This window comes from Pseudomonas sp. JZ134 (assembly GCF_051027695.1).
GTDB lineage: Bacteria > Pseudomonadota > Gammaproteobacteria > Pseudomonadales > Pseudomonadaceae > Chryseomonas > Chryseomonas luteola.
The window spans coordinates 170,824-228,010 of record NZ_CP069252.1 but is presented as its reverse complement, the minus strand read 5'-3'; the positions used below and the strand labels follow the sequence as shown (position 1 = coordinate 228,010).

The 57,187-nt window shown below is 52.9% G+C and carries 55 protein-coding genes and 6 pseudogenes (2 of these 61 running past the window's edge); 36 read left to right on the top strand and 25 right to left on the bottom strand.

Annotated elements, in window-relative coordinates; translation table 11 throughout:
• The 4 genes in view from JQR86_RS24205 to JQR86_RS24190 are tightly spaced (at most 43 nt apart) and all read right to left on the bottom strand, a layout consistent with a single transcriptional unit that may run on beyond the window.
• Positions 1–3,110: the 5' portion of a type VI secretion system protein gene (locus JQR86_RS24205; protein ID WP_434155572.1), read on the bottom strand. Its footprint begins 709 nt before the window's first position; only the first 3,110 of its 3,819 coding nucleotides appear in the window; its start codon is at positions 3,108–3,110; its stop codon lies beyond the left edge, outside the window.
• Positions 3,111–3,131: 21 nt separating this feature from the next.
• On the bottom strand, positions 3,132–3,863 hold the full coding sequence (locus JQR86_RS24200; RefSeq protein WP_434155571.1) for a DotU family type IV/VI secretion system protein: 732 nt from the start codon (positions 3,861–3,863) through the stop codon (positions 3,132–3,134).
• A 33-nt stretch (positions 3,864–3,896) separates the two neighbouring features.
• Positions 3,897–5,222 carry a type VI secretion system baseplate subunit TssK gene (tssK, locus tag JQR86_RS24195; RefSeq protein WP_434155570.1) on the bottom strand — a complete coding sequence of 442 codons (1,326 nt, stop codon included), beginning with the start codon at positions 5,220–5,222 and terminating at the stop codon, positions 3,897–3,899.
• Between the two features lie 43 nt (positions 5,223–5,265).
• Positions 5,266–5,730 carry a type VI secretion protein gene (locus tag JQR86_RS24190; RefSeq protein WP_434155569.1) on the bottom strand — a complete coding sequence of 155 codons (465 nt, stop codon included), beginning with the start codon at positions 5,728–5,730 and terminating at the stop codon, positions 5,266–5,268.
• A 197-nt stretch (positions 5,731–5,927) separates the two neighbouring features.
• Between JQR86_RS24190 and tssB the strand changes: the two genes are divergently transcribed.
• From tssB to JQR86_RS24135, 11 genes are all read left to right on the top strand, one after another.
• Positions 5,928–6,479, top strand: a complete 552-nt coding sequence (tssB, locus tag JQR86_RS24185; RefSeq protein WP_434155567.1) for a type VI secretion system contractile sheath small subunit — start codon at positions 5,928–5,930, stop codon at positions 6,477–6,479.
• Positions 6,480–6,508: 29 nt separating this feature from the next.
• Positions 6,509–7,987 carry a type VI secretion system contractile sheath large subunit gene (gene tssC, locus JQR86_RS24180; protein ID WP_434155566.1) on the top strand — a complete coding sequence of 493 codons (1,479 nt, stop codon included), beginning with the start codon at positions 6,509–6,511 and terminating at the stop codon, positions 7,985–7,987.
• Between the two features lie 65 nt (positions 7,988–8,052).
• Complete coding sequence (locus JQR86_RS24175; protein ID WP_434155564.1) at positions 8,053–8,550, top strand: Hcp family type VI secretion system effector; 498 nt, start codon at positions 8,053–8,055, stop codon at positions 8,548–8,550.
• A 15-nt stretch (positions 8,551–8,565) separates the two neighbouring features.
• Positions 8,566–8,988, top strand: coding sequence for a type VI secretion system baseplate subunit TssE (gene tssE, locus JQR86_RS24170; protein WP_434155563.1), 423 nt, complete (start codon positions 8,566–8,568; stop codon positions 8,986–8,988).
• Complete coding sequence (gene tssF / locus JQR86_RS24165) at positions 8,972–10,765, top strand: type VI secretion system baseplate subunit TssF (protein ID WP_434155562.1); 1,794 nt, start codon at positions 8,972–8,974, stop codon at positions 10,763–10,765. The genes tssE and tssF overlap by 17 nt, the downstream gene beginning before the upstream one ends.
• Positions 10,729–11,745: a type VI secretion system baseplate subunit TssG gene (tssG, locus tag JQR86_RS24160; protein ID WP_434155560.1), complete on the top strand. Its 1,017-nt coding sequence runs from the start codon at positions 10,729–10,731 to the stop codon at positions 11,743–11,745. Before tssF ends, tssG begins: the two co-directional genes overlap by 37 nt.
• A 1-nt stretch (position 11,746) precedes the next feature.
• Positions 11,747–14,287 carry a type VI secretion system ATPase TssH gene (tssH, locus tag JQR86_RS24155; RefSeq protein ID WP_434155559.1) on the top strand — a complete coding sequence of 847 codons (2,541 nt, stop codon included), beginning with the start codon at positions 11,747–11,749 and terminating at the stop codon, positions 14,285–14,287.
• Positions 14,288–14,309: 22 nt separating this feature from the next.
• Positions 14,310–14,882, top strand: coding sequence for a hypothetical protein (locus JQR86_RS24150; protein WP_434155557.1), 573 nt, complete (start codon positions 14,310–14,312; stop codon positions 14,880–14,882).
• Between the two features lie 210 nt (positions 14,883–15,092).
• A complete protein-coding gene (locus tag JQR86_RS24145; protein ID WP_434155556.1) occupies positions 15,093–16,163 on the top strand; it encodes a hypothetical protein in 1,071 nt (356 codons plus the stop codon).
• A 56-nt stretch (positions 16,164–16,219) separates the two neighbouring features.
• Entirely contained in the window at positions 16,220–18,220 is a 2,001-nt protein-coding gene (tssI, locus tag JQR86_RS24140; protein ID WP_434155554.1) for a type VI secretion system tip protein TssI/VgrG, read from the top strand.
• Between the two features lie 28 nt (positions 18,221–18,248).
• Positions 18,249–18,794: a toxin-antitoxin system YwqK family antitoxin gene (locus JQR86_RS24135; RefSeq protein WP_434155553.1), complete on the top strand. Its 546-nt coding sequence runs from the start codon at positions 18,249–18,251 to the stop codon at positions 18,792–18,794.
• An 8-nt stretch (positions 18,795–18,802) separates the two neighbouring features.
• Here JQR86_RS24135 and JQR86_RS24130 read toward each other — a convergent pair whose 3' ends face one another.
• The gene (locus tag JQR86_RS24130; protein WP_434155552.1) at positions 18,803–19,198 is read right to left on the bottom strand and encodes a DUF4280 domain-containing protein; all 396 of its coding nucleotides are present in this window, start codon (positions 19,196–19,198) and stop codon (positions 18,803–18,805) included.
• Positions 19,199–19,345: 147 nt separating this feature from the next.
• Here JQR86_RS24130 and JQR86_RS24125 point away from each other — a divergent pair, with 147 nt between their 5' ends.
• The gene (locus JQR86_RS24125) at positions 19,346–19,867 is read left to right on the top strand and encodes a hypothetical protein (RefSeq protein ID WP_434155551.1); all 522 of its coding nucleotides are present in this window, start codon (positions 19,346–19,348) and stop codon (positions 19,865–19,867) included.
• Between the two features lie 865 nt (positions 19,868–20,732).
• Here the strand turns inward: JQR86_RS24125 and JQR86_RS24120 are convergent.
• A pseudogene (locus tag JQR86_RS24120) lies at positions 20,733–21,625 on the bottom strand (EamA family transporter).
• A 50-nt stretch (positions 21,626–21,675) separates the two neighbouring features.
• Complete coding sequence (locus tag JQR86_RS24115; RefSeq protein WP_434155549.1) at positions 21,676–22,884, bottom strand: MFS transporter; 1,209 nt, start codon at positions 22,882–22,884, stop codon at positions 21,676–21,678.
• 206 nt (positions 22,885–23,090) lie between these two features.
• Between JQR86_RS24115 and JQR86_RS24110 the strand changes: the two genes are divergently transcribed.
• Entirely contained in the window at positions 23,091–24,503 is a 1,413-nt protein-coding gene (locus JQR86_RS24110; RefSeq protein WP_434155548.1) for a PLP-dependent aminotransferase family protein, read from the top strand.
• Between the two features lie 166 nt (positions 24,504–24,669).
• Positions 24,670–24,960, top strand: coding sequence for a hypothetical protein (locus tag JQR86_RS24105; protein ID WP_434155546.1), 291 nt, complete (start codon positions 24,670–24,672; stop codon positions 24,958–24,960).
• Between the two features lie 356 nt (positions 24,961–25,316).
• Here JQR86_RS24105 and JQR86_RS24100 read toward each other — a convergent pair whose 3' ends face one another.
• The 4 genes from JQR86_RS24100 to JQR86_RS24085 form a co-directional block, all read right to left on the bottom strand.
• A complete protein-coding gene (locus JQR86_RS24100; protein ID WP_434155545.1) occupies positions 25,317–25,487 on the bottom strand; it encodes a hypothetical protein in 171 nt (56 codons plus the stop codon).
• 34 nt (positions 25,488–25,521) lie between these two features.
• Complete coding sequence (locus JQR86_RS24095) at positions 25,522–25,734, bottom strand: hypothetical protein (RefSeq protein WP_434155544.1); 213 nt, start codon at positions 25,732–25,734, stop codon at positions 25,522–25,524.
• 150 nt (positions 25,735–25,884) lie between these two features.
• Positions 25,885–26,061 carry a hypothetical protein gene (locus tag JQR86_RS24090; RefSeq protein WP_434155543.1) on the bottom strand — a complete coding sequence of 59 codons (177 nt, stop codon included), beginning with the start codon at positions 26,059–26,061 and terminating at the stop codon, positions 25,885–25,887.
• Positions 26,062–26,841: 780 nt separating this feature from the next.
• A complete protein-coding gene (locus JQR86_RS24085; protein ID WP_434155542.1) occupies positions 26,842–27,729 on the bottom strand; it encodes a LysR family transcriptional regulator in 888 nt (295 codons plus the stop codon).
• 209 nt (positions 27,730–27,938) lie between these two features.
• Between JQR86_RS24085 and JQR86_RS24080 the strand changes: the two genes are divergently transcribed.
• From JQR86_RS24080 to JQR86_RS24065, 4 genes are all read left to right on the top strand, one after another.
• Complete coding sequence (locus JQR86_RS24080) at positions 27,939–29,108, top strand: mandelate racemase/muconate lactonizing enzyme family protein (RefSeq protein WP_122044650.1); 1,170 nt, start codon at positions 27,939–27,941, stop codon at positions 29,106–29,108.
• A 101-nt stretch (positions 29,109–29,209) separates the two neighbouring features.
• Positions 29,210–30,517, top strand: a complete 1,308-nt coding sequence (dctA, locus tag JQR86_RS24075) for a C4-dicarboxylate transporter DctA (RefSeq protein WP_434155541.1) — start codon at positions 29,210–29,212, stop codon at positions 30,515–30,517.
• Positions 30,518–31,000: 483 nt separating this feature from the next.
• Complete coding sequence (locus JQR86_RS24070; RefSeq protein WP_256680870.1) at positions 31,001–31,210, top strand: VOC family protein; 210 nt, start codon at positions 31,001–31,003, stop codon at positions 31,208–31,210.
• Positions 31,156–31,431: a hypothetical protein gene (locus JQR86_RS24065; RefSeq protein ID WP_434155748.1), complete on the top strand. Its 276-nt coding sequence runs from the start codon at positions 31,156–31,158 to the stop codon at positions 31,429–31,431. The genes JQR86_RS24070 and JQR86_RS24065 overlap by 55 nt, the downstream gene beginning before the upstream one ends.
• A gap of 215 nt (positions 31,432–31,646) precedes the next feature.
• On the opposite strand, the pseudogene JQR86_RS24060 reads toward JQR86_RS24065, so the two are convergent.
• Positions 31,647–31,769 (bottom strand): annotated as a pseudogene (locus JQR86_RS24060) (IS3 family transposase); the annotation flags it as partial.
• Positions 31,770–31,960: 191 nt separating this feature from the next.
• On the opposite strand from JQR86_RS24060, the pseudogene JQR86_RS24055 reads away from it, so the two are divergent.
• Positions 31,961–32,128 (top strand): annotated as a pseudogene (locus JQR86_RS24055) (transposase); the annotation flags it as partial.
• Between the two features lie 51 nt (positions 32,129–32,179).
• On the opposite strand, the gene JQR86_RS24050 reads toward JQR86_RS24055, so the two are convergent.
• On the bottom strand, positions 32,180–33,097 hold the full coding sequence (locus JQR86_RS24050; protein ID WP_434155539.1) for a LysR family transcriptional regulator: 918 nt from the start codon (positions 33,095–33,097) through the stop codon (positions 32,180–32,182).
• A gap of 97 nt (positions 33,098–33,194) precedes the next feature.
• Here JQR86_RS24050 and JQR86_RS24045 point away from each other — a divergent pair, with 97 nt between their 5' ends.
• The gene (locus JQR86_RS24045) at positions 33,195–34,067 is read left to right on the top strand and encodes an aldo/keto reductase family oxidoreductase (protein WP_434155538.1); all 873 of its coding nucleotides are present in this window, start codon (positions 33,195–33,197) and stop codon (positions 34,065–34,067) included.
• A gap of 249 nt (positions 34,068–34,316) precedes the next feature.
• Here JQR86_RS24045 and JQR86_RS24040 read toward each other — a convergent pair whose 3' ends face one another.
• Positions 34,317–34,601 carry a transglycosylase SLT domain-containing protein gene (locus tag JQR86_RS24040; protein ID WP_434155536.1) on the bottom strand — a complete coding sequence of 95 codons (285 nt, stop codon included), beginning with the start codon at positions 34,599–34,601 and terminating at the stop codon, positions 34,317–34,319.
• A 189-nt stretch (positions 34,602–34,790) separates the two neighbouring features.
• On the opposite strand from JQR86_RS24040, the pseudogene JQR86_RS24035 reads away from it, so the two are divergent.
• Positions 34,791–34,955 (top strand): annotated as a pseudogene (locus JQR86_RS24035) (tyrosine-type recombinase/integrase); the annotation flags it as partial.
• Positions 34,956–35,006: 51 nt separating this feature from the next.
• Here JQR86_RS24035 and JQR86_RS24030 read toward each other — a convergent pair.
• A complete protein-coding gene (locus JQR86_RS24030; protein ID WP_434155534.1) occupies positions 35,007–35,273 on the bottom strand; it encodes a nuclear transport factor 2 family protein in 267 nt (88 codons plus the stop codon).
• 241 nt (positions 35,274–35,514) lie between these two features.
• Between JQR86_RS24030 and JQR86_RS24025 the strand changes: the two genes are divergently transcribed.
• Positions 35,515–35,820 (top strand): DUF7740 domain-containing protein, encoded by a 306-nt coding sequence (locus JQR86_RS24025; protein ID WP_434155532.1) that lies wholly within the window; start codon positions 35,515–35,517, stop codon positions 35,818–35,820.
• A gap of 636 nt (positions 35,821–36,456) precedes the next feature.
• Here JQR86_RS24025 and JQR86_RS24020 read toward each other — a convergent pair.
• Positions 36,457–36,924 carry a DUF1203 domain-containing protein gene (locus tag JQR86_RS24020; protein ID WP_434155531.1) on the bottom strand — a complete coding sequence of 156 codons (468 nt, stop codon included), beginning with the start codon at positions 36,922–36,924 and terminating at the stop codon, positions 36,457–36,459.
• 61 nt (positions 36,925–36,985) lie between these two features.
• Positions 36,986–37,903 (bottom strand): DMT family transporter, encoded by a 918-nt coding sequence (locus JQR86_RS24015; RefSeq protein ID WP_434155746.1) that lies wholly within the window; start codon positions 37,901–37,903, stop codon positions 36,986–36,988.
• Between the two features lie 265 nt (positions 37,904–38,168).
• Between JQR86_RS24015 and JQR86_RS24010 the strand changes: the two genes are divergently transcribed.
• The 4 genes from JQR86_RS24010 to JQR86_RS23995 all read left to right on the top strand — a co-directional run bounded on the left by JQR86_RS24010 (position 38,169) and on the right by JQR86_RS23995 (position 41,310).
• Entirely contained in the window at positions 38,169–38,978 is an 810-nt protein-coding gene (locus tag JQR86_RS24010; protein ID WP_434155529.1) for an AraC family transcriptional regulator, read from the top strand.
• Positions 38,979–39,053: 75 nt separating this feature from the next.
• Positions 39,054–39,440 (top strand): cupin domain-containing protein, encoded by a 387-nt coding sequence (locus JQR86_RS24005; protein WP_434155528.1) that lies wholly within the window; start codon positions 39,054–39,056, stop codon positions 39,438–39,440.
• 379 nt (positions 39,441–39,819) lie between these two features.
• Complete coding sequence (locus JQR86_RS24000) at positions 39,820–40,209, top strand: tautomerase family protein (protein ID WP_434155526.1); 390 nt, start codon at positions 39,820–39,822, stop codon at positions 40,207–40,209.
• Positions 40,210–40,530: 321 nt separating this feature from the next.
• Positions 40,531–41,310 (top strand): AraC family transcriptional regulator, encoded by a 780-nt coding sequence (locus JQR86_RS23995; protein ID WP_434155525.1) that lies wholly within the window; start codon positions 40,531–40,533, stop codon positions 41,308–41,310.
• On the opposite strand, the gene leuA is transcribed toward JQR86_RS23995, so the two are convergent.
• The 4 genes from leuA to JQR86_RS23975 all read right to left on the bottom strand — a co-directional run bounded on the left by leuA (position 41,307) and on the right by JQR86_RS23975 (position 46,181).
• Positions 41,307–43,013, bottom strand: a complete 1,707-nt coding sequence (leuA, locus tag JQR86_RS23990) for a 2-isopropylmalate synthase (protein WP_434155523.1) — start codon at positions 43,011–43,013, stop codon at positions 41,307–41,309. The genes JQR86_RS23995 and leuA overlap by 4 nt on opposite strands.
• Before the next feature lie 279 nt (positions 43,014–43,292).
• Positions 43,293–44,195 carry an MFS transporter gene (locus tag JQR86_RS23985; RefSeq protein WP_434155522.1) on the bottom strand — a complete coding sequence of 301 codons (903 nt, stop codon included), beginning with the start codon at positions 44,193–44,195 and terminating at the stop codon, positions 43,293–43,295.
• 13 nt (positions 44,196–44,208) lie between these two features.
• On the bottom strand, positions 44,209–44,547 hold the full coding sequence (locus JQR86_RS23980) for a hypothetical protein (RefSeq protein ID WP_434155521.1): 339 nt from the start codon (positions 44,545–44,547) through the stop codon (positions 44,209–44,211).
• Between the two features lie 74 nt (positions 44,548–44,621).
• Positions 44,622–46,181, bottom strand: a complete 1,560-nt coding sequence (locus JQR86_RS23975) for an MFS transporter (RefSeq protein ID WP_434155520.1) — start codon at positions 46,179–46,181, stop codon at positions 44,622–44,624.
• Positions 46,182–46,327: 146 nt separating this feature from the next.
• Here JQR86_RS23975 and JQR86_RS23970 point away from each other — a divergent pair, with 146 nt between their 5' ends.
• Both JQR86_RS23970 and JQR86_RS23965 read left to right on the top strand, forming a co-directional pair.
• Complete coding sequence (locus JQR86_RS23970) at positions 46,328–47,236, top strand: LysR family transcriptional regulator (protein WP_434155518.1); 909 nt, start codon at positions 46,328–46,330, stop codon at positions 47,234–47,236.
• 57 nt (positions 47,237–47,293) lie between these two features.
• On the top strand, positions 47,294–47,818 hold the full coding sequence (locus tag JQR86_RS23965; protein ID WP_434155517.1) for a GNAT family N-acetyltransferase: 525 nt from the start codon (positions 47,294–47,296) through the stop codon (positions 47,816–47,818).
• A 78-nt stretch (positions 47,819–47,896) separates the two neighbouring features.
• On the opposite strand, the gene JQR86_RS23960 is transcribed toward JQR86_RS23965, so the two are convergent.
• The gene (locus JQR86_RS23960) at positions 47,897–48,754 is read right to left on the bottom strand and encodes a LysR substrate-binding domain-containing protein (protein WP_434155516.1); all 858 of its coding nucleotides are present in this window, start codon (positions 48,752–48,754) and stop codon (positions 47,897–47,899) included.
• A gap of 441 nt (positions 48,755–49,195) precedes the next feature.
• Between JQR86_RS23960 and JQR86_RS23955 the strand changes: the two genes are divergently transcribed.
• Complete coding sequence (locus JQR86_RS23955) at positions 49,196–49,450, top strand: hypothetical protein (protein ID WP_434155515.1); 255 nt, start codon at positions 49,196–49,198, stop codon at positions 49,448–49,450.
• 1 nt (position 49,451) lies between these two features.
• Positions 49,452–49,772: a LysO family transporter gene (locus JQR86_RS23950; protein ID WP_434155513.1), complete on the top strand. Its 321-nt coding sequence runs from the start codon at positions 49,452–49,454 to the stop codon at positions 49,770–49,772.
• 104 nt (positions 49,773–49,876) lie between these two features.
• Here JQR86_RS23950 and JQR86_RS23945 read toward each other — a convergent pair whose 3' ends face one another.
• Positions 49,877–50,605 (bottom strand): sulfite exporter TauE/SafE family protein, encoded by a 729-nt coding sequence (locus JQR86_RS23945; RefSeq protein WP_434155511.1) that lies wholly within the window; start codon positions 50,603–50,605, stop codon positions 49,877–49,879.
• A 246-nt stretch (positions 50,606–50,851) separates the two neighbouring features.
• On the opposite strand from JQR86_RS23945, the gene JQR86_RS23940 reads away from it, so the two are divergent.
• From JQR86_RS23940 to JQR86_RS23930, 3 genes and pseudogenes are all read left to right on the top strand, one after another.
• Entirely contained in the window at positions 50,852–51,331 is a 480-nt protein-coding gene (locus tag JQR86_RS23940) for a LysR substrate-binding domain-containing protein (protein WP_434155510.1), read from the top strand.
• Positions 51,328–51,621, top strand: a complete 294-nt coding sequence (locus JQR86_RS23935; RefSeq protein WP_434155744.1) for an ABC transporter substrate-binding protein — start codon at positions 51,328–51,330, stop codon at positions 51,619–51,621. Before JQR86_RS23940 ends, JQR86_RS23935 begins: the two co-directional genes overlap by 4 nt.
• A 614-nt stretch (positions 51,622–52,235) precedes the next feature.
• Positions 52,236–52,361, top strand: a pseudogene (locus tag JQR86_RS23930) (zinc ribbon domain-containing protein); the annotation flags it as partial.
• 13 nt (positions 52,362–52,374) lie between these two features.
• On the opposite strand, the gene JQR86_RS23925 reads toward JQR86_RS23930, so the two are convergent.
• Complete coding sequence (locus JQR86_RS23925) at positions 52,375–52,743, bottom strand: hypothetical protein (protein ID WP_407364341.1); 369 nt, start codon at positions 52,741–52,743, stop codon at positions 52,375–52,377.
• Positions 52,744–52,946: 203 nt separating this feature from the next.
• On the opposite strand from JQR86_RS23925, the gene JQR86_RS23920 reads away from it, so the two are divergent.
• Positions 52,947–53,948 (top strand): GlxA family transcriptional regulator, encoded by a 1,002-nt coding sequence (locus JQR86_RS23920; protein WP_434136697.1) that lies wholly within the window; start codon positions 52,947–52,949, stop codon positions 53,946–53,948.
• Between the two features lie 434 nt (positions 53,949–54,382).
• On the opposite strand, the pseudogene JQR86_RS23915 reads toward JQR86_RS23920, so the two are convergent.
• A pseudogene (locus tag JQR86_RS23915) lies at positions 54,383–55,260 on the bottom strand (MBL fold metallo-hydrolase).
• A 712-nt stretch (positions 55,261–55,972) separates the two neighbouring features.
• On the opposite strand from JQR86_RS23915, the gene JQR86_RS23910 reads away from it, so the two are divergent.
• Together JQR86_RS23910 and JQR86_RS23905 are read left to right on the top strand one after the other, a co-directional pair.
• Positions 55,973–56,974: a GlxA family transcriptional regulator gene (locus JQR86_RS23910; protein ID WP_434136695.1), complete on the top strand. Its 1,002-nt coding sequence runs from the start codon at positions 55,973–55,975 to the stop codon at positions 56,972–56,974.
• A gap of 124 nt (positions 56,975–57,098) precedes the next feature.
• Positions 57,099–57,187 carry the 5' end (the start) of a cysteine hydrolase family protein gene (locus JQR86_RS23905; RefSeq protein WP_434136694.1) on the top strand. Its footprint extends 460 nt past the window's final position, so only the first 89 of its 549 coding nucleotides appear in the window; the start codon lies at positions 57,099–57,101; the stop codon falls past the right edge of the window.

Sequence of the window (57,187 nt, the reverse complement as noted above, 5' to 3'; positions counted from 1 at the left end):
TTGGCATCAGCGGCAAACTCATCAAATGTGAACGGAAAACGGCCCGCCAGATAGTGAGAAAAATAGCTGGTAATACGCTGCCAAGCTTTTTCGGCTGTTTGCTGCTGTAAGCTGGTACAGCGCATCTGGGCCTGATCCCTAAGGGCTCGGGCAAGACTGGCAAGAGCCCCCTGGTCGGTTGGCAAACTGGCCGCCGTTAGCACGGTCATGCAGTTTGTCGTATCCATGGAATTGAAATCTCGATTGACGAGTTGCTCAAACAACATTGGAGAGCTTGTAGGGTTTTGCTCACTGTATTTTTTGAACTCAACAGCCATATCAAAAAAGCTGTTCAGTTTCTGCAGTTCGCTGGCAGACAAGGCCTCCCGCTGTGCATTAAGCCAGTCCAGGGCGGGCCGTATTCTCGAGAGATAATCGCTAATCAGGTTGAACTGAAGGTTCAGTGTTTGCTTCAATCCTTGCTGACTTCCCTCACGATAGCTTGTTAATGCAAAGTTACTTCTGCCGTCCCAATGACCGAACTCAAGAACCTGGGCAAATACCGGTAAGTGCTGAATTTCATCAGCAGTACGGTAGAGATCAACAAGGGCACGCCGATTCAATTCTTTTTTCAATGCATCCGCGTGGACACGGTCATTGAGTTCATTAAATGCCATGAGCAACTGAGCGGCTTTGTCAGTCGAAAGATCAAATGCCGTGCGCGTAGTCAGTTGATGGGTTTCCAACGGGTTGGACGGTGTATCGCTTAGCCGATACCACATCGCTGCACGAGTAGCAGATTGTGCGGCTTCAATAAGTGCCTTACGGAAAGGCGCTGGTAGTTCGGCTATATCCTTTTGCAGGTAGGCAAGATAACTTGCATGAAACTCTAGTGCAGCCTCGACAGCTTTTTCGTCCAGATTAGGTAAGGTATGTACAGAAGAGCCTTTGGACGATTCACTCAAGGCAGCGTAACTGAAGTTCTGCTGGAGCAGGGCTTCAATGCTTTGGTCGAGCTTTATCAGAACGGACTGAAGTTCTAGAAGACCGCTGCTTTGTTGGCGAAGAATTCCGGTCTGGGTCGAGTCCTGCATCAGCCAGCGATCATGAAAAGTCCGCCTGAGTGTTTCAGCGTAGCGTTGTACTTGCAGGACCACTTCCGGCCCAATCAAGACGCTTTGCCTTGCTCGATCCAGTGATGCTTGGTATTCAGGGGTAAGCTCTGAGCCGGAGCGCTCCTTCCAGGCTGCATTGGTTTGATCTACGGCATGCCGTAGCTGATCGATTCGATCGTTGAGTTCCTCAAGCTCAGGTAAGCTGTTTCGTTGGCCATATTGAAGCGCCTGAAGATGGCTTGAGAGATATCCTGCTGCTGTAGAAAAACGTTCGGCGCCCATGAACTGGTCCAGCCAGAGGCGCATATTCTTCTGGTATTCGGCGCTAACAGAGCCTTTGGCGGATTCAAGGGATATTGATGAGGCAAGCGGGTTAATTGATGTGTCAGCAAGCTGGTTATACAAGTCCACATACACAAGCGTTCTGGGCTGGAGGTCTAGGCCGAAGAGTGTGTTCCCTAGACCAGCAAGCTCATTTAGGGGCCTTTGCCCCGGTTGTAGCGCTTGCTCGAAGCGGGCATTAACCATCTGCAAAAACAACGCTTTCTCTGCAATAAGATTGGCATGTTGCAGGTAGGCATTTTCATCAAAACTTTTTGCCAATGGAAAATTGCTGGCTCGGACCCCGGATAACTCCTGAAGCTCACGCTGAATTTCTTGCTGAATAGGTTCAGCTAAGTGTGTCTGTATCCGATCTCTTACCGATTGGCTCAGTTCATAATCCGTTGGCGAGAACCATGAGACGGGCAAAACCGTGCTTTTGAACGACCAGCGTGGAGCCCCAGCGAGCAATTGCCACAGCGCTGTTACCCTTTGGGCATTAGTCTGCATCTGAGCCGTGTTTTTCGTACGGGTCTCATCAAGCAGATTGGCCAGAAGATGTGCCTCCTGAACTCTTGTATGCCAGACCCACAGCATACTCAGCAGCCACGTGACGCCGAGGATCGTAGCGGTAATGGCTGTGAATTGGTGCCAGCGCTGGCGCAGGCGCAATACTCGCATAATAGGTTGCGCCAAGCCCTGCTCAGCTGCAATTCGCTGCCGCCATAGCTGGGATGCAAACACGAGGCTTACTGACGAGGCGCTCCTGGACTCATCGGTATAGAGGCCGTCAGGGTCCCTAGGGATATGCGAAACAGTCCTGGCTGTTAGATAAATGCCTCTGAGCCTTGGCGCTTCACCTGAGGCAACTCCTTGAAAGACCGGGTCGCATAGACTTAAAAGAGCATCATGGCACTGAGCAAGTCGTTGAGGTAGACCATACAGTTCTCCAGGGATATTTCCCTTGAGTGCTCCTATTTCCATAATGGCGCCTGTAATGGCTTGGCTTGTCTGACCAATGGCTTGGTCAATCCATTCTGAATGCCAAGAGGTGAGCACTGTATAGGGTGACGTCCACCCTAGTGGATGCGATCCTGCCTTGGCAGGAAGTCTGGCCATGAGTTCGGTAAACCCGGCTACCGCCTCCATACCGCTTAAAATCAGGTAAACCGGCATATTCAAGCCAAGGTATTGCTGTATTTCGATAAACTTGCGTCGGGCACCTACGCCATGAAGGCTCGCCAGCTCCGCATTCATCAGCTGTTCAGACGAGCAGTTCCAGATAATGCCATCGATAGGCCTATTGGCTCTAAGCTTCAGGATGAGTCTTAGGAGTCTTCGCCACAGACGAGCCTGCACAGATGAAGCATCAGTGTGCATAAACAATGCGCCAGGTACCGCCAGTACCGCTCCCTCAGCACCGTACCACCAGCGCCCAAACCATGCGTTATTCGAGTCCGACGCGGTCAGCCCCCAGCTCTTGAGAAGGCATTCGTTGTCATGATCGCTTCCCAGCATAAGAAACCAGGGCAATTGATAGCGATTGTTCACGCCAGCGTGTAGTTCCCATTGCCGCACACTGGAGTAAAAACTTCGGCTGGCTCCATCCAGATGTACACGGGAGAACTTTAAAAACAAGAACAGTCCGGCCAGGGCAACGACGATGGCAACGAACAAGGCCAGAATGAATTCCATAGTCACCTACCTTGCCCAGACCTAGCCTGAGCGTTCAAGGCTTGTCCTTAGAGGCTGTGTGATATCCCACCACAGCATCTGGCTGACCCCCATCAGTAGTAAAAAACCCAGGGCAATGGCAAGGCTTAAACGAAAAGCATCCGGTAGGCTCTTGCGAACCGGCATTTGCTGAGGGGAGCCGCTGGCAGGCGAGGCGAGCAGGGCGGTAGTATCATTTTCTGAAGGTAGCCTGTGATGTGCAAAGGCGAATAGGCTTCTACGCCATTGCTCATGAATCGCCTGACCCTTACCAGAGCGAAGCCGTCCCTGAAACCCCAGCATGAGGCATTGCAGATACACATTTGCCAGATCACGTTTGGAGGGGTCGCGCTCTTTTATCAAGTGATTAATGGCTACAGGGAGTCGTTCACCTGCGGTTCGACTGCCAAACAAGCGCATCTCAAGAGGGCGCTCTTGCCAAATAATTTGCCCAGGCCACGGCTCGAACAGGAGCTGCTCATCTAGCAACGCGACAAAGGCGTACAGCGTAGCCTTCGCTTGCTGACCACCACTGTCACCCACTGCTGAAAACGCATTGCGCCATAACTTTTTAGCAATGCTGGTAGCCTGCTCTGCCAGATAGCCTATGCGTGATTGGTTGAAGTCTTCTGTTCGATGGTTGTCCCAAACCTCCAGCCATTCACACCAGGCACGAGTGAACGCGGCGCTTAAAGGCGATGCCTCTAACGTTGCAGCGGTAAGGCTTGTATCCATGTTAGCCATATTCGAGCCCGTCCCATATCAGACTCAGTCAAGATTGAGCGCAACAAAAAGCACAACTTCCCAAGGTTCAACTGTCTCTCCCGTGGTAGTGGTCAGGCACAGGGGCTTGTCGGGCTGAAACCACTCACCGTGCGCCTGTATCTGAAACAACCGTGTCTCCTCGCCTACGCTATAGGCAATCTGTTCCTTGCGCCCCAGTGGCTGGAAAGACAAGCCACGCATGCGCTGGCGGCTGAGCACAGGAAGGTGAGGTTGCGATGCAATAATGATCCCTTCCAGCCATTCTCTTGCCGACTGAGGCGTGGCGCCTGCTGGCATGCGCAAACCAATAACCAAGGTCTGCTCAGTCTTTTGATCATCCGGTAGCCCAATACTGAAATACTGCTCGCCCCGCACAAACGGCAAGCTGCGGTATCCACCGCGAATGAGTGTGAGGGTTTTTTCAAGCCACAACAGGACTTCGTCGAACCCGGAAAGCAGGTCCTCATAGTCCAACGGTTTGAAGTACGGAATCCCTGAAAGAGGATCCAGTGCAGCAAATGAGCCGGCCATGGTGGTTAGCTGAAAATGAACCTGAAGGGGATGGGCCACACGGCAGCTAATCAATACTTCAAGTGCAGGTAAGCCAGATAAAAGGGCACCTAGCTGAGTTTTCAATTCGTAAATATCGTCTCGGTGGGCTGCATGTTGAGCCTGTCGTAACCGGCCGGTCAGGAACTGACATTTCTCACGAATATGACTACATAGCATTACAATGCGCTTACCCAGGGCAGATTCAGGAAGAATCCGCGGTGAAGGCGGAAGGTAAGACACCTGGAGGAAAGCACCAGCTTCCCGGCCAACACGAAGCAAAGGAATACACACTGAATCAGCCCGTCCCTCCGACGTGACGAGCCGCATCTCGGGCCGCCAGGCGGCCACTGATTCAGGAAAGTCTCCACTGGCAAGATCGGGTATTGCTTCAGTGTTGACCGACCGCAGCCGACCACTAAGCGGAACCAGACGTCCGGCACGCCAGAGAGGCGCCACCGCCAGGTATACGGTTACATACTTTTGCGAGGACTCTTTAAGCGTTGTTGAAATGTTCAGTTCAAGCGGGGCGTCGGCTGCAGGATCCAGCCTAACCGGCAGGCCATCTGGCAGAATAGCGCTCAGCTCGGTCAGCCGTACGAGACCTATCAGCAGGGAAGAAGGGTCAATGGTCAGTGTCTCGACGCCCCAGTACCAAGGGTTGGCACCTTGGCTTAATCGGGCAGACAGGCTTTCAGCACGCAAGGATTGCAGCTGGAAGTGTTGTGGCAGCAAATGCATGCCTTCATGCCAACACACTGCATCGGGTATTTGGTGCATTCCCTGACTCCTGCTATCTGCCGTGCCTGACGTCGACAGGCGCCTATTGACCCTCTGAGTCAAGAAGACGCATTCCTTTTCCCTCGAGCTTGAGCCATATGGATGACTGTTTTTGCAGCACCAAACGGTGGGCTCCAGGGGTGTTATAGCTCGCAAAAACTAAAAGTCCATGAGACCTCTGACCTTTTAGCGGAATGTCGTTTAGTGCCATGAACTGTCCCGGAACGAGTTCTAAGCTCCAAATGTTCAGTTGGCCTGGATAGTCCTTTTGCAATTGATCCCGCTGCTCGAACCATTGAGCTGCTGTTGTGCCTTTAAGGCGTTCTTCAAGTACTGAATCGGCTGTTGCAACAAAGTCAATCGCAATCGGAGTGTCGTTGTTAGCCCTAGGGTCGACATCCACTGTTATATGGTCTAGCGCAACTTTCTCAGCAAATAAAGAGCACCCATTTGATAGCAAAATACAGGCAAAAATCGCTAACGTCCTGAAAATTACGGATATTTCCATGATTTCTATTGTCCAATAAAAATTTTTCTTTTTTCACTTGAATTTTTATAGGCGTCTTCTAACGTTTTGAACAGTTCAGTGGATTGAACAGTGTTACAGCAAGCGTGTGGGTGCAGGAGAAGCTTTTCTCCTGTGGTCAGGGTGTCGTCAGAAAGGTGCGCAATGTGCCGACGCATACGCACTGAGGGAGAGGGAAGATGGCCGAAAGTACGCAGCACAAGCTTGATCGCATTCGTCCGCCACGGGTGCAGATTACCTATGATGTTGAAATTGGCGGTGCAATCGAGAAAAAAGAATTGCCCATGGTGGTTGGCATTCTGAGTGACCTCTCGGGTAGACCCGAAACACCTCTTCCCAAACTGAGCGAACGACGATTCGTTGATATCGATCGGGACAACTTCAACGAAGTCCTCTCATCCATTGAGCCTCGGGCCACTCTTCAAGTGGATAACACTCTGAGCCGTGATGGGTCGAAGCTTGATGTCGAACTACGGTTTTCTCATATCGATGATTTTAATCCGGTCAATATCGTCGGCCAGGTACCGCCGCTACGTCGGTTGTTCGAAGCGCGTCAGCGCTTAAGGGATCTGCTCACAAAGCTTGATGGCAACGATGACCTCGACCAATTACTGCAAAACGTGGTGGCTGACACGGACGGTTTGCAGGAAATCAAGCTGGCACGCATTGGCCATGAAAAGCCCGTGGCTGATAGCAGTCAATCTGAGCAACCAGACGCACCCCAGGCCTGATCCTATCCCTATCATGGAGGAACTGCATCATGGCTCAAGCTCAAACCAAAGAGGCGGCTGCTGAAACTGTTTCTTTAAGCTTGCTGGACCGCATCATTGCCGATGGCCGCATGGCTTACGATGATAGCCAGCAGGACTATGCACGCGACATGCTTGCCGAGTTTGCGACGCAAGTACTGGATGAAGGAATGGTTGTCGACAAGGACACGGTCACAATGATCAATGACCGGATCGCCCAGATCGATGAAATGATCAGCGAACAACTGAACGAAGTCCTGCATCATCCAGAATTACAAGTCCTGGAATCCTCCTGGCGTGGTCTCCATCAGCTGGTTTCAAACACCGAAACCAGTACGCGCCTCAAGCTTCGTCTGCTGAATGTGACGCAAAAGGAACTGCAGGCAGACCTGGAGAAGGCAGTAGAGTTTGACCAGAGCTTACTCTTCAAAAAGATTTATGAGGAAGAGTACGGTACGTTTGGCGGCCATCCCTTCAGCCTCCTTGTCGGAGATTTTGCGTTCGGCCGGCACCCGCAGGATATTGCACTGCTTGAAAAGCTTTCCAATGTAGCGGCAGCCGCGCATGCGCCGTTCATTGCCGCTGCCAGCCCCAGGCTCTTTGACATGAGCAGCTTTATGGAGCTTTCTATACCACGTGACCTAAGTAAAACGTTTGAGAGCCTGGAGTTGATCAAGTGGCGTGCGTTTCGTGAAAGCGAAGACTCACGCTACGTCTCACTTGTGCTCCCGCGTTTCCTCCTGCGTTTGCCTTATGGGCCTGAAACCGCGCCGGTAGAGGGCATGAACTTTATCGAAGACGTGAACGGGACCGATCACACGAAATATCTCTGGGGCAACCCTGCCTGGCTGATGGCCCAACGGATTACCAGCGCCTTTGCCAAGTATGGCTGGTGTGCTGCTATTCGCGGCATGGAAGGGGGAGGAGCGGTCGAAGGTCTCCCTGCACATACTTTCACTACCATGGCTGGTGATTTAACGCTCAAATGCCCAACAGAAGTGGCCATCACGGACCGCCGTGAGAAGGAACTCGACGAGTTGGGCTTTATTGCCTTATGCCACAAGAAAAATACCGACGTTGCGGTTTTCTTTGGCGGGCAGACAACCAACAAACCCAAGATCTATAACACTCACGAAGCCAACGCCAATGCACGTGTTTCAGCAATGCTGCCGTATGTGTTGGCAGCATCTCGTTTTGCTCACTACCTGAAGGTCATCATGCGCGACAAGGTGGGTAGCTTCATGACACGTGACAACGTGCAAAGCTATCTCAATAACTGGATTGCCGATTACGTGCTGATCAATGACAACGCTCCGCAATCCATCAAGGCGGAATATCCCCTGCGCGAGGCGCGTGTCGATGTAACGGAAGTGCCGGGCAAGCCAGGCAGCTATCGCGCCACGGTATTTCTGCGCCCACATTTCCAGCTGGAAGAGCTGACGGCCTCGATTCGCCTGGTAGCCACGTTGCCGCCTCCTGCCGCTGCTTGATCAGACCCCCCGCCTGAGGATTCAGGCAGGTTTAACTCACTGTCGCAAATAGGGAGCCACGCGTTATGGACGCGATCATTCTCGATTTTGGTGCGGATATTAAGGGTGACAGCTTGATGGAGGGCTACAAGGACAAGATAGAAGTCATGTCCTACAGCCATAACGTGGCGATGCAGGTCACGAATGATGTCAGTAATTCAGAGCGGACTTCAGGCAAACCTCATATCGGCGAGTTTACCCTTACCAAGTTTGTCGACTCCTCTACGCCTACCCTGAATTCCTATTGCTGCTCCGGCAAACCCATTGCAGAGACCAAAGTCATCATTGGCCGCAATGCTGCGGAAGGGGATGGCAAGATCATGCCTTTCATGGTGTATACGCTTAATAACGTTGTGCTTTCCAATGTAAGTGTCAGCGGTGGAGCGGGAGGTAAACCGGTTGAAACGCTGTCGCTGAACTTTACCAAGATCAAATGGGAGCTGACAGCGCAAAAGGATGACGGTACGAAGGAAGGTACCGCCGCGTCAACCTGGGACCTTGCTGCTAATAAAACCGTCAGTTAACTCGGAGCACATGCCATGGATGCTGCGCTGCTGGATCGTCTGGCTGAGGAAGATGAGCAACCATTGCCTCCACGGCAGCGCTTGCTTGAATCCATACGCCAGGAGCTCTCTCGTCTGCTTAACACTCGACGCAGCGCTGGGCATCTGATTGAGCAGCCCAACGTCCTTGATTACGGTATCCCTGACTGGACGGCAATGCAGATAGACCGTGAAGACGATCGACGTAGACTCCTTAAGTCGATCAGAGCTGCAATCGCAACCTATGAGCCACGCCTGCAGGTTTCGGCGGTTGAGCTGGAGGGAGCATCAGGCAGTCGCCAGCAGACGGTAGTAAGCGTTACCGGCTTTGTAAGAGGTACCGATTCGCCATGGCCATTGGCTTTTCATGTGGACATGACTGCTACGGGTATCGAGGTGCGCGATGAGCGACTCACTTGATGCCATCCTGTTGGATTATTACCAGCGCGAGCTGACCTGGTTACGTCGCGCGGGCAGTGATTTTGCGCAGCGACACCCCAAGGTTGCACAGCGGCTGGAATTATCACCGAGCGAATGCGCGGACCCTCATGTAGAGCGGTTGCTGGAAAGCTTTGCACTCCTGACTGCACGTCTTTCACGGCGTCTGGATGATGAGTATGCCGAATTCAGTAATGCATTGCTTGAGCAGCTATATCCGTTGTCGCTCAGGCCGTGGCCTTCATGTGCGATTGCTCAGGTACAGCCCAATTCAGCGCAGGGAAGCTTGGCGCAAGGGCATACACTGCCTCGCGGTGTCCCTTTATTTGCCACTACATCAAAAGGAGACAGTATCCATTTTCGGACTGCTGCGCCGGTCACGATATGGCCGCTGGAAATCTCTGGCGCCGGGCTACTGGGTAGCGAGGAAACCCAGGCTCTGACCGGGCTGACTGAGGGCGCTTCAGCCTTGCGCTTGGACGTGGTAAGGCTGGGTGAGACACCGCTAAATGATTTGCCGCTCAGCAGTCTGCGGATATACCTTTCCGCTTCCCCGATGGTGAATGCCCAACTGTATGACCTGTTGGGCGCACATACGTTAGCGGTCTTGAGCAGCTCTCCCGGTGAACCGCCTGAGCGTTGCGCAGGCCTACCCAGGAGTGTGGGCTTTTTACCCGAGGAAAGCCTGCTTCCTGATGAAGACGGCATTCATCCCGGTCTGCGTCTGTTGGCGGAGTTCTTTGCCTTTCCTGACAAATTTACCTTTTTTGATATACCCGTATCGGCGCCAGCGGGAGCCATCGACCAGATGACGTTATACCTGGTATTTGATGAAGCACCTGCAGGGAGAATCAGCCTGCAACGGGAGGACATCGCGCTGGGTTGTGTACCGGTGATCAACCTGTTCCCGCGTACGTCCGAACCTTTGCGTCCAGATGGTACTCGCAGCGAATACCGACTGGTCGCGGATGCCTATCGGGAAAACAGTGTTGAAATCCATAGTATTCGCAGCGTCCGTGCACATACCAGTCGAGGCGTAAGAGCTGTCGCCCCTTACTACAGCTGCCAGCATAATGGAGGCAGTGAAGGCTTGTATTGGCATGCCAGGCGTATCGAGGGACTCAACCCCTTACGACAGGGGAGTGATCTGATGATCAGTCTGGTCGATACCCAGCTGGACCCAGCCCGCGAGGCACCTGAATACAGCTATACGGCTGACCTCCTGTGCACTAGCCGCCACATGGCCCAGACATTAGCCGCTGGAACGCCTCTCAACACCGAGCGGCCAGGTCCTGTCGCCTGTATCAAATTGCTGACCAAACCCTTGTCCCAGATTAAGCCTGACCTTACCGGAGCATCACGTTGGCAGCTTGTTTCACAGCTGACACTTAATCATTTATCGCTCGTAGAAGGAGAGCACGCCCTGGCCGCTCTCAAGGAGATGCTCCACCTGCACAACCTGCGAGGCGACGGTGCAGCGCGTCGCCAGATTGAAGGGATAACACGACTGGAAACCACACGCATTGTCGACCGGGTAGGGCACGACGCCTGGCGTGGCTGGCGTAATGGTTATGAGGTCCGTGTTGAATTGGACTCAGCTGCGATGACAGGTACCAGCCCCGTGTTGTTTACGGGTGTCCTGGCCCATTTCTTTTGCCTCTATGCCAATGCCAACCGCTTTGTGCGCACGGTATTGATCCGGGGTGACAAAGGTATCCAAACATGGCAACCACGGATGGAAGCAGCCCTGTCTCTCTAGCACAGAGGCTTATCCAGAAGCCCTATCGCTTCGAGTTTTTGCAGGCGATAGGCATTCTGGAGCGTATTCAGCCCAAGGCCATTTCGCTGGCCAGGGGTAACGATCCGCGCCTGGAGGCGCTGCGGTTGAAGGGGCCGCTCACGCCGGTCTTTTCCTCCAATGAAATCGAACGACTGGATACTAAAAGCGAGGCGAAACCCGTACTGCATTCGCCCATCTTTGGCTTGGGCGGACCTGATGGGCCGCTGCCCTATGCGTATCAAGAGTGGCTTCAGCAACGAGCCAAAGCCAAGGACTGGGCGGCCAGCGAGTTTCTGGATCTCTTTCAACATCGGCTGTTGAGCCTATTGTATCGCTCCCTATGTAAGCATCGGATGGCACTTCCGTTTATGCCACCGGAGCACAGCTCCGTGCACAACCCGATACGCGCCCTGGTAGGCTTGCTACCTGAGCCGTTACAGGAGCGGCAGGGCTTACCTGACGGCGCACTGTTAGCCCGAGCAGCACTCTTGACGGGCAAGCGTCGTTCCCTGGCCGGTTTTGCGGTCTTGGTTCGTCACTACTTTGGTATCAGCGCGACGGTAAAAGGGTTCGAGGGTGCATGGCGAAGCATCCCCCTGTCTAGCCGTAGCGTTGCAGGGCGAAAGGGACGGAATTTCACATTAGGTCAAACCACCGTTGCCGGGTCGCGTATCTGGGATGAGCATGCCGGAATCCGTTTGGGGCTACGTCTACACGACAGGACGCAGGTGCAAGCCTTTCTTCCAACCGGCCCTGCGCACAGACAGCTCAAGGCGTTACTGGCCTTTTACTTTGGACCCGACTTGGACTGTACCTTGGATATCGCGGTACGCGGCGGATATCCGTTACACCTTGGCCGTGCGCATCCAATAAAGGTAGGGCAAGGCGCCTGGCTGGACAGAGGCCCATCCGAACAGGAGCGTCTTATACGGTTGCGCTTGAGCAGGGAGGGTAGCTGATATGAATCTTGGCACGCTGATATCCCATTTGAACCCTGATTGCTGTACTGCACTTGAACGCGCCGCACAGCGCGCCATGCAGCGCACACACTACCATGTTGAGATAGAACATCTTCTGCTGTCGCTGCTAGAGATCGAGGGCGGTGACCTGAGCGGCATTCTCCCTCACGTCATGTTGTCGCAAGAACGGGTAGGCGCAGAACTCCAACTGGCGCTGGAGCTTTTCAAGAAGGGCAATACGCGTACCCCCTCTCTCACGCGGCAAATTGTATTCTGGCTTGAGCTGGCTGTTTCTCAAAAAAGTGTGTTTCACCTGAACACCGTCCGCTCGGGGTTGCTGCTGCTGGTGTTGGTCGAGCGTAACGAACTGCGTTCGCTGTTGCTTGTGAGTATGCCCTCCCTTTTACGTATCGAGGCTGACGCTCTCCGCCAGCATCTTTACACCTGGACGGGGTCTTCCAGGGAGGCACTTCAATATCCCGGAATTGCTCAGCGTAGCGTAGGAGATGAGCCGGAAAGCATTCTGAACCAGTACACGCTGGACCTGACTGCCGAGGCAAGAGGAGGGCGCATTGACCCCGTTATAGGCCGAGACGGGGAGGTCCGCCAGATGCTGGATATTCTCCTTCGCCGGCGGCAGAACAATCCCATCCTGGTAGGCGCACCGGGAGTAGGTAAAACGGCGATCGTGGAAGGGCTGGCGCTTCGCATTGCAGCCGGAGAGGTACCGCCTGCCCTGCAAGACGTCACTATCCGAGTGCTGGACTTGGGCCTTCTCCAGGCGGGTGCAGGCGTTAAAGGTGAGTTTGAGCAGCGCCTTAAGGGTGTCATAGAGGCGGTACGTCATGCGCTGAGTCCGATCATTCTCTTCATTGACGAGGCGCATACCTTGATTGGGGCTGGAGCAAGCGAAGGCGGTAGCGATGCTGCCAATTTGCTCAAGCCCGCTCTGGCTCGCGGTGAGCTGCGAACTATCGCTGCCACCACCTGGCTTGAGTACAAAAAGTATTTCGAGAGAGACCCTGCACTGGCTCGGCGTTTCCAGCTTATCCAGGTGGAAGAGCCAGAGGAGGCAACCGCAGTCAACATGCTGCGCGGCATAGCGGTCAAACTTGAACAGCACCATGGCGTACAGATACTTGATTCGGCTATTCATGATGCCGTTAAACTGGCTCACCGCTACATTGCTTCTCGGCAGCTACCTGACAAGGCCATAAGCGTACTAGATACCGCTTGTGCGCGTGTTGCACTGGCTCAGCATGAGGCGCCGCAACCGCTTGAAGCCTTGCGCCATCAAAAGAGCTTACTAGACCAGGCGCTACAGCGCCTCCACCGTGAACAGGCCACAGGGTTTGATCACAGTGAGCGCATTACCCGGCTGGAAAATGAATTGACGAATATCCTCGTTGCGATTCACGACATGGAAGGTCGCTGGCTGGAGGAGCGTGAGGCCGTACATGCGCTGCTCTCGACTCGTAAGGAGCTTCTAGTCCTGACTGAACGGGCAGAAGCTGTAAGCCCCAACGATGACTTGGATAACCGTATCGATATTTTGACCAGTGACCTGTTACGGCTGGAGGCGGGCCTTGAAGCAATCCGCCAGGACGATCCGCTGGTACCTGAACAGGTCGACTCAAGAGCAGTCGCTGCTGTGGTTGAAAGCTGGACGGGTATCCCCGTCGGCACGATGCTGGTTGATGAGGCTTACAGGATTCGCACACTGGCCCAGCGTATGGCACAGCGCGTCATGGGCCAGGATAGCGCCCTGGCAACCATCGCCCAGCGTATCCAGGCCTACCGCGCGGGCCTCACCGACCCGGCCAAGCCGGTGGGCGTGTTCCTGCTGGTAGGCCCCACCGGCGTCGGCAAGACCGAAACCGCCTACGCCCTGGCCGACGCCCTCTACGGTGGCGAGCGCAACCTCATCAGCATCAACCTCTCCGAGTACCAGGAGGCCCACACCGTCAGCCAACTCAAGGGCGCCCCACCCGGCTACGTCGGCTACGGCACTGGCGGCGTGCTCACCGAAGCGGTACGCCGCCGTCCCTACTCCGTGGTGCTGCTGGACGAAATCGAAAAGGCCCACCCCGACGTGCTGGAAGCCTTCTACAACGTCTTCGACAAAGGCGTGATGGAAGACGGCACCGGCCTGGTGGTGGATTTCAAGAACACCGTGATGCTCGCCACTAGCAACGTCGGCGCGGAGTTGATTCTCGACACCCCCGCCGACCAGCTCGGCAGCGACGCCTTCAACGAACGCCTGCGCAAGGTTCTGCTACAGGCCTTCCGCTCCGCCTTCCTCGCACGCATGACCGTAGTGCCCTACCGCCCGCTGGACGAAGCCACGCTGGAAGGCATCGTCCTGGCCAAGCTGGAAAAACTGCGGGAGCGCTACAAGGCTGCCACCGGCAAACCGTTCGACTTCGACCCCGTCATCGTGAAAGCGGTGCTCGCCAAGTGCAGCGCGGCGGGCGCGCGGGATATCGAGAATATGTTGATGGCGCAGGTGACGGGGAAGTTGGCGGAGTGGGTGTTGGAGTAGTGCTTTTACCACGGGAGATTATATGAACTACTTGTTCGTGCCATTCACAAGTCAAGAAAGCAATAGCGAGCTTCTTTCCATGGGTACGCTTTGGGCATCCCAAGTATCAAAAGACCCTCGCAGCAAAGAACCGCCCAAGCTATTGTTCTATAACACAAGACAGATGAAGCCATTAAACATCATAAACAACAATGACACACTGTATGTGATCGCCCATGGTTACGAAGGGATTCCCGATTATATATTCAGCCTTAGCAACCCTCCAGCACTGGGGAATATACCAGCACTAACGGCATGCGATCTGGCAGTAAGACTAAAAGTGGCAGGGCTTAATGCCAATCACAGAAAAATTAAGCTCTACGTATGCAACTCGGGAGGCGAATTTTCGCAATTTGCCGGTTCATTCAAAAGCCTCATGCGCGACAGCATGGGCTATCCCAATATAGACGTGTATTACTACAACTCGTCAGTATCCGTTCCAAAGGAATTCGCCGATGACAATTACCATAAAGATGGCGTGATCTTCGATGCGCAAGGAAGAGTGGTGCTTACGCCAAGATTCCGAGCTTCGGAAGCTAGACAGAGAGTGCCCTAAACGATAGGACGGTGCAAAAAACGGATAGATCATTTCCACCAACCACACAACGTCCAAATACGCCCCCACCAACTCTACTCAGAAAGGGAGCATATTTATTCGCACAGTTGCTTGCCAAAAACAAAATCCCCTTTGTCGGCCAACTCTGGCTACAGAGTGAGTCTGCCTTATTTTGCTCGCCTTTTCTCGAACTCTGATCAGGACATCACTGTGGCGCTAAAAATCTTGGTCTGGAACGCGCAGCACATGGACAACCAATCTACCTCCACCCACTCGGTAGCTTTTCGGGAAAAGCTGGGGTTTCTCGACAAATACTTGGCGAACCTGGGTGGTGTGGATGTGATAGCTTTTCTGGAAACCGGCAAGACCGGCAACATCAACCAAACCCTGGCAGCAGAGCTGAATAACTTGCCCGGCAATTACTTGCCACTCGCTCACCTTGAGCAGGAAGGCGGGTTTATCAAGAGCACCACCCTAGGCATCAGCGTTTATATCAAAAAAGATCGCGAAACTGACTTTGCAGCCGCACCATTGAATTATGTGCTCGGTCACAAGGAGCGCCGAGCACCTGTCATCATTAAGCATAAGAAAACCGGCAAATACTTGGCCTTCTACCATGCCAACGCCAACGAAAAAACCTCTTTCGGACATATCAAAGAAGCCATCGAGGAGATCAACAGAATGTATAGCGGCAACTTGGTCTTCTTCGGTGGTGACATGAACTACGACTTCCATAGCATGAACGACACCGTGGGTGGGCTATCGAAAATCGGTCCTGGGGTTGCAACCCACAGCAAAATAGAACTTGTCAGGAAAAGCCACCTTTCCGATACGCTGGCCAGGCGCTATGAAAACCTGATCAACAACAAAAGGCTGAAATCGGAGTTCAACCGTGGCTACAGCAAGCGCACCAGTGATATTGAGCGATTGCAAGATCCGAAAAAGACCCTGACTCGCACCGAGAAGGCGCGCCTTGAAAATCTGTTGCTCAAGAAGGAACGGGTCGACGAATCTTTTGCCATGGCTGATGCCGCCTATGATCGCCAGTATTCAATTCTTGAGGAGAACGCGCCGCGTGATTCTATCCTTGTGACGAACCGATTCCTCGACTACGGCTTCGTAGAAAATTTGAATGAATGGCAGGCGGAGTGCCATGGCACCGTGGCGATGGTCAACAGCGAGGCTCTCGGTTTCGGTAGCGCTACCAGGCTATGCAACAACATACCGATGAGAAGTGATCATTTTCCGGTGATCTATACGTGGACGGAAAACCAGGGATGAGATCGCCTCAAAATTATTCATCACGCCCTCATAGCTGGTTATGACAAGGTACGCCGATGCCCCTCCCCACCAACACCAACCTCTCGCTAACCGCCGGCTGCCTCACGGATCTCTACCCCGAGACAGCCTCCGGACGTGAAGCCTTGGGGCAGCTCGACGAACTCGTCCTGCTCGGCAACAGCGCCACCGCCCTCACCCTCCCCGACGCCATCGCCATCCACGTCACCCTCAGCCTCCACAACGACGCCAACCAGCGCCCGCTCGACGCGCTGGTCGCGGAAATCCGCCAGCTCCCCGCTGATGCCACAGCCGACCGCTACCAAGTGGTGCTGCGCCCCTGGCTCTGGTGGCTGACGCTGGCCAGCAACAACCGGGTGTTCCAGAACCTATCCACCAGCGACATCGTTACCACCCTCTTCAAGGCCCACGGCTTCACCGACTTCAAGCTTTCGCTCTCCGGCAGCTACGAGCCGCGCGAGTATTGCATGCAATACAGCGAGACGGATTTCGCCTTCGTCTCGCGGTTGCTGGAGGAGGAAGGAATCTTCTGGTTCTTCACCCACGAGGCCGGCAAGCACACGCTGGTGCTAGGGGACAGCAACGATGCCTTCCCACCGATTCCCAACGGGCCGAAGGTACCTTATCTGGGCCAGGATATCGGGGGGCGCGAGCTGCATGGCATTCGCTCGGCGCAGTACAGCGTGCAAGCGGTAAGCGGGGTGTACAGCGCCACGGACTACACCTTCACCACCCCTACCACCTCGCTCTACAGCCAGGCCGAGGCGGTGGCCGGGTCGTTGTCAATGTACGAGCATCCGGGTGGCTACATAGCCAAGGCGCGGGGCGATGCGTTGACCAGGCAGCGTGTGGACGGGCTGCGCAGCCAGGAGAAGCGCCTGATCGGCGAGAGCGACTGCCGCTGGCTGGTGCCCGGCCACTGGTTCACCCTCACCGGGCATGACGACGCCAGCCTCAACATAGACTGGTTGGTGACCTCGGTCACCCATGACGCCAGCCACGAGCATTACCGCAACCGCTTCGAAGCCATTCCCAAGGCCACCGCCTACCGCCCACCACGGGTCACACCTAAGCCGCGGATGCACACCCAGACCGCGCAGGTGGTAGGCAAGGCTGGCGAGGAAATCTGGACCGACCAGTACGGCCGCATAAAAATCCAGTTCCCTTGGGACCGCGACGGCAAGAGCAACGAGGCCTCTTCCTGCTGGGTACGCGTGGCGCTGCCTTGGGCGGGTAATGGGTTTGGAATGCAGTTCATCCCCCGCATTGGGCAGGAAGTGATCGTCACCTTTATCGATGGCGACCCGGATCGGCCACTGGTCACTGGGTGCGTTTATAACGGCGATAACGCACTGCTTTACGCTTTGCCTGATAACCAGACGCAATCAGGGATCAAGACGCAATCGTCAAAGGGCGGCGGTGGCTTCAACGAACTGCGTTTTGAGGACAAGAAGGACGCCGAGGAAGTCTTCCTCCAGGCGCAGAAAGACATGAAGGTCAACGTGCTCAACGACAGCACCACCACCATCGGCCACGACGAAACCCTCACGGTGCAGAACGCCCGCACCCGCACGGTGAAGGAAGGCGACGAGACCATCACCCTGGAGAAGGGCAAGCGCACCGTGACCATCCAGACCGGAAGTGACAACTTGGATGTAAAAGAGACGCGAACGGTAAAAGTGGGTAGCCATCAAACTCACAATACGGGTGGCAACTACAGCCATACGGTTGCAGGCAACTACGAGCTCACTGTAGACGGTAATTTGACTATCAAGGTCTGCGGCGAACTTACGTTGCAAAGTACCGGGAACCTAACGGCCAAAAGCGAGCAGCACCTTGTCTCCCAGGCAGGTCTGACGCTGACTGATAAGGCTGGTACCTCGCTCACCAACGAAGCAGGGACATCACTGGAAAACAAGGCGGGTACTACACTCACTAATGATGCCGGTATAAGCCTGACCAACAAGGGCGGCGCTGAGCAAACTGTAGATGGTGGTGCCATGCTGACAATCAAAGGTGGCTTGATCAAGGTGAACTGAGTACATCGTCAATCAACGGGAGCGGGGCATGAGCACAACGCAGCCGGTAACCCTACAGCGAGAAAACAGTACTCTTAATACATCACTTGCAGAGGGAAGGCTTACCGGCCCCACCAAAATCAGTGAAGACGGTAAACTTCAGGCGCAGCTGACATACCAGCACGGCATTTTAGAAGGTCCCGTGGTCTTCTTTCACTCTGCGGGCCGCCCCTCTGCCAAGTTGCATTTCAGTGAAGGAAGGCCCCATGGGCTGGCAACATTCTATTACCCAAACGGCATGCTTCAACGAGAGGCCCAATATCGAAAGGGCCTTCTGCACGGAGAAGTAAAAACATACTTTCCAAATGGCATCCTGGCGGAGCGAGAGCAGTATCACATGGGCATACTGCATGGCGTTTGCCAGCGCTACCATAGTAATGGTCAAGCGTCATGGAAAGCTCAATACCACCAAGGCAAGCCAGTGGAGTCTGCCCAACAGTACGCGCCTGACGGCAGGCCATTAGATGAAGAAGGCAAGCCTATCTCACGCCCAAAATGGTGGTGGCGTCGCTGGACGCTAGCACCTGACGCCTGAGGGAAAACCTAAGGTATAAGCACCTGGACCTGACCAGGGTAGAGGATCTTGATAGTGCCTGCCCAATTGCACATTAGCGTGCTGTTGGCATCCAGTGCCGGCATGACACCAAGCAATACTGTAGGGGCTCCGCCTGGAAGCCATGGGGTTGCGGTAGCTGGGATACAGGGCATGGGCGTCAGCGCTCCTAGGGCCGCGGCCGTGGCAGCAGCCACGGTTGGGTTGGCCAGACTCTGGCACAGGCCGAACGGCAAGATATTTACAAGTGGAATGTGGTCTTGCAGATTGGCCGCAGGCATTCCTCCAATAAGCGTACGGTTCAAAGGCAGCACGTTCAACATGGAGGGAGTCATGCCAAAGCTGCACTGAAGCGTGGCCCCGGAGCATGTATGAGGACATCCCATAGGTCATTGCCCAAGAATTTAACTATGCTGCTACGAGTAAAGATCAAAATAAGGGCCTCCGCCAGAATCAGCTAAGTGAGAAATGCTTCATTTCAAGCTCTTCGACTTACTTAGTTTCGCTAGTTATAGATATAAGGGATTTACTATATGTGTAATAAAACATGGTCTTTCGGAAATCAGCGTGGCCTGGGCAGTAATTTGCCTGATAACGTGGGAAATGCGGATTGCGGACAGCACGCAGCGGGTAATGTAAGTGGAGGCTATAGAGTAGGCTCCATCGATACGGCCAATCAGAATAACGATCAGACTCCGGACTTCATTACGCCAAGTCAGTTTATTCCAGCTCATGGAATGAGCGAAGCTATCTTCCGTACAAGCCCAATTCCTGGTCGGGCTGAGGCAGCGGCTTATTTAAGAATTCAGGATCAAGCATTTCACTATGCGAAAATTGTGAACGGTCAGTTTATACAAACAGACGCAAATAGGGCGGAAAAGCCCGGTATGGGTGGGGTAATATCACACTTCAAGCTAACGTCAGGCCAATTAGATCTTATAGGACAGAAAGCTGTGCAGCCCACGGATTCTTTAAACCTCGGCCAGTTTGTTGACTACTGTATCAATACCTATGGAAACGGAAATTGTTTATTCTATTATTGTAAGTTTGGATGAAAACTAATTTTTAAAGACTTCCAACCTCATATTTATGTGAATTTGAGAAATCGCAACTCCTTCTAGGCAGTCTTGCACTCAACTTCAGTTGCCGTCAAAGCTAGCGTAGTAAATTTCGAGCGCTCATTACTGCCCAGCTGCGCAGCATTGGCTATCTCAGGAGGGCCTAGCAGAGCGTATTTAATGGAGCTAAACGCTGTTGCTGCCCCTGGCGGAAGGTCAACGGCTGCCTTGCCTGTTTCCGTATCGACAGGCCCTTTCTTTTCAAATATCGCGTTTGCGTAATTATCTGCTCTCTGACTTAGCTCCATAATCGACGTGTAATGCTCGGAGGAGGTAAAGTCGCCAGATTTATCACTAGCAATACTATTCAACGCCTCTATTGAGAGTTTCGTGGAGGGTCGTCATTCCTGATCAGGACAAAATCGACGGCCTTGCTTACCAGCTCAACACAGCAGATATTCTGATTATTGGATTTTTTCCTGACGCAGCCCTTACCCGCCACTGATCTTCTCTTGCGCGACGTTTCAGGGTGCGATGGAAGCTATCCTGAAGACTGGCAAAGATTTCTGCAGGGAAAGCCCGGTAAGACTTCTGGCTTCAGGTAAGAAATGGGCGTATATCCTTTAAACGAGGAGCCCGCACCTGTCTTGGCAATACTGAGAGGCAAGCCGACTGAGCCGAGGCCGGTTGCGTCAATACAAGTGCCTCACTGTTTAGATCCTCAGGCTATCGACCTTGATCGACTGCCATTGGGTTTCTGTATAACCGTTGAGCACCCAATGAGCCCGTCCGGTCCAGAGCGCAGAGCAGGCAGGGACTCTTGTAGAGCAAACCAGATATCGCAGCGACACCTCAACCGGCTCTAAAGGGACCGTTGCTGCAAGGCAATAAACCGATAAAAGACTGATTGACCGTAAAACCCGACCAGCAAGCCCAGCAGAACCAGCGCCAGCGCTATCAGCTTTAACATGGGTAACGTCTCGTTGAAGATCAGGGTGGAACCCAATATACCGAAGACAGGAACCAGTAGGGACAACGGGGCGACGGTTGAGAGTGGATACTGCCTGAGCAGCGCGTTCCAGATCCAGTAAGCCAAGAGCGTATTGGGATAGACCTGAAATGCCAAGGACAGCAGCGCCGTCAGGCTTAACTGCTCAATGAATGAAACGTAGCCGGCCGCTCCATTCAGCAGATAGCTGAGCAGGAACAGCGGGATAGGTGCGAAGGCGCTGGACCACACCAGAAAGCCAAAGACTTCCCTTGTGTTTGCCCGTTTAACGATGAGGTTGGCAATGCTCCAGCAGGCGGCCCCACAGATGACGAGCATAACGCCAGTGAGCGACACTGAGCCGTCAGTGATCAGGATAATCAGCGCCAGCCCAAACACGGCAAGGAGGCCTCCTGCTATCTGGTGACGACGCAGTGGCTCGCTAAAGACCAGGGCACCAAGGGCAATGGTGAAAAATGCGCTGAACTGAAGCACCAGTGCAGCAGACCAGCCGAGAGTCCGGTTTTGATACCCAGATTAACGACTCCCCATAACCCTACGCCAAAGACCAGCCCGTAGCTGATCAGATAACGCCAGGGCACTGCTGGTTTGGGTATTAGAAGGACTGCCGGCACTGCACAGAGAAGAAATCGCAGTCCGGCCAGAATGAAGGGATCAACCGTAGCGAGTCCAGGCTTGATGACCGAGAAGTTGACTCCCCAGGTGGCAGTGATCAGGACGGCAAGCGATAGGTGGCGGGCTTTCATATGGGCAGGTTTCCAGACGCAGCGGAGGAGCGTAAAGAGGGATGGCACTACTAGCGGGGGCGCGTCAGGTACCAGAAGAGCAGGGCGCTCAGGCTGACGGCTGCACCCAGTACACAAACGCCATTCCAGCCTGCCCAGCCATACGCTGCAGTGGATGCGAAAGCACCTGCGGCGCTTCCGATCGAGTAGAAAGTCATGTAGCCCCCGACCAGTCGGCTTGAGGCGTCTGGTCGAGCGGCCAGGATCAGGCTCTGGTTGGTGACATGTACAGCTTGAACGGCAAAATCGAGAATAATAACGCCCAGGACCAGCACTGCGATTGAAGCATGCAGGCCGGCTATTGGTGCCCACGACAGCAGAAGCAGCAGCAGGGCTATCCCTGTGGTCTGCTGTCCCTTGCCAGCATCGGCGCGCTTACCTGCACGGGCTGCGGCCAGGGCGCCCGCGACCCCGGCAAGACCAAAGAGGCCAATCTGCGTCTGGGTGAGCCCCATCTCAGGCTCACTTAGCGGCAGCACCAGCGCTGTCCAGAGAATGCTGAAGGCTGCAAAGATAAGCATGGCCAATACCGCTCGTACTCGGAGTACAGGTTCGGACATGAAGAGCCTGGGTACTGAGCAGAGAAGGCTCAGATAGCTGACCGGCCTGGCATCCCGGTTATGTCGGGGCAGCATGAGTGCAAGTGCTCCGGCCAAAACTACTGCAAGCGCTGCGGAGATCATGTAAACGGAGCGCCAGCCGGCAAGGTCAGACATGAGTCCAGAAAACAGGCGCGCCAGTAGAATGCCAAGCACAATACCACTGGTTACTCTTCCTACGACGCTACCTCTCTCTTCCGGTCGTGCAAGTGTAGCGGCGAAGGCCACCACTACCTGTACTACCGTGGCCATAAGGCCTACCGCAGCAAGGGATGCCAGAAGCGCAAGGAATCTGTCAGCGACACTGGCCAGGAGAAGAAAGCAGGCGGACAAGAGGATCTGCACCAGAATCAGCCGGCGACGATTGATGAGATCACCAAGGGGTACGAGAAAGAACAGTCCCAGGGCATAACCGATCTGCGTAGCCGTCACGACAAGACCAATATGTGCCGCCCCTACGCCAAGATCCTGCGCCATCGCATCCAGTAGGGGCTGCGCCATATAGACATTGGCGACAGAGGCGCCGGCAGTACATGACAGCAGGACTACCAGCAGTCTGGATAGCCTTTCCTGCCGCGGCCTGGCAGCCGTGCATGTCGAGACGTTTGTATCTGTATTCATCGGTCACTCGTTGCCTGCAGGATTTCCTAGGAAGGCGGGCGGTGCTCCGCCGCGTCTGATAGAAGGATCAGGCAAAAGCTATGTGTCCGGCAGACCCAGCAATGGATGACCTTGAGCATACAAAACGGTCTTTCGCCGCTCTGAATGGTAGGTTTTCAGGCAATCTGTATGGTCACCTCACACCCTAAAGCCCATATAGTTAAGGAATGAACCTTTATCTCAATCTTGCAGCGCTCCTCGAACAGCGAATCCAACAGGGTCTGTATCTGCCCGGTCAGAGGTTGCCCTCGGTCAGAACCCTAAGTGTGGAGCACGACGTAAGTCTTTCGACGGTCCAGCAGGCCTACCGGGTGCTGGAGGACCGGGGACTGGCCGTGCCCAGACCCAAGTCAGGATATTTCGTGGCTTCAGGCAGGCGACAGATGCCGTTGCCAGGCACGTGTCGCCCAGCCCAGCGTCCGGTGGAGGTGGGGCAGTGGGATCTGCTGCTCAAGCAGATGAGATCCCCTAGAACAGATGTACTGCATTTGGGAGGGGGAACGCCCGATATCGGTGCGCCTACACTCAAGCCGCTCTTTACTGCGCTTACCCGTATATCACGTCGTCATGACATGGCCATGCTTCGTTACGACAACATCCAGGGTTTGCCTGAGCTGCGCGAGCAGGTTGCACGACTCCTGGTAGATTCGGGCTGTCAGCTCCATCCCGATGAGATTGTAATTACAACGGGCTGCCATGAGGCCCTCTCGGCTGCAGTTCGCACGCTATGCAAACCGGGCGAGATCGTTGCCGTCGAGTCTCCCGGCTTTCACGGCATCATGCAGACCCTTAAGGGGGTAGGGGTACAGGCTGTCGAGATACCGGTGGATCCGATCACGGGTATCAGTCTGGATGCCCTGGAACTGGCTCTAGAGCAATGGCCAATCAGGGCCGTACTGGTCACACCCACCTGTAACAATCCGCTGGGCTTCAATATGCCCGAGGAGCGCAAGAAAAAGCTGCTTCGACTGGCGCAGCGGTTTGATGTGGCAGTTATCGAGGACGACATCTATGGCGACCTTGCGTATGGCTACCCAAGGCCACGTTCGATCAAGTCCATGGACCAGGAGGGACGAGTGCTGCTCTGCAGTTCCTTCTCCAAGACACTGGCCCCAGGTCTAAGAGTTGGGTGGATTGCTCCGGGCAGATATCTGGAGCAGGTGCTTCATATGAAATATATCGGTACAGGTGCTACTTCAACCCAGCCGCAGATGGCGGTTGCCGAGTTTATTACAGCAGGGCACTACCATCCGCATCTGCGTCGAGTACGCAGTCAGTACAAACGTAACCTTGAGCGTGTCTCAGGCTGGTTGTCAAACCACCTGCCAGCGTCAGTAGGTATAAGCCAGCCTCAGGGCGGCTTCATGCTCTGGATCGAGTTGGCTGAAGAGATAGACGCGCTGCGCCTGAATGAGCATCTGGCGCACCAGGGCTATGAGTTTGCAGTTGGAAATATCTTCTCCGCTGCAGGAAAGTACCGAAACTGTATACGGATCAACTACGCCTTGCTGCAGGGAAACGCACTGGAATCAGCCATAAAGGCCTTGGGACACGAACTGAAAGATGCATCCAAGGTATAAGCGTGTCGTTATGATGCGCCAGCCCTTGAAGAGACAGAAGAGGTAATGGCTGATAACTGACCTGATGAGGCGTGAGCGCAAGCGGCGTGAAGCCCTGTGGCAGCTGTCTAGCCCCCTGAAACAGGAGCAGGCTATTCAGGATTTGATTGAAATCGAGAGGCTGGATATGACATTCCCCCTCGGAGAAGCGGCTGGCTGGACAGTAGAGCAGGTAGGTGATCATGTTCCTGTCGGCCCCAGAGCAGATGACCCCAAGGGGCTCGCTATTGTTGCGGAGTCTTCCATTCCTGAACCGTGGCGATCACGGATGGCGGCTGCGAGTAGGGGATCAACCTGTGTCGCTGAAGGCTATTTTGCTCAGGACTGGCAGAAGTTTCTCAGGATCTGGACAGATGAGTGCAGCCAGGTTGAGATTTTGCTGGGTCGAAATGGTGTAACTCGTAACAGAGGAAACTAAGCTGCTCAGAATACCTAATGGTAGCTGATAGAGCATACATGTCATGGCTGACGCCAAGAGCTCTATGCATGATCAGGTTAAACTTCATGCTATAGAGCTGTCCGAGCATATGCAAAGGACAGGCGAAACCATGGACCAGGCTGAGGCGCGGCTATACAGCCAGCGGTCAGGATTGAAGACAGTGCATTAAGACGGGCAGCAATGTTTTAGCTATAAAACAAAGAGCTGAAGGGCAGGCGGAAGTGATATCAATTTAACATAAGCGTGTTATGCGAAGCCTAGTAATAAGCCTTCTCATGAGCGAACACTCTAAAAACAGAGAGAAGCTTTGGGCTACAGGCTTAGAGGTACTGCTTTCAAAGGCGTGCGCCTGCTAAACGTCCAACTGGCTCAAGCTCTTTTCCTTTAGCCAAGCTAACCGCCAGAAACTTACGCTCAACACTGGTAATGCCGCCAGCGAGACGACGCGCTTCAGCCTGGAGCTGAGCGGCAACCAGAGACTTCGTTGTGTCTTTAGATTGCTTCATGAAGCATCCTCGATTACTGGCTTTAGATTTAATGTTATGCCTCGACGATGCTGATGACAAGACGCTGCTCGTCGTCCAGCTCGAAGCCTAGTTCCTTGTACCAATCTATAGCGCCAGGGTCGGGGTCTTGTATTTCAATTTCGGACAACCCGAGCATTCGCCCGTACCGGGTTACATTGATCAGAGCCAAGCCTGCCACTTGTCCCTTGAGTGGGTGCGCTCCATCTGGCTTGCCTTCCAGCAGCACAATCTTGATCGTCAGGGTGCTTGCCCAAGGGGTAGCGTAGCAAAGACCACAAAGCTCATGGTCGTACCAAAGCGATAGGTCAAAATGCCTAGTGTCACGCTTCTTCCAGCTTGGAACATCCTCCCACGGATATACCTGGGCTTCAGAGATCTAGCGATAGCTCTGATTAAGCGCCTCTTGGGTGATCGGCTCAAAACGAATACGAGCGGGATCGATTCCCTTTGCAAGTAGCTCAGTAGGATTATCCAAGATGAACTCCTTGGCCATGGTCAAGGCTGTTGAGCGGTACACCTGATACTTGAGGTTGCTACTTCGAGATCCTGACATTGTTTCGTTCTTTCCGGCGCGTTGTACAATGCACGGTGCATCATTTTACGCCTAACTTAAATAGCCTGCTTAAAGTCATATCCCCCCCATAAACATTAAAGTACAGGCGAAGCCATGGGCCGGGCTGAGGCTAGACTGTATAGCCAGCGGTCAAGTTTGAATGCAGTGCTTTAAGGACGAAAAGACATGGATGACGGTGCTGAGGTCGTATGGAAGGGAATCAAGCTACTGATTAGAGGGATTTGTGAGTTTCCAGACACCGTTATGGATGTATTCGAATGGATAGGCCGTAAGGTTCTTCGACATGTGTTTCGCGGAAAGAAAGAGGTCGGCTACTGGATAGCGATGCCGGCAGGACTGTGCTCTATAGTTCTAATCAGTATGGTTGGATTTTTGATTGCTACAGCGTGATAGCTTACAGATCTGCAAGAGATGCTTTCGATTTCTGATTTCTATTTGAAAAAGAGAAGGTTGGTTGAGCCGCATTGTAGCCTTGAGTCATCGGCAGCGCGGTTAAGCGTAAGCCACCTTCTTCAATTGAGGCGGACAACGAAGAAATATTCGCCGTACAAGCTGTATTCCCCGGTAATGTTATCGATCGACTATTAGTTACCCTAAAGGTTAACCTAGCTATTGTGTATGGCTTCGGGTTCACTCCCCACTCCGAGATGATTTGAGTAGTGATACATGACAGGAGCAAAGCTTTCACTAATGGACTATGGGCGTAGCTGTATGGCTGATTGTAAAACGAGTTACCCGATCAGAACTTTAGCTAGGTATTTATTGCTGAAAGAAATGGCTGACGTCCTGCCAAAAGGCCTCAGCAAATGATGGCAGCGGCGCAACTGGACGGGTCAGGTGTATTTGTAACGGGATATCCCAACTTCTATCCAGTGCTCGAACGAGGTTACCTTCGGTTTGCTCTTGCTCGGTTAAGCTGCTTGGTAGCCAGGCGACCCCTTTATTCTCAAGAGCCATAGAGGTCAGGACTGCAGCCAGATGGCTACTAAAGGAAGGTCGCAGATGTAAGTATTCAGCTTTATCCTGTAAGTGATGCTCGAGTATCCGTCCCAGGCCGGACTCCTTTGTATAGGCTAGATAAGGAAGCGTTTGGAGGTCCGCTCCAAAATCTGCTTCTGCTCCCATCAAGGGTACAAGTGTGTCTTGCCCAATGGTTTGGCTAATAAATTGACCAGCGGGTAAGAGGGTAGGTACATCGGGATGACGATGGCTTAAGAGAAACTGGGCTTGCCCATGAACCAGCATGCGCTCGCACTCTGCCATGCTGTCCGAAAGTAAACGAACGGCTTCGATGGGCGCACCTCGCCCTAATTGACGAATCCATTTTGGGAAAAAGGTAAACGAAAGAGAATGAGTCGCGGAAAAACGAAGGCTTTTTGCAGCCGTGCCAGCAATTTCACGTGCCTCATCTCGAATTCGGTACAAGCGTAAGGCTGCATCCTGAACACTGTTTAGTATGTGTTCACCAGCAGGCGTCAGTGTGGCACCTTGGGCCGTTCGCTTGAACAACTCCACGCCCATCCATTCCTCCAGCGCACGTATCCGACGGCTAAACGCAGGTTGGGTCACATGACGTGCCTGAGCCGCGCGAATGAACCCGCCTTGTTCTGCAAGAGCTATGAAGTCTTCTAGCCAGACCAGTTCCATAAACTATGCCGTTTAAGCATGAATGCAAAGGATTTATAACACGGTACTCCATTAGGAACTAGCTATTCAGTAGGACCCGCGCTAACCGAATGTAACTAGCCGATCTTTCAAGAGGTAATGCCATTTCGGCATTGCTTACTTCAATAACAGCATTAGGCAGGTGAAAAAATGAAGCTTAGTTTAAAGCTTCACAACAAGAGGACCGCGCCATGCGCATCGTTGAAATTCGTGAAAAAACTGTTTCTATTGCATCCCCGATTGCTAACGCTTACATCGATTTCTCGAAGATGACTTGCTCTGTAGTAGCGGTCATCACTGATGTTATTCGTGACGGCAAGCCGGTTGTTGGTTACGGTTTCAACTCAAATGGGCGCTACGGCCAGGGTGCTCTGATGCGTGATCGGTTCCTGGCACGAATCGCTGAAGCGGACCCAGAATCATTGATTGACCAGGAGAACAACAACCTCGACCCGTTTGCCATCTGGAAGACCTTGATGACCAATGAGAAACCAGGGGGACACGGTGAACGCTCGGTTGCTGTAGGTACAATCGACATGGCTGTATGGGACGCCGTAGCCAAGATAGAAGGCAAGCCCCTGTATCGACTACTGGCTGATCGTTATCGTAACGGTGTAGCGGATGATAAAGTCTGGGTTTATGCCGCAGGCGGCTATTACTACCCGGGCAAGGACCAGACCAAGCTCAAAGCCGAGATGCAGGGATATCTGGATCGCGGATACGATGTTGTAAAAATGAAAATTGGGGCAGTGCCGCTGGATGAGGATATTCGTCGCATCGAAGCGGTACTGGAGGTAGTAGGCGATGGCCGCCGTCTGGCAGTAGATGCCAATGGCCGTTTCGATCTTAAAACCTCAATTGCCTATGCTGAGGCTATAAGCAAGTACAACCTGTTCTGGTACGAAGAGGCAGGTGATCCCTTGGATTACGCGCTGCAGGCAGAGCTTGCCAATCACTATGACCTGCCAATGGCGACAGGTGAAAACCTGTTTTCCCATCAGGATGCACGTAACCTACTGCGCCATGGCGGTATGCGCCCTGATCGTGACTATGTTCAATTTGACTGTGCGCTTTCCTACGGGCTGGTTGAATACATGCGTACCTTGGATGTCATGAAAGAGCTAGGCTGGTCATCTCGCCGGGTTGTTCCTCACGGCGGTCACCAGATGTCTTTGAACATTGCAGCAGGCCTGCATTTAGGCGGCAACGAATCCTATCCTGATGTGTTCCAGCCATTTGGCGGCTTTGCCGATGGCATTCGTGTCGAGAACAGCTATGTCGGTTTGCCGGATATCCCAGGCGTTGGGTTTGAAGCCAAATCGGCCCTCTACGCCGTTATGCGTGAACTAGGCGAAAGCTGATCACTGTGCCTTTGCTGCCTCTATCGGGAGGCAGCAAACTCAGGCGCCGCTAAGAGGCCTGACCACACAGCCCATCATAAGAATAAAATGAGGTGCATCCTGTGGAAATCGCGAAGTCTCGCTGGTACAGCCAGCTCTATGTCCAAGTTCTAATTGGTATCATTATTGGTGGCCTGTTCGGCTATGCACAGCCCGAATATGGCGCCAAGCTTCAACCGCTTGCGGATGGTTTTATCAAGCTTATCAAGATGCTCTTGGCACCCATTATTTTTGGTACGGTTGTTGTTGGTATTGCCAAGATGGGCAGCATCAAGGAAGTTGGCCGCATTGGCGGAAAGGCCCTGATCTACTTTGAGGTCCTTTCTACGATTGCGCTGGTCATTGGTTTGGTTGTAGTCAACATCGTCAAGCCGGGTGTTGGGATGAATATCAATACAGCCACCTTGGATGGCAGCGCCATCAATAAATACAGCCAGATTGCCCATGAACAAGGTGGAACGATTGATTTCTTTATGAACATCATTCCGACCACCTTTATTGATGCCTTTGCGAAAGGATCAATGTTGCAAGTGATCCTTCTCTCCGTGTTAATGGGAGTAGCGCTTGTTCAAATGGGGGATGTGAGTAAACCCCTGATTTCAATGATCGATCTCTTTTTGCAGGGATTGTTCAAGATAGTTGCGATGGTAATGCGTCTGGCGCCCATTGGAGCGGGAGCCGGGATGGCATTTACCATTGGTAAATACGGTATTGGTACTCTCCTTTCCTTGGGGCAATTGCTTGTCGCACTCTACTTGACGACTCTGCTCTTCATATTTGTTGTGCTCGGTGCGGTAGCAAGATGGTCTGGCTTACCCTTGATGCAGTTTTTACGTTATTTCAAGGACGAAATTCTCATCACCCTGGGTACTTGTTCCACCGAAGCGGTGCTTCCAAGGATGATGGTTAAGCTTGAAAAGCTTGGGTGTGAAAAGTCTGTTGTGGGCATGGTTCTGCCAACAGGTTATACCTTTAATGCTGACGGTACATGTATCTATCTCACCATGGCTGCTGTGTTTGTTGCACAGGCAACCAACACACACCTAAGCCTGATGGATCAAGCAGTGCTCCTTGGTGTTTTGTTACTGACCTCAAAAGGCTCGGCGGGCGTCGCTGGTGCAGGATTTATTACCTTGGCTGCAACCTTGACCACAATCCACTCGATTCCGTTGGTAGGGCTCGTACTGCTTCTGGGAATTGATCGATTCCTTAACGAAGCACGGGCAGTGACAAACCTTATTGGAAATGGGATCGGAACTATCGCTATTGCCAAATGGGATAATTCATTCGACGTTTCCAAGGCAAAACAAGAGATAGCCGACACAAAGGCAGCCAGACTTGAGGCTAAGCGCTTTGCGATTCAGGAATAGACACGAGTAAGTTCTATTCATGAAAATTCCCGCTCCTAGAGAAGAGCAGGTAAGGCGCGTTGAGCAATTGACGCGCCGTCTAGAGCGTGATGGAGCCACACCATGACCTTCAAGTCCCCACCATGATCGTACCGGCGTGGAGATTCGTCACCGCGATGATCCGCAGTTACCTGCCTGGAATCTGCCCACCGCAAACATGCTGCGTAAGACCATCTATGGCGTAAAAGACGTCTCGATACTGGCAGAATCAGACAGGAGTTTGACGGGGACGGCGAAGTCAAGGTATTGCCGGACGGGTCGCTCGAGTTATTCGACGATCTGGGATTCGCTCTTGGTTTCCAGGTAACGGCGAGAAAAACGATCGATCTTCAGGCCGAATCCGTCAATTCTCCCGGTGACGTCCGACGGCCCGCCAGCACTACCGGAGTACCCACGGACATCAGCACCCCGCTGGCAGCAAGTCCTCGTACCCTGTCCCAGGTAGTGTTTTTTGTACCGGACGCCGACAAGGCTGAAGCATTCTATACGCAACGGTTGGGCTTCAAACTAACTGACAAGTTTATCGGCATGGGTCTTTCTTGCGCCCGGCCGGTACCTTTGATTACCACACTTTATTCTTTATCCGGACGCTGCCCCATATGCAGGGTTGCGAGCACTTTACCTTCCATATGGGAGGCCCGACTGAGGTGCTGAGCGATGGGTATGCCTTCGTCCAGAAGGGCTACGAGTCATATTGGGGGTCTGGCCGCCATCGCTTTGGCTCCAACTGGTTCTGGTACTTTAACACCCCGATGGGGTGCCATATCGAGTCCGACGCGGACATGGAGCAGCACAACGACGACTGGAATCAGCGTATCGCACCAGGAGTCATAGACAACTCTCAAATCTTCCTCTTCCACTGGTGCGAACAGTAGACGCCGGATGGCAGTCGTCCCTGAGTATGGAGATACCCGAATGGCCAGGAACCGGGTTTGCCACGTGAACGATGTTCCACCCGGTACTTCGCTGGGATTTCGTTATGCCGCTTTCGGCCATGACGATCTGTTCGTGGTGAATCATTTAGGTAGGCTTTACGGTTATCGCAATTCCTGCCCACATTGGTCTGGCTCGACGCTGCCGCTGAACCAAAGCCACGCCGCTTCCGGCGTGGCCAGCCATGAACTTGCTCAGCCGCCATCAGACGAGCAACGCGGTTCAGGCTGACGATTTCACCCTCGTCCGGCAGATCCTCGTGCATCCGCGGCGCTCCGATTTGTGCTGGTTTGTACTTTGGTAATACACCTTAGTTACACATTTAGCGTCAGGTTTGTCAGTCACTGGCTGAAACAGCACAGCGTTGCTTTCAACGTTCTGGTAGGAATTATATTTCTAGGATTGACTGGCTACATGGTATGGCAAGCGTCAGTGTAGTACTTGGTATGCCTGGTACCGCTGGGTTAGCAGAGAACCATGAAACGCAAGCCCAAGCACATCGAGCGGATGTTCGGCTGGCTGAAGGAGAATCGTAGGATCGCTACTCGCTACGACAAGCTGGCAAGAAGTTTTGCCGCCATGGTTACGCTGGCTTGCACGCTGCGATGCCTACGACAGTACTTTTCGTACAGAACCTAATCTGTCTCTTTGAATAGATATGTGAACTTCACCGACACTACTAATGCACAGTTAGTCGGGAAACAGCTCTTGCCGCTTATCACGTACGTAGTCAACAAAAGCCCTTAATGGCGCTGGCAATAGACGCCGCCCCGGGTAGTAGAGAAAGGGGCCGGAAAAGCTCACCCACCAAGGCTCTAGTACAGGTACCAGTCGTCCATCGTCAAAATACGGCTGTAGCCAATCCTCAAACAGCATGGTGAGACCGCTTCCGGCAATAGCCATCTCTACAGCCAAGTCGGTTGCTCCGCCGATACGGACCTCCAACGGCCCTTTAGGCTCAAACTGGATCACCTGCCCGTCACGCTCGAACTCCCACAGCGCAATCGCACCGCTGGCGAAGCGACCACGGATACAGGCATGCTCAAGAAGATCATTCGGATCGCGTGGAAGGCCATGGCGTTCAAGATAAGCTGGCGATGCTGCCACAGCAAACCGCTGTACTCTCGGTCCGATAGGAATCGCAACCATATCCTGCTCCAATCGCTCTTCATAGCGGATACCGGCATCGCAACCACTGGCTAGCACGTCGACAAAGCTATCCTCAGCGATAATCTGAACCTGAATGCGCGGATAGCTGTCGAGAAAACCAGGCAGAATCCTGGGCAGTACCAAGCGCGCCGCAACAACCGGGACGTTCAACCTCAAGGTCCCAGCTGGATAGTCGCGAAACTGATTGACCACATCGAGTGCAGCGCTCACTTCCAGTAGTGCTGGCGATACTCGCAGGACCAATTGCTGGCCCGCGTCAGTCAGTACCACGCTACGGGTGTTTCGGTTAAGCAGCCGCACCTCCAGGTGCGCTTCTAGTCGGCGCACGGCATCACTCAAGCGTGACGCGCTAACCCCGCTGCACCGAGCACCGTCTCGAAAGCCGCCAGCCTTGGCTACTATGAGAAAGGCCTGAAGATCATTAAGATCAATATTCATTGTCCGCCAGCCCGTACAACCCGTACGGACTATAGCAGATTGTCCTGCAGTCTCTGGAGACCTATTGTGATCCCTCACACGCTAAGGAGTACTTCTCATGAGCAGCAAGGTATCTGTCGCTACTTATTCACTGGGCGATCGTAAGGTTAACCGAATCGGCTTTGGTGCCATGCAACTGGCAGGGCCAGGCGTATTTGGTCCGCCAAAGGACGGCGACGCCGCACGGGCTGTCTTGCGTGAGGCTATCATGCAAGGGGTTAACCACATTGATACCTCGGATTTCTATGGCCCACATGTTACGAACCAACTGATTCGAGAAGTACTACACCCCTACCCACATGAACTTACCATTGTGACCAAAATTGGTGCTCGCCGAGGGACGGCTGGTGAGTGGTTACCTGCCTTTTCGCCTGCTGAGCTTACCTCTGCCGTTCATGACAATTTGCGCAACCTCGGCGTAGAGCAACTGCATGTCGTAAACCTGCGCAGCATGCACGGTTTACATGAGCCGGCCGAAGGTTCGCTGGAGGAGGCCATCACTACGCTGGCCGAACTTCGTGATAAGGGCCTGATCCGGCATATAGGGGTCAGTAACGTTACAGCTACACAGATTGCCGAGGCACAACGGATTGTTCCTATCGTCTGTGTACAAAACGCCTACAATATTGTGCATCGTCAGGATGATGCACTGATTGACCGTTTGGCAGCAGAAGGCATCGCGTATGTGCCCTTCTTTCCTCTCGGCGGCTTTAGCCCATTGCAATCGAGCACATTGGAGGAGGTCGCGGCAACACTAGGGGCAACCCCCATGCAAGTCGCCATCGCTTGGTTGCTGCAGCGCTCACCTAACATCCTACTCATTCCGGGAACGTCGAAAGTCGACCACTTGCGACAGAACCTTGCCGCCGCAGATGTCGTTTTATCCGCTGAGGCGGTAGCACAGTTGGATACGTTGGCTTACGGGCCATAAAGCAAAGTCAGCATCTCACGTAACGTTTGCTGCAGCGGTTCGCTAGAGTCAAGGAGGGCTTTCTAGGCCATCCTTGCTTCATTCATGCGACGCCGCCGCGCAACTCATCCGCGGACGCCATTACCTTTTGAGCGTAACCCTGGGGATCGGTAACTCGATTGAAAGAATCGATAGAGCCTGGCTGCCAGTTAGGCCCACCGTTATATTCCTTCAATTGACTCCGGGCATCACCCCCTAGGCTGCTCATAATCATGGCGGCCATTTCAACCTGATCGGATTGGCGGGAGTGGTCGTATTCATGACCTGCCTTCTGGCGGCGTTATCACCGCGTGTAGCGGCCTGAACTTGCATCACGCCGTCGCCATTAGCCATGTTCTGACCCCAGCTGCTCTCCTGCTTGGCTTGCGCAGCGAGCACAAAAGGATCGACTCCATACTTCTCGCCAGCCTTCATGCAGTCTTGCCATAAGTCCTGCGGCACGCCCCGCGGCGAGCTATCTGCATTGACCGAAGTGATGCCGTCGCCAGGCTTCACGTTTTGGCCATTCCTCGCGTCATTTGCACCTTGCGTCCCCTCTTTGCCACCAGGATTTTGTGCAGCAAATGGAACCTCCCTGGGTGGGCTCTCATTGCCGAAAGTGACCTGGGCGTTGCCTTTCCCTGCGCCACCTTTTTCATTTCCACCGGTATTAGCGTTGGAAGCAGTACGTTGCTGTCCGCCTTGCAGCACAGCTTTCGCGCAACCTTTAGAACCTGGGCAGCCGAGACCACGAACTATCCGCGCGAGGTCTGTGAGATGGCACTGGCGCATACGCTGGGCATCAAGGTGGAAGCGGCCTATAACCGAGGGGGTTTATTGGAAAAGAGGAGGGGGCTGATGCAGGAGTAGAGCAGCTTTCTGCACGCATACTGCCCCGCCCTGAGTTTATGCAGCAGTGAGTTAGCTTCTGAGCCTGTTAGGCGATGATGCCAGAATGGGCGACCGCAACCTGCCACAGACCCGTTTCCAGATGCGCGTGAAGCGGAAATCTACGTCAGCAGGTTGACCGGCATATTTACGACTAATCTGGATCCGTACAGAAACAGCAGCCGTGTCGACTCTGATCAATCGGATTTCTTGCTCTGAAGGTTCCAGCCTGGAAATACTAAGAGCGCCTGATCCATGTGCTGCTAAATCGGCTTCTTTGCCTAGGCATTGTCCAGACATTACTCAAATACATGCTGTTCAGGGAGGCATTGCGCTTGGCAATATTGCTTTGAGCCATATGTGCTTCTGTGATGAGCTATTTGATCTACTCTTGGATTGTGTCAAAGCTAGCTAAAGCGTTGCCTCAGTGCAACTTGATTCGACTGATCAGACAGCCAATGACCGGCAGGTGTGAGTGCTTCTGGGTGAGGCCATTGATGTTGACCGAGCGGACAAGGGTCTATGATTCTTAACCATATTTTTGATTATTTGTCAAAACCGTTGGAAAGAAGTACACTGGCGCCCTGATATAATCCATCTAGGAACAAAATACTTGAGATTTTTTGACGCAGCGGTCTGCCTTTCCCTTTCAGCGCAGATCCATGGCACGAACAAAGAAATACGTGAAACCGCTAAACGTTGCCTTCCAACTTTGCAGAAGGCTGACCGCATCCTTATCAACCGGATCGCGAAGAGCAACACGCCGCTCGAAGACGTTAAAACGCTTGTTAAGACGCTTCTGAACGATGTCGTAAGTATTAAGCCCAGCACTCTCTCCTTAGCTTAATTCGCTGCACAGAAGGCTCCTGAAACTCTTTGGCTGCTTTCCATAGGTAGAGAACTTATCCTGCTCACTTATTGCTTCCAACAATCATGAGTAGGATATATACCGTTCCTCCCGTGAGGATAGGTCGTAGACGATAGCAAGGGAAATTTGCTCCTTAGGGAGCAGCGGCAAATAAAGTCGTAGCAAATATCTACCTTACCGACAGTAATGTTGGTTCCTGGACAGCACGTGAGACTGTCTCATTAGAAAGGGAGAAAGGGCCCTATGCAGCGCCTTTTCTATTGGCAACCACGCTACGCTTTTATTCATTCTGTTCAAAACGACTTCATAGAACAGAGTGATAGCGAGATACTTGTGCTGTGATAAAGGTACTGAATCTCACCTCCCAGCACCTTATCAAAACCAAATGAGCATTTAACCGAGTCTTGGGATAGTTACCTAATTAGGCAGCAAGCTGATTGTTAAATCTTGTTATGGACTTTTCTTGTATACGCTGTGGTACTGAACTACTCAGGGCTATGTGCAAAATCAAAAGACTAGCCAGACTGGCATCTAGACAGAGGACCTTAGGCTGGAAAGGTACACTTCTGTTCTATGCAACGAATTAAGCGCCTTGTTGAACTACTCAAGGGCTGCTTATGTTCTGTCAACCCGGGCGGCATAACAACCGCGCCTGGCATAGTGAACGTGCAGATAATCAACGGCTGGATTCTCAAACAGCCGACAGATCAGCCTTTCAAGCTGAGGTCCCTCCACAACATTAGCATCGATCATCATGCCCTGGCTGTCGTATCCGCGAACTGACAACAGGCGAGCCCGAAGCGAGGCCGGTACTGCACCAGTCTGATCGTAACGCTGTCGGGCCCCTTCCTTGATAAAGATAGCGTGACTCGCCTGATAGGGGGTCTGCGCAGGCTGATGCTGGTAGTTCAGCAGGAGCAGGTGCTCTCCTGGGCTGACGTCCTCAAGGCTTATCCGATCTGGAAAGCCAGGCGACTGATCAGCAACGTATCGAAAAACCCCAGCGCGGGAAAGTTCAGCATCGCTTAACCCATACAGATGCTCAAAGAGGGTAGGGTCAAGACCCGCGATACGAAATGACATAGGTTGGCTCCTCATGAAGATAAAGGGTGAAATCGATAGCCGTGCCTTACAACGCCTGGCATTACCTGAGCGGTACGCTTGTTTCTCGGCGTTTGGGGTGCCTTATGAGTCGTCCATTAAGCGTGAGAAGGCCAAGGGCAATCACTGCCATACCGCTTAAATGGTTGAGCTCAAGGGATTCGTCCAGCACAAGCCAGCCAAGCAGAAGGGCGCTGATGGGGACAAGAAGCGTTACCAGCATAAGGTTCGTAGCGCCGGCCGAAGCGAGCAGGCGAAAGAACAGGACATACGCCAGGGCGGTAGAAAAGAAGGCAAGACCTCCTATCGCGGTCCAGGTTTGCCAGCCGGGTAGAGGAAGCATCCAGGGACGATCTACCATCAAGGCAATGGGGACCAGCAGCACCGTCGATGCAGTGACCTGACCGGTAGCAGTTACAACCGGAGCGATACCCATGGTTCTGAACCGGCGCCCGAACACACTGGCAAACGCATAGGAAAAGGCGGCGCCCAGTACGGCAAGCGGAGCGAGCGCATTGGCGTTAATGCCCTCGAACGCTCCAGGCCCGACTACCAGAGCCACACCCAGAAAACCGGTCAGGATGCTGACCAGTTTGCGAGGGGCTATTCTTTCGTCCTCTGTCAGGTAATGCGCCACGATTACCGTGAAAAACGGAGTGGTCGCATTGAGGATGGACGCCAGTCCGCTGGTGAGAGAGGTCTGTGCCCACACAATCAGGCAAAAAGGAATCACATTGTTAAGAATGCCCATGCCTAGAAAGGCAGCCCAGGTATGCCAGCTGCCCGGTAGGCTGAGGCGGAGCAGACGTGCCAGCAGCAACAGAGCCAGTGCAGCCAGGCCCACACGCAAGGCTACGATGCAGAGCGGGGGCATTTCCTTGACCGCTATGCCGATAAAGAGGAACGAGCCGCCCCAGAGTGCTGACAAGACAGCCAGCAGACTCCAATCCTTACCTGTCATCGCACTCATGCAGCGCCGCTCCCCGGTTATCAAAGAATGCTACAAAGCAGCAGCTCTGAAGAGTATTTCCAGGCGCCAGCTTCTGGATCATCTTTATGCCGCAGGGGCTCCTGGCATAACCATCCGTTTCTGACTTTCAAATCCCGTGTAAGGTGACATCGACGCCTGAATGGATAGCCTCCATTCGTGACATCTAAGGCGATGGGATGGTTGTATGATGCAGAGGCGCTACGCTCATGCATGGATTTGATCAGGACAGCTTGGGATGACTACAGAGACGGCAGGCAGGGATTGGGTGCGTCGCAGCGATAGCGCTTCGAGGATAGAGCGCATCGAAGCCTACTTCAGCGGTCATGGTTATGAGCCCCATCGGCACGATACCTATGCCATTGGCCGTACTCTGTCAGGCGTACAGAGCTTCCACTACCAGAAGAGCATGCGTCATAGTCTGCCAGGCGGAACCCTTGTCCTGCACCCGGATGAGCTGCATGACGGCGAGGCGGGTACCGAGGCAGGCTTTCGCTACCGGATGATCTATGTCGAGCCTGCGATCATTCAGCAGATTCTGGGGGGTAAGCCGCTGCCTTTCATTGCAACGGGCCTTTCAACCGACCCGCGTCTTTGCAGAGCGCTTGAGACGTTTATGCAGGCGGTGGACTGTCCCCTCGAGACGCTTGAGGAAGCGGATGCGCTGTATGACCTGGCGCAGGCGCTGGATGCCGTTGGTAACAGGCGTCGGGGCAGGCGAGCCTATGACTTCCCGGCGGCAGAACGAGCACGTGAGTATATCCACGCAAGTCATGGTACAAGCATCACACTGGATGAGCTTGAATATGCCAGCGGGCGGGATCGCTGGAGTCTTGCCCGAGATTTTCGGGCACTGTATGGCACAAGCCCGTACCGATACATGACGCTTAGGCGGCTGGACAGGTGTCGGAAGTTGCTGCTGGATGGTTTTAGTCTTGTAGACGCAGCCCTGGCAGCTGGTTTTTTCGATCAGAGCCATATGACTCGCCATTTCAAACGGTGCTACGGGCTTTCGCCAGCCCGCTGGTTAGACATGCTGGGCCGGTAAACCTGCACGATCGTGCAAGAGTTATCCGTTCAGTCCCGTTAGCGTAACGGTTCCACAAACAAAGGAGCCGACACCATGAACACTGATGTAACTCAAGCGCCCTACCAGTCAATCAATCTGCTGCAGAAGTTGTCGCTGATTAGCGAGCAGTGGTCACCCAAAGTTGTCGCTGAGATGAACAGCTACCAGTTTAAGGTTGTTCGAATCCAGGGGGATTTCATCTGGCATTCTCATCCAGAAACAGACGAGACCTTTCTGGTACTTGAAGGCACGCTTAGGATTGACTTTCGAGACGGTAGCGTGACGCTAAAAGCAGGTGAACTCTATGTGGTCCCCAAAGGGGTTGAGCACAAACCGTATACTGAGGAAGAAGTAAAGCTATTGCTGATCGAGCCACGGGGTGTTTTAAACACTGGCCAAGAAGGCGGAGAGCGGACAGCGCCTAATGACGTCTGGATCTGATAGATCAGCATTCGATACAAGTCGCTGATTGCTTTGAACAGAGCGTTGAGCTGCACGGAGCAGGGCTCTAGCGCCGAGCTGATTTTAATAAAACGTAATACTGATTGCATGTTGTCGTAGGGTATACCCCAGCGACTACAGGGCTACCTATCAGCTAATACAGAGTGATCAGTTACGAAAGGGTTGAATCCGGTCCTCCAAGCTGTAACTATGCCCTCATGATTACTACTTTGTTTTCACGCAGCATGCATTGGCGCCGCTCTATCTGAGAGCGGCCCGTCACGTATTTTCTTAATCGACAGCGCCGCCATGTTCTGGCTGGTGCTGTGCTGTAATTTCCTTCCGACATGGCGGTGCTCCAACCAAGGAGAGCACGCCTATGGCACAAGTAAAGATCTATGGATTGAGACGTAACCTTGAAGCTATCAGGTCTGAATTATCAGAAGCTATCCACGCCTCTATAGTCGAAGCTTTACAGTATCCTCTAGAGAAGCGCTTTCATCGTTACATCTTGCTGGATAAGCTGGATTTTCTTTACCCTGCTGATCGGTCGGAACGCTACATCATTCTCGAAATAAGCATGTTCGAAGGGCGCTCGGTGAACGCAAAAAAGCAGCTAATCAGGCTCTTGTATAAAAACATCATGTCAGCCACAGGCATCACTCCTCAAGATATCGAAATTACCTTGTTTGAAACCCCAAGGCATAACTGGGGAATAAGAGGCAAGCCTGGCGATGAGCTCGGACTGACTTATCAAGTCACCGTTTAGCCTCAAAGGCTGAGAGAGGAAGGTGATGATGATCGCTAGTTTTGTGTAGCCATTAGAGTGTACCCCAACGGTAACATCTGCTGAGTATCGTCTGGGTGTAGCTATAAATGGGCGGGGGGACTTAAAGGACTACACCGCCTATTCGCTACACCTAACGACTACACTTCAAGTGTCGTGTGTCACTTAGGGCGTGTCTTGGTCGGATAGTAAAGAAGGCAAGGGCTGGCAGGAAGTTGACCAGTGACCCTACGCTTTGTTTGTGTCTTGAGTATGAGCAAAACGCGTTAACATACCGATATAAATTGTTAAGGTATTTTGTGATTGCTAGTCGACTTCAAGTGTACCAATCATATCTATGCGGTCGCACAGGACTATCAGCATGGCGAACGAGTAGCGCGGCACAAACACACTCGGGCGCAGCTTATTCATGCCATCAGCGGCGTGGTAACGGTCAATAGTGTAGAGGGAGCCTGGGTCGTACCTCCCGGCCGCGGTGTCTGGCTTCCTCCAGAGGTAGAGCACGATCTAAAGATTGCCGGTTGGGTACAGATGCGCACCTTGTTTGTCGATCCGCTTGCTCGAGCTGACCTGCCTCATACCTGCCGTGTCGTAGACATATCACCATTGCTTCGTCAACTTATCATTACGGCAATGAGCATACCCGACGGCTATTCTGCCGGCGGGCGTGATGAACGTGTAATGGAGTTGATTCTTGATGAGTTGCGTGTGCTTCCAGTGCTCGCTATGCATTTGCCTGCGCCCACAGATCCTGCTCTTCAGCGCCTCTGCCAGGAATTAAAAAAAGACCCTGCCTCGCAATGGTCTCTTGCCGCCGCCGCCAAATACCTGGAAGTCAGCGAAAGGACCCTGACGCGCCTGTTTCAAAGAGAGACTGGACTAAGCTTTGCTCAATGGCTACGCCGTTTGCGCCTACTCTCCAGCCTTGACTCCCTGGCCGCAGGTCATCCAGTCGTAGAGGTCGCCTTGGATTTGGGTTATGACAGTCCCAGTGCGTTCAGCGCCATGTTTCGTCGCACGCTTGGCGTCTCACCTACCGCCTATTTTGGCAAGACGCCCGCCTATGGTCACGAGAATGACTAATGCGCAATAACAAATGCTTCTTCGCGTGAAGCGTGGATCAACCGCGCCGCAGCACTGATAACGGCTCGTATCGACGCGCCAGTGGCATCTCCATCAATAGCCACACCATAGAGACATAAGCCATTTGCACTACGACATTCTACGTAAGCTGCTGCCCGACTAGCCGTTTCCTGACCTAATGTATGCTCTGCATAGTCGACGATTTCAAGCGGCATATTGAATGCCTTGCGTAATGCGTCTATGACGCTTGACAACACACCGTTGCCTTGTCCCTCCAACGAAAGGGTGCGGCCTTGATAACGGAGCTTGCCATTAAAATCATGCAGGTAGACTGCATCCCCAGTCCCTGAAATGTGATAGTCCAAGAGATGCATATCTGCCTGGACGTGAAGCCCATATACCTGACGAAACAGCTGCCATATCTGTGCTGAGGTGAGTTCCTTCCCGCTGCGATCGGTCTGTTTTTGTACCTCACGGCTAAATTCCATTTGTAACCGTCGAGGCAGGTGAAGTCCATGATCCTGCTCAAGCAGCCAGGCTACGCCTCCCTTTCCTGACTGGCTATTGACTCTTATAACGGCTTCGTAGCTGCTTCCCACATCAGCAGGGTCCAACGGCAAATAAGGTATATTCCAGAATCCATCCGGTTTACTTGCCTGTGCAGCAAAACCCTTCTTGATGGCATCCTGATGCGATCCCGAAAAGGCAGTGAATACCAGCTCTCCGGCATAGGGGTGACGTGGGTGAATCGGAAGTTGATTACAGCTTTCTACCGTCTGTACGACTTCGCGCATATTGGAAAAATCAACCTTCGGATCGATACCCTGGGTATAGAAGTTCATTGCCAGCGTGACAAGGTCAACATTGCCAGTTCGCTCTCCATTGCCAAACAGGCAACCTTCTACGCGTTGGGCACCAGCCAGCAACGCCTGCTCTGCGCATGCCACTCCGGTACCGCGGTCGTTATGAGGGTGCACACTGATCGTGACATGCTCATGGTTGCTTAATTGGCGCATGAACCACTCGATCTGATCGGCATAGACATTTGGTGTTGAAACCTCAACAGTAGCTGGCAAGTTGAGAATCAACGGCCGATCGTCCGAGGGTTGCCACGCCTGACGGACCGCCTCGCAAATTTCCAGTGCAAACTCAAGCTCGGTAAAACAGAACGTTTCGGGTGAGTATTCATAAATCCATCGGGTTTGAGGTTGTTGGTTGCAGAGTTTTCGAATCAGTCGAGTACCCTCAACAGCCATTGCTACCGTAGCGGTCTTGTCCTGGCCAAAGACGACTTCCCTAAAAAGTGGCGCAGTTGCGTTGTACATATGAACAATTGCTCGCGGTATACCGGCCAGGGATTCGAAAGTACGCCGAATCAGTTCTGGACGCGCTTGCGTCATGACCTGGATATAGACATCAGCAGGTATGCGATTAAGCTCAATCAACTCTCGTACAAAATCAAAATCAGTTTGTGACGCGGCAGGAAAGGCAACTTCTATTTCCTTGTACCCGGCCTTAACCAGCAGATCGAAAAAGCGGCGTTTGCGCTCGGCCCCCATAGGCTCAATTAACGCCTGGTTGCCATCGCGCAGATCTGTCGAGCACCAGCGAGGAGCCTGAGTAAGTGTACGGGATGGCCATTGCCGATCAGGCAGGTGTACAGGTGTAAAAGGTCTGTATTTCCGCTCAGGTTGTTTCAACATGGGAAAGCTCCGCTATCAGGAACTCAAAGCGTCGCTTGTTGGCAATCGGCTTGCGCTAGCGTAAAGGACATCCATCGTCGCGAAATAGACAAAGCAGCCACAACGCTGGAGCAGCTTTTTGCTATCACTGTTGCCATGAGGATATTGTCTTGATCGACGGCTATAGGCCCCCTGATGGTTCTCGATCGTTTATACAAGTGAGCCTATGTTTACTCACCTGCTTCTGTTCTAGGTTTGTCTTGATCAGGCCTGAGATCCAGTGATGGATACGCACAAGCCTTATCTAAGGCGCCTTGGCAGCCTATTGAAGGTCACTACTATCAGGGCCATGAGAGCGGTTAGACCTAGCAATGTGGCCAAGGTAAGTGTTCCACTTGCAAGGGATGAGGCGTCTATTACCAAGCCCATAATGATCGGCAAGAGCCCTGCCGGTAGATAGCCGCCCAGGTTAAAGAGAGCATTAGCTTCTGCGCGGCGATTGTCCGGAATATGCTGAGCTATCAGACTAAAGCCTCCCAACTGCCCGGCTCCCTGGGCAGCGCCAGCCAAAAGCGCGGCCAGGACCAGGAACGCAGCAGAGGACCAGTGCAACGCCATGACAAACAGAATCATGGCGGCGCAGGTAGCGCAGCCACTCACCAAGAATATGAAATTGACCGCGACTTTCTTTATACCAAGCTGTATCGCTACGGCTACGCCAAACATGGCGCATGCAGTGGCGCCCGCTATGAGCGGACTTTGGACACGCAGGATATGCGATAACATGGACGGGCCAAGCGATAGTACAAAGGAAGTCGCACTAATCCCAGGCCCGAAAAAGGCGATACCCTTGATAACATGCCCTAATGAGTGCGCTGGGACCGTAGGAAGACGCAGTTGACGTCTCTCTGTCTCGGGGGGTTGCGCTTTGACTGGTTGCACTATCAGAGCAATGCTCGCGCTGAGCAGTATCAGGAGTTCAGCGGAAAAGGTGGGCGTAATGGGGTCAGGTGTCCACTGATAAATAATGCCTGCCCAAAGAGGTCCCAGTCCCGCCCCGACTACCATGGCCATCGACGCCAGGAGCGCACCCGATGAACGCCTGATAGGACCTGCATTGTCGACCACCAATGCCATACCCGCGGTCACGACGATTCCAACAGCGATACCTGTGAGTAATCGTGCCACAATCAAGGCTGTCACTGATGTTGTTGTCTCAAAGAGTTGCCCCTATCAACCCTGGCAGAAGAAGTCTTTTATGACCATACCGATCCGCAAGCTGTCCTGTGAACAGCAGTGTTGTGATCAAGCCTATGATATAGGCGGCAAATATAAAGGTCAGTGTGCCAGAGGCAAAGCCTATCTTCTGCTGCCAATAGGCATACAGTAGGGTGGGTGAATTCGAAAGCATGAATACCGCCACCACGATCCAGGCAGCAGACCACATCCCCCAGGCAGGGTAATCCCCACCAGTCGTTACTGTACAAACGGGCTCATCTTGGGAAGTGGCCTTAATAGGTAACTTTATTTGCTTCTTGCATTGCATGAGTGACATTGCGGGACACCAGTGTTAATGGATCAAAGGAGGAGTTATTCTGGTAAACGGAGGCAAAAGTGGATGCCTCCGCATCAGCGCACGTCCGAAGTCAGGGGCTCAGGCAAGTTATTCTTATCGTTAGTGGCTAGCTCCCCATGGACCTGAGTCCGTCCTAGCAATAACACCACGAGCAGCGCGGTTAAAACACTCAAGCCTGCGAGAGCAAAGAGTAGAAATCGAAAGCCTTGATTATAGGCGCCATGAATCAATGAAAGCTGATTGCCTCCTAAAGCAGACGCCATCTGCAAATCACCCAGGGCTGCACGGCTGGAAATCTCTGCAAGCTCGCTACTAGGCATGCCCGCAATGGTCTGATGCAAATCAGATTGGATCAACGCTGCCAACAGGGCACCTGCCAGCGCAATAGCGATGCCATCCGCCGAGACCCGCACGGCATTGAAAATCCCCGTAGCCATTCCTGCTCGCTCGGGCTCTACAACGCTTACCGCCATGCCATCCATCAACCCCCAGGGTAATCCTATGCCAATCCCAATCAATGCCATCGGCAGTAGTGCATGACCGCCTCCCTCACGACCCAGTGTTGTGCCCAGCCACACCAGCCCAATGGCAACCAGTACCAGACCCACTCCGCATAGCATTCCAGAGGTTAACCAGCGCGACAGCAGTGCAGCGAGCAAGGGGATAACCAGAAGCGGTGCAGCCAGAGCAATCATGAGTTGCCCAGCTTCCAGTGCCGTCAGGCCTTCTATGCCAATGAAGCGACCCGGCAACATGACAATCAGGACCACAAAGAAGAACGCCGGAGAGGCTGCCAACACCTGCACACCGATAAAGCGAGCGCTTGAGAATAAAGACAGGTCAAGCATGGGATGGGTAACGCGCTGTTCTATCCGGGTAAAAGCTACCAAGGCGATTCCCGACAGGACCAGTGACCCCAGAACCCACCCATCCCGCCAGCCATACTCGGGTGCCAGCAGGACGCTATAGGTAAAGGCGGCCAGCGCCAGCGTAAAGGTTACCGCGCCAGGCCAATCGAGCCTTTGGCTGCCCAAGGTCCCGGACTCTCTCACACTTCCGAATACCAGCAGAAAGCCTGCAACGCCGATGATGGCGGTGACGTTAAACACCCAGGCCCAGCCCGCGACTTCGACCAGCCAGCCAGCAGCCAGAGGACCAAAGGCAAGTCCCACTCCAAAGGTCGTGCCCAGTAGGCTGAATACTCGAGTTCTGATAGCACCATGAAAGGTCTGCGCCAGTGAAGACATCGCGCCAGCGAATGCTGCCGCGCCTCCAAGTCCCTGTAAAAGGCGAAGAATATCAATCCAGAAGACCGAGCCGGAGTAGGGGATCGTGAGCGTGACCAGCGAGAAGAAGGCCAGTCCGATCAGCCATATACGCCGTCGACCATAGATATCTGTCAGGCTACCCGCCACCATCATTGCACTGCCATAGGTGAGGATATAGCCGTTTACGACCCAGTTAAGCTCACTGGCACTACCGCCCAGCTCCTTGCCCAGTATGGGAAGCGCTACGGCAGGTCCTGTAAAGCAGAGCGGGATCAGCACCCCTGTCAGGCAAGCCGCCAGCAGGTGGAGAAAGTGTTTTGTGGAGAAGGACTTGGAGGGGGTCATCTATAACGCCTTGTGGAGAAGGGATTGGACCAGCGCCGATCGCTGATCTGTACTGGCAAGGCAGTAGAGTAGAGGAGCTTGTGATAAGGAAAAACAGGCTTAAAATCTGAACATATCGGAATTAATTTCTTCAATTAGGATAGGTAGTGGAAAAATTAAGCGGGATTGCCGTTTTCGTTCAGGTTGCCGAGACGCGAAGCTTTACTAAGGCCGGAAAGCTTTTGGACCTGTCGGCTTCTGCAGTAGGCAAGAGCGTTGCGCGGTTGGAGGAAAGATTAGGGGTACGCCTGTTTCATCGCAGTACACGAAGCATTACATTGACTCAGGAAGGGGCCATGTTTCTTGAGCGATGCAGGCGAATCCTGACAGAGCTTGAGGCAGCAGAACTTGAGCTGTCCCAGACCCAGCAGGCTCCGCGAGGCCGGCTTCGGATCAGCCTGCCCCTGGTAAGCGACTTGGTCATGCCGGTGCTTATCCGGTTCATGAAGCAGTATCCGGAGGTTGAGCTGGATGTTGATTTCACTGATCGCCTGGTCGATATCATTGAGGAAGGTTTTGATGCGGTCATACGTACCGGTGAGCCTTCCGACTCAAGACTTATATTCCGGCGTCTCGGGTCCTTTCACCTAAAGTTGGTAGGGTCACCTGGGTATTTTGCTGAACACGGTTTTCCGCATCAGCCGCGGGATCTGGAAGGGCATGTTTGCCTGCAACATCGGTTTCCATCTACCGGTCGCTATGAGATCTGGCCGTTACGCCCTCTGGAGCCGTCTGCACCTCCCGTCCTTTCCCAAACGATCATATTCAACACCTCGGAAGTGCTGGTCGACGTGGCAAGAGCCGGGCTGGGTATAGCGTGCCTGCCAGATTTTATGGTGGGGGAATCGCTTGCGAAGGGGGAGCTGGTTTCAGTGCTGGATGACCATATCGAACATACCGGTTGCTTTAATATTCTATGGCCGTCCAGCCGACATATGGCGCCTAAGCTCAGGGTCTTTATCGATTTTGTTTCAGAGCGCCTGCTGCCTGAAAGATCAGATCGCTCAAACCATTGAGAACTACTCGGAAGGGTGTGCTAGTCTGCCCTGGACAGGCTCAACAGTAGGATCGTTATGGGCAGGCTTTCTATTACTGCTGTGAACAGAGCTGATGCTGAAGACCTCTTGCAGTTCGAGGTTCAGAACAGAGCTTATTTTGAGTCGCAGATCAATGCTCGCAACCCTGATTACTATTCCCTCCAGGGAGTATCAGAAGCCATCGAAGCCGCTATTGATGATGCCTTTGACGACAAGGGATACCAGTATCTCCTCCGAGAACCGTCAGGCCATCTTGTCGGTCGAGTGAATCTTAGAGCTGTTCAGCGCGCGCACTATTATTCAGCCGTTCTCGGCTATCGGATTGCGCAGCATAAGACGGGCAAAGGTTACGCAACCGAAGCCGTCAGGCTTGTACTTGACCTTGCATTTGGCAGACTGAATCTAAAGCGTATCGAAGCGGATGCTCGATCTGACAATGCAGCATCACTGGCTGTATTGCAGCGTAATGGGTTTGTTCAATATGGGCATTCCAGGAAGAGCTTTGAGCTACACGGGGAGTGGTTTGACAGGTTTCACTTTGAAAGGCATGCCTTGGGCTGATCCCTGTAACGGCATGGAATTGAGGATCATGACAGTAGGGTCTGTCTTCTCGAGCGACTTTCTTTCACATTAGAGGCGTCAGCAATATAGCCGCGCGACCATGTTTGCTATTAGCTGATGTACATCACAATCTGCAGCAGGGGCGCAAAGAAGCCTCAGCTCATGTGCGCCAAGACTGGGAAAACCCTCCTTCTCTGTTAAAACACGCACTTGTTGGCTTAAGCTGCTGAGATCGGCAATTCCTATGGCGACTCCAGCCTCAACGGCAGACATGACAAGGCCCGAATTGGCACTTTGCATAACCAACCGCCAGCGCCGGCCCTGACGCTCAAGCGTTTCAATGGCCATACTCCTATAGGGACATCCCTCACCATGAAGGGCTAGCGGTAGGGGCTCTTTATCATTTACTTGCAGAGCAGAGGAGGCAACCCATACAGGTTGCAATATCTCCAGCGACGGCTCGTATAGCGTGTCCTTCTTATAGGCCTGTACGACCAGAGCCAGATCAAGCTGCCCTTGATCTAGTCGGTGTCTAAGCTGGCCGCTGGTAGCCGTCTCGATCTCCAGTTCGATATGTGGGTAAGCTGAAGAAACCTGAGCAAATAGCCCATCTACCACTTTGCATGCGTGATCATCTGGCACACCCAAACGAACTTTTCCTCTGACAGGCTGATCCACGAGCCTTCCCATGATGCGGTCATGTAGGGCCAGCAGCTCGGCAGTCTGAAGCGTAAATTGCTGACCAAGCGCGGTCAGCGATACTGATTGATTATCGCGTTCAAAGAGCTTGCCGCCGGCTATATGCTCCAGACGCCTGATATGCAGACTGACAGCAGAAGCGCTACGGTTGAGGTGTACAGCCGCGGCCAGAAACCGCCCGGTTTTTACAACGGTATGAAATGTTCGAAGCAATTCAATATCAAGGGAAAGAGACATAGATGAAAAAGTCTGCATGAGTCGTGCGGATAGTCTCGTTTGTGTGTATCAGCTCGTCAAACTAGGCTGCGTGATACATGGTTTGGTATAGGACAGCACATGCACGAGGCACTTGAAACATTAGTACCGGTAATAGCGGCCTTATGCGGTGGGATAGCGCTGGGAAAGTTGTCCGGGCAAAGGGTGGCCCAGAGTGCGACGAGACTCATATCCCCTCTGGTAACAGCACTTCTCTTCTCTATAGGCTGCGAGTTTGGTGCGGTTTTAACCAGTCCTAAGCTGGCCGGTCATTCCCTCATTTCCGGAGCGACCTTTGCAGTCTGCTGTACCATGACCTCATGGACACTAATCTGTTGTTTCTACAGGCAAGCCTCTGACGTAATCCATCCTAAGTCAGAGAATAGAGGTCATGCCCTGCGCTCAAGCCTTAGAGGATGTGTGTTGACCTTCTCTATCGTCGCCGCAGGCGCTGTTACCTCTCTTACGCCTTTGGCACTTATTAAGGAGCATTTATGGCTGCCAGGCATCAGTCACCTTATTTATGCACTGGTCTTTCTGGTAGGGATTGATCTGTCACGCATGAAGGTGGACCGTCAATGGCTTTCCATGGGCGCGCTTGGTCTTCCACTTCTGGCCATCACAGGTACCTTTACGGGGGGGAGTGATAGCTGCCTTGATGCTGGGAGAGCCGCTTAGGATGGGCTTTATTCTGGCATCCGGCTTTGGCTGGATGAGCCTTTCAAGTGCTATGGTAGGTAATGCACTAGGCAGCCAGTATGGGATCATCGTGCTGGTGGCTGACCTCTTGCGTGAGATGCTGGCCATTATGCTTCTATACACGCTTGGGCGTACCGCACCTGAGGCGTGTATCGGTGCAACGGGTGCCACGGCCATGGATGTAACGCTTCCGATTGTCAAACTGACCTGTCCAGAAAACACCATCCATCATGCAATCATCAGTGGCTTTGTCTTGTCGGTGCTGTCACCTGTGTTTCTGATGTTATTTATAACCTTGTGAAGGGCGCAAGGAAGATGGCTTAGGATCTGCTATCCAGAGGTCAGCAATATAACTTTCACAGCGTCTCTTTAGTTAAAAGTGGCCTAAAAAGGTAAATAAATTACCTATAGGATGGCGCGTATCGAGGAACAAAAGCCCAGTACCAGAAGACCTACGAAGAAAACGCGACGAAACAGGGCCTCGCTTAATCGTGTCCGTATCCATTGCCCAATACCTAATCCTACCAGTGCTGGAATAAGCATAAGGCAGGATTCTTTGACATATATAATTTCAAGGCCCCCTTGCCAGTACAGTCCAACACCTAATGCAAGCGTCGAAACGGTAAATGAAAGCCCCAGCGCCTGAATGAGTTCTTCTTTGCCCAGGTTTAACGCTTGAAGATAAGGAACGGCCGGGAGCACAAAGACACCTGTTGCGCCGGTTATCAGGCCTGTTATCAGTCCAATGCTGGCTGAGACAACAGGATGAGTAGAGGCCTTAGGTAGACAATATGACAAAAGTCCTACACATCCGTACGCCATCAATATAATACCCAGTAGCGCTGGGATTATGTTACTACCTGAGCTAACCAACCATTGAGTGGTTATCAAGGTGCCCAGGCATACCGCAGCCATCATTAGCCAGAGCCGTTTTATAATTTGCATAAGGGCAGGCCCATTAAACATCTGCCAAAGATTGGTCACTAGCGAAGGGATCAACAGGAGAGCTGAGGCTTCTGCAGGCGTGATTGCCAGTGCAAGCAGCCCAACGGCTACTGTGGGCAGGCCCATACCCAAGAGACCTTTCACCATGCCAGCTACCAGAAACACTAGAACATAAAAGAAAATAATCATGAGCAGGTCTTCACGTCAGCTTTACCTCTCACGATGCAACAGAGAAATGCCTTCGAAAATCTGTATTTTGTTGATTATGATTTAGGCTAGGACGAAGGCAGAATCGACAAGAGAAGAGGCATCACATACGGTACGACCTGGTCGACCTTAAGCTTTTTCTCTCTACGGTCGAAGCACAAAGCATCACCGGAGGCGCTGAAAGAAGTCACCTTTGCGTTGCATCTGCCAGCGCGCGGATTAGAGGGTATGGAGGACGCGTTAGGCACGCCGTTACTTGAACGTAATCGCCGAGGGATTACGCCTACACCCGCTGGCAGAGCACTTGCTCATCATGCCCAGGTAGTTATGCATCAGCTGGCACTCATGAATAGCGAGCTGGGAGACTATGCGTCAGGGCTACGCTCTCGGGTACGTCTAGTCTGCAATACCGCTGCACTAACCGAGCATTTGCCTTATCTTCTAAGCACTTTTCTAGTCAAGAATCCCTCTATCGATCTGGATGTCGAAGAGCGTCCCAGCCGGCAAATTGTCGAGGCGTTGACACGGCATCAGGTGGAGATTGGCATAGCCGCCGACAGCACAGACCTGACTGGGCTTGATAGGCATCCCTTTCGAGCAGATCCACTGGTTGCGATTACGGCTCAGCCCCTTTCACCTTTTGCTGGCAAAGCGCCTCTACGGTTTGAGGATTTGCTGGATGCTACTGGGATGAAAAGCCCTCGATAAATAAGACGACCTATCTTGCCGCTGGACGCAGTGAAACGCGCACGCTCATGGCTGAAAGTGGTGGTGCCGAGCTGATCTTCCAACTAGACCCTCCAAGTATTGCCCGACTGCAGCGCTCTAACAATCTCAAGATAATAACGGGTGCTGTCCCTCGTGTAGTAGTCTTAAAGAGCAACTCTGATAGTGGCGCCACAGCACCCGTTGAAATACGCCAGGCCTTAAGTTTGGCTATCCAGCGTGAGGCCCCGTTGCTGCCTGTAAGAAATCAGATCGCTGATCCGCTCCCATGATTGATCATCCAACCCGTAGCGCCCTGTCATCTCTGATCTCCGCCTAGAAAAGACATCACAGAGTAGCAAACCGATTTTTCAGACAGAGCGTAGTATCGAGCAGGATCAGGAGGTAAGGTTAGCTGAGTGTCGGAGCCTAAAAGCCTTACCCTAAATGCTACAATCATCGCTTAACAACGTGTGACCTAAAGCAGCTACAGCCTCTTGGGCACTGGTTAGCTTAGTCTTTCCCCCGAGTAGCAGATGCGATGAGCGAATAATTATCAGCTATTGGTCTCGTATGGGACTCGGCATCGGTGCTGAGCTGGTAATCATGGGTAGCGTCTTAAATACGCCAAGCCAAACCAGAGTAGTAACTGTGCACTTAGGCCCACGATGGAGGTAAATAAACCTATCGTCATACTTGTCCAGTTGAAGGACGCATAGCTTAGCCACGCCACAAGAGCAGCGGCGATTCCGATAAGAAGCGGAACATGTCTGAGCCAACAGGCTCTGTATCTTACTGTTTCGTCAAGCGCGCTGGCTGACGCTTCTCTGTTCTGGTGCATCTGTTTACAGCCAATAAGCAGTTTTGAAAGTATTCTCAATAGAAGGGCAGTCAGGCCTGAGTCAATGGGTTGCCTATAAGAGAATGGACCTGCTGTAAGAGCGGTATCATTCACGATCGTGATATCAACGCGGCCAGAAACATTCTCGCGCTCGGACATGAGCGTCCATCTGTGGGAATCCCCGTCCTTTAGGGCGGGGAGGATGTCAATTTTCGGTGTTTACAGTCGAATGCAGTCGTCCAGCCCTGTATTCGACTTGTTCCCCAACAGCGAACCGTTGACGAGGCGAGCGTACCGTGAGGGTTTCACCAGTGTTAGTTCGAACCTTATAGGCCTTCTCGCTCAGACCTGTGCTGTCCTGGATTCCCCAACCCGACAGCCAACCTAGGCCTGCGCCGGCAAGTGCTCCTATGGGTCCTCCCGCTGCGCCACCTACCATCAGGCCACCTAACGTACCGAAGGTTTTTCCAGCCGTGTTGTCATGAACTTCTGATACCACCTCATCAGCCTGAGCACTGCTAAAAGCTGACAATCCAATACTTAAAAAGAAAACGCCAAGGGTCAAAGATTTCATGGAAGTGCTCCTCATGCAGGCATGGACTAAGAATCATGCCAAGACAGATATAAAGGGCTGAACGGCCCTGTTTTGCCGCATAACCAAAAGACGACGGTATTGCTACCGATAGGAAGTTTGACGAACTCGTCGTCGGGCAACAATTGACCTGTAGGACATCGCAGGATAATTTTGGGCCATATTTATGTATCGCGGTGCCTTCTATGTCTCCTCTACGTGTTGCGGTTCTTGCCTTCGACGGAGTTAGCCTGTTTCATCTATCTGTACCTGGCGTCGTGCTGGGTGTTGCCAATGGAAAGCCTGGCTTTCCAGGTTACGAAATTCGCTACTGTGCACAGGCGCCGGGAAAGGTATGCAGTGATCAAGGCCTTATGATTGATGTTCCGGATGGACTGGATGCCATGCGGACGGCTGATCTCATTATTGTTCCAGCCTGGAGTGACCCTGCCGTCCAGGCACCTACCGAGCTGGTTGATGTACTTCAGCAGGCACACGCACGTGGAACGATGATCGTTGGTCTGTGCCTGGGTGCATTTGTGCTGGGCGATGCTGGCCTGCTGGATGGAAGGGAGGCAACCACTCACTGGGTTGCGCGTGATACATTCGCCCAGCGGTTTCCTCACACACACTTTCGGCCGGATGTACTGTATGTCGCGGACGATAATATCGTCACCTCTGCCGGCACTGTTGCTGCTATTGATTGCTGTCTGCATCTGGTTCGCCAACGTCACGGTGCTGATATTGCAAACCGCATGGCTAGATGGCTGGTTACTCCTCCGCACAGACAGGGCGGCCAAGCTCAATATATAGAGCAGCCTGTACCACAACTCTCCAGTGAGAGTCGCTTATCTGGAGTATTGGAATGGGCCCGCGAAAACGTGGCCGAACCGCTCTCACTGGATATGCTGGCCGATGTAGCCAGAATCAGCCGCCGCACCTTTACCCGGCGCTTTCGCGAGGTTACCGGTACGACCTTTATCAAATGGCTTAATGCCGAACGTGTCGCAAGAGCCCAGCAATTGTTGGAAACCACTGACCTTTCGATTGAATGCATTGCATCTAAGGCAGGGTTTGGTACACCTCTATCATTGCGCCAGCAATTTGCTGCTCAGCTGGGGACGTCTCCCTCGGATTACCGACGTACCTTTTGCAAGACGTTGCAGGGCAGCTCACAGTCGAATCTGCTGTCTGCTTGCGAAGTCTGAGTCCAGAGGGCGATAAAAAGGCCATTACAGACACACAGCCTGAAAAGGGGCTCCGTAATGGCTCACCGCAATTTCCAGTAACATCAATGAAACCTTCAGCAGTTACATTGGGTGTGTGATGAGGTCACTAAGTATCGTTCTAGCATCCGCTTGGTGATTAACTAGATTGTGGATAGCAGCAAACTAGACTATGGCTGATGTCGTACAGAGATGCTTCGGTGGAAGTGGACGAGGGTAGCTTCGGTAGTCAGTATGGCCTAATCAGGGTACGTACCGTTGTTGGGCTCTTATCTGCGTGTTTGCAGGCACCGCTGAAAAAGCCGACAGAAAAGCCTAAAGGGTTCAGCTGCAGCTGAACCCTTTCTGAGTGTGTGTTGCCAACCGTTCGGTCCGAAGCGTGTTGCAGGTATTCGCGAGGTCTACTATTGCTAGTATTAGAGTTCCAGCGAAGCGCCATCTTCTGGAATCTCGACACGATCCTCAATACCGTGCTCTTTTACGTATTCGCGAAGCTCGTCGCGGGTCAGACCCATATGGTTAACTGCGCCCATGTGAACGGCGATCAGGTTGCAGCTTTCGAAGCGCGTAATACGTCTTCTTTACCCATAATTATCGAACCCTTGTACTCCACCAGCTTCGCATAGCCGGTGTTGAGCATGATAAGTTCTGGACGGTACTTGGCCAACGCATCATCGACTTCCTTGCGCCAGATGGTATCTCCAGCTACATAAAGCGTTTTTTGACCTGGTGCCTGGAAGACCACGCCCATGGCTTCGCCGAGGAACTTGGCGATCTCGGGATCAGCAAACATCTCGTCAGTACCGTGTTGGCCACCAGTCTTGCTCAGCGTTACGCCGCCGAATTCTGCCTGGCCGTCCAGAACACGAACATCCTTGAAGCCCTGTGAGCGAATGATCTCCTGGTCACTGGCATTCTGAACGAACAACGGGAGGTCTTTAGGCAGTGCTTTCTGGGCAGCTTCATCCCAATGGTCGGTGTGAGTATGCGTGACGATAACTGCGTCGACTCCTTTGATAACCTCAGCGATAGGCATCGTAAGGTCTACCAGTGGATTTCTCAGCTCGCTGCGAATGGTGGCAGGAAACCCTGGAAAATCGCCTTTAGCTGATAGCATCGGGTCGATAAGAAAGGTTGTATCGCCATAGGTGATCTTGCTGGTAGCACTCCGGATTTGCTGCATGCGCACTGGATCAATTTCAGCACGTGTGTTGGGAGAGTTCTCAGTCTCAGCAAAGGCGCCAGCGGATGCGGTTAGAGCAATTGCTAAGGAGGTTCCTGTCGTAAGTTTCATCAGGTGTACCAAGTAGATTGAAGAGGCGCGCAGTATGTGCTCGAGTACACCTGATCAACAGTGGCCTATAAGACAATATTGATAATAAATGGGCCAAAGTGTTTGGAGTTGTCCTATGTACGAGACAAACCCGTTAGCTGAGGTCCCTTCACAGACAGTGCATATCAACCTGCCTGATTACCTTGTTATCGTTTATCAGGCGGCGTACTACAGGATAGGGGGACCGGCAGTGTATCCGGAGACCTCCACACGCAGCAGTGCTGCCGCGGCATTTGATAATTTGTAGATGTATGCCTTGTAAAGGTGGTTTAGCTCAGCAACATAGTCTGGTCAGATAGCGTTATGCCGGCGATCAAAAAGCCTGCTGATGTGGTTCAGACAGACACCTGTCCTGCTCAGAGACCAAATGAAGACATAAGACGACGTTAATCAGATTAGCCGATGGGCCCAGCATAAACCGCCACACCTGTACCCGGAATTTTCACGAGGTCAGCGTCAAGACCTTTATCAAATAGCTTATTGAGAATGTGTAGCAAGGGCTCTGCAGTTACTGGAAACTACTGATCTGTCGATAGAATGCATTGCCTTCCAATCCTGAGCATAGAGATTGCCAAGAAGAGGGCATTAAAGACGCACACGGTTTTAAGAGATACAGGGTTCTGTAAAAGCTTTACCTTAATCTCCAATAAATGACGAGACATGGTATTGAGATATGACGCAAGCGCATGCAGTCGAGATAGGGGTGATCATTTATTCGGGAGCTCAACAAGCAGCTGTGTTGGGTTTAACCGATCTATTTAATGTCGCTAATCAAATCGCCACCTCGCATCTGCCCTATGCCGCACCTGCGCTGCGTATAACGCACTGGCAACAAGATGCGCCAGATACCTTACCCGTACGTGCCTTTGACAGTGGCTCGCAAACACCTACATTACTGGCGGCACTAATCCTACCGCCCACCTTGAGTGATCCCATCTGTCCTGGAGCTACGTCCGTACTGACTACATGGTTACGGGACCGGCATGCAGAGGGTGTAACCCTGGGTTCTATCTGCGCCGGCGCGTTTCCTTTGGCAAGTACAGGTCTTATGACAGGCCGTCGTATGACAACCCATTGGGCTTATGCTGAGCTGCTCCAACAACGGTTTCCTCAGGTAAAGGTCGATGCTGACCAGTTAATTATTGATGATGGAGATATCATTACTGCCGGTGGGCTTATGTCATGGACAGATCTGGGACTACGCTTGGTTGACCGCTTACTTGGCCCAACGGTCATGATTGGCACCGCTCGGATGTTGCTGGTTGATCCACCGGGCCGTGAGCAGCGCTACTACAGTGTATTCTCTCCTCGATTGACGCATGGCGATACGGCAATCCTCAAGGTGCAGCACTGGTTGCAGGCCAACCAGGGGAAGGACGTGGCCTTAGGCTCTCTTGCTGAGCAAGCTGGGCTGGAGGAGCGGACCTTCCTGCGCAGGTTTCAGAAGGCGACCGGTATGACCAGTACCGAGTACTGCCAGCGTCTGCGCGTAGGCCGGGCCAGGGAACTGCTGCAGTTCGGTAATCTATCTGTTGATCGTGTTGCCTGGGAAGTGGGCTATAGCGATGCAGGCGCTTTTCGCAAGATATTTACCCGCCTTGTTGGTCTTTCGCCGAGCGAATACCGCCGCAGGTTCGCCGCTGGCCCAGAGATGACAACTGGCCAAAGGCAATAATCACGCGCAGAGCACACAGCTGCTTGTCGATTTCACCCCATAAAATGTCGGTACTGCCACTTAAGCATTTTTTAATCTTGGGCCAAGATGAGTCTTCAGTAATTTACTTGTTGGGAGAAGGCTCATGAGTAAACAAGGTTTGATTGTTATCGACTTACAGAACGAATACCTGCCATCGGGCAAACTGCCGCTCTCCGGCATCAAGGAGGCGGC

Bases quoted from the DNA above. Each gene is read 5' to 3' on its own strand.
- JQR86_RS24200 (WP_434155571.1), bottom strand. From the start codon at position 3,863: ATGGATACAAGCCTTACCGCTGCAACGTTAGAGGCATCGCCTTTAAGC.
- tssK (WP_434155570.1), bottom strand. From the start codon at position 5,222: ATGCACCAAATACCCGATGCAGTGTGTTGGCATGAAGGCATGCATTTG.
- JQR86_RS24190 (WP_434155569.1), bottom strand. From the start codon at position 5,730: ATGGAAATATCCGTAATTTTCAGGACGTTAGCGATTTTTGCCTGTATT.
- tssB (WP_434155567.1), top strand. From the start codon at position 5,928: ATGGCCGAAAGTACGCAGCACAAGCTTGATCGCATTCGTCCGCCACGG.
- tssC (WP_434155566.1), top strand. From the start codon at position 6,509: ATGGCTCAAGCTCAAACCAAAGAGGCGGCTGCTGAAACTGTTTCTTTA.
- JQR86_RS24175 (WP_434155564.1), top strand. From the start codon at position 8,053: ATGGACGCGATCATTCTCGATTTTGGTGCGGATATTAAGGGTGACAGC.
- tssE (WP_434155563.1), top strand. From the start codon at position 8,566: ATGGATGCTGCGCTGCTGGATCGTCTGGCTGAGGAAGATGAGCAACCA.
- tssF (WP_434155562.1), top strand. From the start codon at position 8,972: ATGAGCGACTCACTTGATGCCATCCTGTTGGATTATTACCAGCGCGAG.
- tssG (WP_434155560.1), top strand. From the start codon at position 10,729: ATGGCAACCACGGATGGAAGCAGCCCTGTCTCTCTAGCACAGAGGCTT.
- tssH (WP_434155559.1), top strand. From the start codon at position 11,747: ATGAATCTTGGCACGCTGATATCCCATTTGAACCCTGATTGCTGTACT.
- JQR86_RS24150 (WP_434155557.1), top strand. From the start codon at position 14,310: ATGAACTACTTGTTCGTGCCATTCACAAGTCAAGAAAGCAATAGCGAG.
- tssI (WP_434155554.1), top strand. From the start codon at position 16,220: ATGCCCCTCCCCACCAACACCAACCTCTCGCTAACCGCCGGCTGCCTC.
- JQR86_RS24135 (WP_434155553.1), top strand. From the start codon at position 18,249: ATGAGCACAACGCAGCCGGTAACCCTACAGCGAGAAAACAGTACTCTT.
- JQR86_RS24130 (WP_434155552.1), bottom strand. From the start codon at position 19,198: ATGGGATGTCCTCATACATGCTCCGGGGCCACGCTTCAGTGCAGCTTT.
- JQR86_RS24125 (WP_434155551.1), top strand. From the start codon at position 19,346: ATGTGTAATAAAACATGGTCTTTCGGAAATCAGCGTGGCCTGGGCAGT.
- JQR86_RS24115 (WP_434155549.1), bottom strand. From the start codon at position 22,884: ATGAATACAGATACAAACGTCTCGACATGCACGGCTGCCAGGCCGCGG.
- JQR86_RS24110 (WP_434155548.1), top strand. From the start codon at position 23,091: ATGAACCTTTATCTCAATCTTGCAGCGCTCCTCGAACAGCGAATCCAA.
- JQR86_RS24105 (WP_434155546.1), top strand. From the start codon at position 24,670: ATGACATTCCCCCTCGGAGAAGCGGCTGGCTGGACAGTAGAGCAGGTA.
- JQR86_RS24100 (WP_434155545.1), bottom strand. From the start codon at position 25,487: ATGAAGCAATCTAAAGACACAACGAAGTCTCTGGTTGCCGCTCAGCTC.
- JQR86_RS24090 (WP_434155543.1), bottom strand. From the start codon at position 26,061: ATGTCAGGATCTCGAAGTAGCAACCTCAAGTATCAGGTGTACCGCTCA.
- JQR86_RS24085 (WP_434155542.1), bottom strand. From the start codon at position 27,729: ATGGAACTGGTCTGGCTAGAAGACTTCATAGCTCTTGCAGAACAAGGC.
- JQR86_RS24080 (WP_122044650.1), top strand. From the start codon at position 27,939: ATGCGCATCGTTGAAATTCGTGAAAAAACTGTTTCTATTGCATCCCCG.
- JQR86_RS24065 (WP_434155748.1), top strand. From the start codon at position 31,156: ATGCAGGGTTGCGAGCACTTTACCTTCCATATGGGAGGCCCGACTGAG.
- JQR86_RS24050 (WP_434155539.1), bottom strand. From the start codon at position 33,097: ATGAATATTGATCTTAATGATCTTCAGGCCTTTCTCATAGTAGCCAAG.
- JQR86_RS24045 (WP_434155538.1), top strand. From the start codon at position 33,195: ATGAGCAGCAAGGTATCTGTCGCTACTTATTCACTGGGCGATCGTAAG.
- JQR86_RS24030 (WP_434155534.1), bottom strand. From the start codon at position 35,273: ATGTCTGGACAATGCCTAGGCAAAGAAGCCGATTTAGCAGCACATGGA.
- JQR86_RS24020 (WP_434155531.1), bottom strand. From the start codon at position 36,924: ATGTCATTTCGTATCGCGGGTCTTGACCCTACCCTCTTTGAGCATCTG.
- JQR86_RS24015 (WP_434155746.1), bottom strand. From the start codon at position 37,903: ATGACAGGTAAGGATTGGAGTCTGCTGGCTGTCTTGTCAGCACTCTGG.
- JQR86_RS24010 (WP_434155529.1), top strand. From the start codon at position 38,169: ATGACTACAGAGACGGCAGGCAGGGATTGGGTGCGTCGCAGCGATAGC.
- JQR86_RS24005 (WP_434155528.1), top strand. From the start codon at position 39,054: ATGAACACTGATGTAACTCAAGCGCCCTACCAGTCAATCAATCTGCTG.
- JQR86_RS24000 (WP_434155526.1), top strand. From the start codon at position 39,820: ATGGCACAAGTAAAGATCTATGGATTGAGACGTAACCTTGAAGCTATC.
- leuA (WP_434155523.1), bottom strand. From the start codon at position 43,013: ATGTTGAAACAACCTGAGCGGAAATACAGACCTTTTACACCTGTACAC.
- JQR86_RS23980 (WP_434155521.1), bottom strand. From the start codon at position 44,547: ATGTCACTCATGCAATGCAAGAAGCAAATAAAGTTACCTATTAAGGCC.
- JQR86_RS23975 (WP_434155520.1), bottom strand. From the start codon at position 46,181: ATGACCCCCTCCAAGTCCTTCTCCACAAAACACTTTCTCCACCTGCTG.
- JQR86_RS23965 (WP_434155517.1), top strand. From the start codon at position 47,294: ATGGGCAGGCTTTCTATTACTGCTGTGAACAGAGCTGATGCTGAAGAC.
- JQR86_RS23960 (WP_434155516.1), bottom strand. From the start codon at position 48,754: ATGTCTCTTTCCCTTGATATTGAATTGCTTCGAACATTTCATACCGTT.
- JQR86_RS23950 (WP_434155513.1), top strand. From the start codon at position 49,452: ATGGGCTTTATTCTGGCATCCGGCTTTGGCTGGATGAGCCTTTCAAGT.
- JQR86_RS23945 (WP_434155511.1), bottom strand. From the start codon at position 50,605: ATGATTATTTTCTTTTATGTTCTAGTGTTTCTGGTAGCTGGCATGGTG.
- JQR86_RS23940 (WP_434155510.1), top strand. From the start codon at position 50,852: ATGGAGGACGCGTTAGGCACGCCGTTACTTGAACGTAATCGCCGAGGG.
- JQR86_RS23925 (WP_407364341.1), bottom strand. From the start codon at position 52,743: ATGAAATCTTTGACCCTTGGCGTTTTCTTTTTAAGTATTGGATTGTCA.
- JQR86_RS23920 (WP_434136697.1), top strand. From the start codon at position 52,947: ATGTCTCCTCTACGTGTTGCGGTTCTTGCCTTCGACGGAGTTAGCCTG.
- JQR86_RS23910 (WP_434136695.1), top strand. From the start codon at position 55,973: ATGACGCAAGCGCATGCAGTCGAGATAGGGGTGATCATTTATTCGGGA.